The sequence below is a fragment of the Roseateles sp. P4_D2 genome (genome assembly GCF_056401875.1).
The window spans coordinates 1-54,088 of the sequence record NZ_JBFUIM010000022.1 but is presented as its reverse complement, the minus strand read 5'-3'; the positions used below and the strand labels follow the sequence as shown (position 1 = coordinate 54,088).

The following is a 54,088-nucleotide window of genomic DNA, read 5'->3' as shown; positions in this document are numbered from 1 at the left end:
CGTCGGCTCGGTGCGCGAGAACGCCAGCGGCGTCGCGACGGCCAGCACCGAGATCTCGCATGGCAGCAACGACCTGTCGTCGCGCACCGAGCAGCAGGCCAGTGCCATTCAAGAGACGGCGGCGTCAATGGAGGAGCTGTCGGCCACCGTGAAGCTCAATGCCGACAACGCCGGCGAGGCCGACAAGCTCGCGCATGACGCCAGCCAGGTGGCGCGCCAGGGCGGCGAAGTCGTCGGCGAGGCGGTGCAGCGCATGAAAGGCATCGAAGAGAGCTCGCGCAAGATCGGCGACATCATCGGCACCATTGACGCCATCGCCTTCCAGACCAACATCCTGGCGCTGAACGCCGCGGTCGAGGCCGCACGGGCCGGCGAGCAGGGGCGCGGCTTTGCCGTCGTCGCCAGCGAGGTGCGCATGCTGGCCCAGCGCAGTGCCGACGCGGCCAAGGAGATCAAGGGCCTGATCGGCGACAGCGTCGAGCGCGTCGAGCAGGGCGCCGTGCTGGTGAACAAGGCCGGCGAGACGATGGCGCAAGTCGTGACTGCCATCGGCCGCGTCGCGCAGATCGTGCGCGAGATCAGCTCGGCCAGCCGCGAGCAGAGCACCGGCGTCAGCCAGGTCGGCCAGGCCATCACGCAGATGGACCAGGCGACGCAGCAGAACGCCGCTTTGGTCGAGGAAAGCGCGGCAGCGGCGGAGAGCCTGAAGCAGCAGGCGGACGAGCTGGTGAAGCTGGTATCGACTTTCCGCGTCTAGAACGAAGACGGCACATCGGCTCCGCGCGCCTTACCGGCAGACATGCGTGTCGGGCGGCTTTCGGCCACGAGCGGGCGCTGGCGAGCGGCAGGTTTCGAGCAGTCCAAAAGGCCGCCGGAGGCCGGATATGCTCAGCGGCATGTCGACAGTCTTGTGCTGAAAATGCAGCTAGCCACTGACGGCTTCACCGTCGTCCGAAGCCTGTTGAGCGAAGCGGAATGCGATCAGGTCTCGCAGAGTCTTGGAGCCGTGGACACACAGGGCGCGGGCTCAAGACTTCTGCTGCGCGAGGCCTGGTGCGAAGCTCTGGCCAACAAGGTGATGGGTCATCCTGACGTGCGGGCAGTTTTGCCTACACGTGCCCGGGCAGTCCAGTGCACATTCTTCGAGAAGTCCGCAGCTCGGAACTGGCTGGTACCGATCCATCAAGATCTGAGTATTCCCGTCGTGGATCGTGTTGACCACCCCGCACTTTCTGGCTGGAGCGAAAAGGAAGGAACCGTGTTCGTCCATGCCCCTGACAGCGTTCTCGCGCAACTATTGGCTGTCCGTGTCCACGTGGATGACTGTTCGGCCGAAGACGGCCCGCTGCGGGTCGTACCCGGGTCTCACCAGTTTGGACGGGTCGAGCCAGCAAATGCTGCGCTCGCGGGGCGGACTGCAGGAATTGCAATACCGGCGCGGCGCGGCGATGCCCTGCTCATGCGACCACTCGTCTTGCATGCGTCATCGAAGTCATCAGGTTCCAGCCTGCGCAGAGTCCTGCACTTTGTTTTCGGTCCTGAAATGCTGCCGCTTGGACTTGCTTGGTGAGAGCCGCGCAGCAGAGTCTCAGTTCGGCCAGGAGCCGACGCGGGTGATTGACTGCTTTCGGATAGGCTAAGTGACATGCGGTTCGTACCCTTCCTCGCTGGACTTCTACTGATGATGCACAGCGCCATATCGCTGGCGGATGAGCAGTTCAATGGAGTTGAAGCGATTTGCCTGTCCGAATCGAATGTCATCAGAGTTCAACACCGATCCACTGATGCGCAGGAGCCAGCCAACCGAAAGACGTGCAGCCTTGGCGCGTCGAACTTCGTGGTCGATGTGCGGACAGACGAGCGGAGAGCTCAGGGGCGCTGTGCGGCTCAGCCGCCTACTTGGCTCACCATTCGGAGGGATGGTGTCATCGTTGTCGGCCCAGCTTGGTTCGGTGTTTCTTGCGGCCAGGGGCCAACCATCTCGAGCGTCGAATACTTCGGGCCTTTGAATAGGCTCACCGTATGTGTTTCGCCGTCCGGTCTGATGACTGGCGTGGAAATTTGTGCCCACGCAAGCGGCTTGGATTTGCCGGTTGGTGACGCGTGGCTAAAGAAGGTCGTTAAGGACGCGCGAGCAGAACCTTTCTAGGGTCTTCTGTTTCGCAGTGGTTTGGATTTCGAAGGCCGCAGCCTGGCCTTGAATGCCACCTCTCAAGCGCCCGAGGGTGAGGCGAATGCGCAGAGGGGTCGTTCGAGGCCAGCGCGGTCTCAGGCCGCAACCGGTCGTTGACCGATTCCTGGCCCGATGTCGACCTGACTTCCCAGCACGCTTACTGAACGACAGCTTTTCGGCGCTCAATCCGGCGCGGCGAGCGGCAGCTCAGGGTCGACACCCGTCATCGGCTGACCCGCTGCACCCACAGCAAGCTCACTCGACCACCTACCCGCTCACCCCTCTCAGCGCATCGTCCAGCACCTCGACCCAATGCCGCACCGGCTGGGTCGTGCCGCTCTGCAGATGCTGGATGCAGCCGATATTGGCCGACACGATCTGCTCGGCCTGCAAGGGCGCCAGCGCTGCCAGCTTGCGGTCGCGCAGCTGCTTGGACAGCTCGGGCTGCAGCACCGAATAGGTACCAGCCGAGCCGCAGCAGAGATGGCTGTCAGTCGGCGCGCAGGCTATGCGAAAGCCGAGGTCGCGCAGCGCGCCTTCAACGCCGCCCTTGAGCTTCTGGCCATGCTGCAGCGTGCAGGGCGGGTGGTAGGCCAGCGAGCCGGGTTTGGCCTTGAGCCGCGCCTTCAGCGTGGGCACCAGCTCGGGCAGCAGCTCGCTGAGGTCCTTGGTCATCTCGCTGACGCGCCTGGCCTTGTCGGCATAGGCGGGGTCGTGGGCCAGCAGATGGGCGTAGTCCTTGACCATGACGCCACAGCCCGAGGCGTTCATGACCAGGGCCTCGACGCGCTCGCCGAGGCCCGAGACCAGCGGCCACCAGGCGTCGATATTGCGGCGCATGTCGTTGAGCGCTGCCTCGTGATCACCGAGGTGCTCGCGAATGGCACCACAGCAGCCGGCGCCATCGGCCACCACGGTCTGAATGCCGGCCGCGTCCAGCACCCGCGCCGTCGCGCTGTTGATGTTGGGCGCCATGGCCGGCTGCACGCAGCCCAGCAGCAGCGCGACCTTGCGGTTGAGCTGGCGCGTCGGCCAGTCATGCGCCGTGGCCGGCGGCCTGGCCGGCACCTTGTCCTTCAGTGACGCCGGCACCAGCGGCCGGAACATCTGGCCCAGCTTCATCGCCGGCTTGAACAGCGGCGAGGTCAGCCCCTCCTTCAGCAGCCAGCGCACACGCTTCTCGCCGCTGGGACGCTCGACCTTGGCATCCACCACGCGCCGGCCGATGTCGACCAGGCGGCCGTATTCGACGCCCGACGGACAGGTCGTCTCGCAGTTGCGGCAGGTCAGGCAGCGGTCCAGATGCAACTGCGTCTCGCGCGTGGGTTCAGCGCCTTCGAGCACCTGCTTGATCAGGTAGATGCGGCCGCGCGGGCCGTCGAGCTCGTCGCCCAGCAGCTGGTAGGTCGGGCAGGTGGCCGTGCAGAAGCCGCAGTGCACGCAGCGCCGCAGGATGGCCTCGGCCTCAGTGCCATCGTGGGTGCCGGCGAATTCGGGAGCGAGGGTGGTCTGCATGCCGTCAGTTGCTGGCAAGACGCTCGGCGCACCAGGCCTGCGTCACATAGGGGAAGGCGATCACGGGTTCGCGCAACGCGGCGAAGCGCTGCGGGAGCGCCCGCAACTTCGCCTCCACAACCTCGCGCTCGGCCCGGGGCAACGCGGCGATGAAGCTCACCGAGGCGATGCGGTCGATGACGACCTGCTCGAACGAGCCCTCATGACTGTGCGCAAACTCCGTCAGCTGCAGCGGCGCGAACAGCGCCTGGCCCTCGAAGGGGCGCTTCCATTGCCCGGTGTAGTAGCGCGGCGCATCGCCTTCATAGGGCGTGATGATCTCGGTGATGGCGGCGACCCAATCGCGGGTTTCGTCCCGCACATTCCAGACTAGGCCGAGCTGACCGCCGGGCTTCAGCACACGGTGCATCTCGCGCAGGGCCAGCCCGTTGGCAAACCAGTGGAAGGCCTGGGCGCAGACCAGGTCGTCGGCCTCACCATCGGCCAACGGCAGGGCTTCGGCCGTGCCGGCAAGTGCCCGCACGCCGGGCAGGCTCTGCAACAGCTTCTCGCGCATCGCATCGACCGGCTCCACCGCCGTCACGGCCGCACCGGTGCGAGCCAGCAGTTGGGTGAACTTGCCGGTGCCCGCGCCCAGATCGACGACACGCGCGCCCTTGCGTACGCCGAGCGTCGCGTCCAGCCAGGCGGCGAGGGCCTGCGGGTACTCCGGCCGACCACGCTGATAGCTGTCGGGGGCGTTGGTGTAGCCGCGCTGGGCGGCGTCATGGATGGGCTGGATCATCAAAGCCCGGCGTAGAGCCGCCCCGGGTTGAACACGCCATGCGGGTCGAAGGAGGCCTTGAGCCGCTTGTGGATGGCCGCCAACGGCGCGCTCAGCGGCGCGAACACGCCCACGCCCTTGTCCTGGGCGCGGAACAGCGTCGCATGCCCGCCCACAGCTGCTGCGGCATCACGCACGCCGGCCGGCGGCATGGGCGTGACGACCCAGCGTTGCGCGCCGCCCCATTCGATGAGCTGCTCGCCATGCAACTTGAGCTCGGGCGTCGCACTCGGCAGGGACAGCCGCCAAAGCCGCGCGCCGCCCGCCACCGCACGCTCGGCGCCGATGAAGAACTCGTCGCTGTGGTCGCGCAGGCCGGTCCAGAAGGGCTGGGCCATGTCGCCCGGAATGACATCGCCGCCCAACTTGCGTGCCGCGGCCTCAACGGCCGCGTTCGCGCCGGCCAGGCGCACGAGCAAGGCACCGTCCCACCAGGCACTGGCCTCGATGGGCAGGGGCTCACCGCCCCAGCGGTTGATTGCCATCAGGGCGGCGGACTGGTCGAAGTCGAAGCGCAGCGTGGCGGTCGCGGCCGGCAGCGGCAACACCTTCAACGTGACCTCGGTGATCAACCCCAGCACGCCCAGCGACCCCGCCAGCGCGCGGCTGACATCGAAGCCGGCGACGTTCTTCATGACCGTGCCGCCAAAGCTCAGCAGCTCGCCCTTGCCGTTGATCATCACGGCGCCGAGCAGATGGTCACGCACCGAGCCCAGCGCCGCCCGCGTCGGCCCTGACAGGCCGGCAGCCACCATGCCGCCCACGGTGCCTTTGCCACCAAAGCGCGGTGGCTCGAAAGCCAGGCGCTGGTGGCGCTTCGCCAGCAGCGCTTCAACATCGGAGATCGGCGTTCCCGCCAGCGCGCTGACAAACAGCTCGCTGGGCTCGTAGGCCGTCACGCCATTCATCTCCAGCGTCGACAGCAGCTCTCCCTGCGGCGCTTCGCCATAGAAGTCCTTGCTGCCGTGGCCCTGGATGCGCAGCGGTTCGCGGGCATCGCGCAATCGGGCTTGCAGGTCCGCGAAGCTCAAAACCGCTCCAGTTCCGGGAAGGCCAGCAGGCCGCGCTTCACATGCATGCGGCCGTATTCGGCGCAGCGGCTCAGGGACGGGATCTGCTTGCCCGGGTTCAGCGTGCCGGCAGGGTCAAAGGCGCGCTTCAACGCCAGCATCTGCTCACGCTCCTCGGTGCTGAACTGCACGCACATGGAGTTGAGCTTCTCGACGCCGACACCGTGCTCGCCCGTCACCGTGCCGCCCAGGGCCACGCTGCGCTCCAGGATCTCGGCGCCGAACTGCTCGCAGCGGTGCAACTGGTCGGGGTCGTTGGCGTCGAACAGGATCAGCGGGTGCAGATTGCCGTCGCCGGCATGGAAGACGTTGGCGCAGCGCAGGCCGTATTTCTTTTCCATCTGCTGGATGTCGAGCAGGATGGTGGCGAGGTGCTTGCGCGGGATGGTCGAGTCCATGCACATGTAGTCGGGGCTGATGCGGCCCGACGCCGGGAAGGCGTTCTTGCGGCCGCTCCAGAACTTCAGGCGCTGGGCCTCGTCGGCGCTGACCTGGCAGCGCGTCGCGCCGCTGGCCTGCAGCACGGCTTCCATCTTCGCGACCTCCTCGGCCACCTCCTCGGGCGTGCCGTCGCTTTCGCACAGCAGGATGGCCTCGGCATCCAGGTCATAGCCGGCATGCACGAAGTCCTCGACGGCAGCCGTCATGGGCTTGTCCATCATCTCCAGGCCCGCCGGGATGATGCCGGCCGCGATGATGGCGGCCACCGCGTCGCCGGCCTTTCGCACGTCGTCGAAGCTGGCCATGATGCAGCGCGCCAGTTGCGGCTTGGGCACCAGCTTGACGGTGACCTCGGTGATGACGGCCAACATGCCTTCGCTGCCGATGACCAGGGCCAGCAGGTCCAGCCCCGCCGCGTCCAGGGCCTCGCTGCCGAACTCGATGGGCTCGCCCTCGGCGGTGAAGCCGCGCAGGCGCAGCACGTTGTGCAGCGTCAAGCCGTATTTCAGGCAGTGCACGCCGCCACTGTTCTCGGCGATGTTGCCGCCAATCGTGCAGGCGATCTGGCTGCTGGGGTCGGGCGCGTAATACAGGCCGTGAGTCGCCGCGGCTTCGCTGATCGCCAAGTTGCGCACGCCGCATTGCACGCGGGCCGTACGCGACAGCGGGTCCAGCGACACGATCCTGTTGAACTTGGCGAGGGCCAGCGTGACGCCCAGTTCATGCGGCATCGCGCCACCCGACAGGCCCGTGCCCGCGCCGCGCGCGACGACGGGCACCCCGAGGCGATGGCAGGCTTTGAGCACAGCCGCCACCTGGGCTTCAGTCTCGGGCAGGGCCACGGCCAGCGGGCGCTGGCGGTAGGCGGTCAGGCCATCGCATTCATAGGGCGTGGTCTGCTCGGCCTGGTGCAGCAGGGCGTGGGCCGGCAGCAGCGGCGCCAGGGCCGCGATGAGTGCGGCGCGGCGGGCGGCGAGGTCGACGGGGGCGTTCATGTCGGGCCCACTTTAGTTGCCCATTCCGAATTCGCGACACCCGCAATGCATTGAAGTTGCGGGCCGAGCGCCGGGCCGCTCCCTAGCCGGCACGCGCTGGCGATGTGCTTGCCGGTCAATCCGGCAAGCATCGCCGTCCCCCCGGGGGACCGACCAGACTCGCTCGCGTTCAGCGACGCGAGGTTGGGCGAGGGGCAGTTCATCTCAGCCTTCGATGACGAGCCAGTAGGCCGGCTTGTGCAGCGGCGTCTCGGGCGGCAGCAACGGATTCTTCAGCAACAGCTGGCGCCGGCGGGCCAGGTGGTGGCGGCGCAGCAGGTCGCCGAAATACTGCTGGAAGAGGCGCGCGAGGCTGCCGTCGCTGGCCGCGGCCTCCATGCCGCGCTGCAACTCGGCCGCCAGTCGTGGCCGGTCCGGGCGCACGAAGAGGTAGGAGGCCGCCGGATAGCGCAGCAGCACATGGGGCTCGATGACGAGGTCATGGGCCGCCGGCGTGGTCGCCTCATCGTCGATCTCGAAGACAGCGCGCGGGAAGTAGTCGATGCGGCGCATGCGCAGCATGTCGAACAGCGCCTCGTAGCGGCTGATGCCCTGCACCGGCAGGCCGTTGGCACGCAGGATGGTGGTGTCGGGCCAGTCCTGGCCCTGGCCGGCGACGTAGCGGGAGAGTTCGTTGAGGTCGTGCAGGTCGCGCCAGCGATCCACGTCCTCGGGGCGGACGAAGGCAACGCGGCAACCGATGAGGCCGCGGTCCATCGGCACGCGCACCGGCAGCAGCCGGGCCTCGCGCTCGATGCTGGTCATGGTCCAGCACAGATCGATCCGCCCGCTGCGGTCGGCCAGTTCGCGCACGACGCGCGCCTGCGTCATCGGCACGGGCGACTCCATCAACTCATAGTCGGCACCGCTGCGCGTGATGGCGAGCTTGATGACGGCCTGCATGTAGTGCCACTGCGGCACGCGGCCGGGTTCGTGCTGGGGATAGACCAGCGGCGCGGGCCGCGCGGGCGCCTCGGTGGCGCAGGCAGCCGCGAGCATGACCAGCAGCGGCCGGCGCCTCATCACCCTCCCGTCGCGCCGGTTCGCCTTCGCCTCAAGGCTTGCGGCGCGCGCTGCTGCGTGGCTTGGCCGCCTTCGCGGCGGCGGTCTTCGCGGCCGGCTTGGGCGCGGCGCCGGACGCCAGGCCCTTGGCGACGCCACCCACCACCGCCCCGGGCACGCTGGCCGCGCGCTTCAACGTTTCGCTGGCGGCGTCGAAGCTCTGCTTGACGAGGTTGCCGGCGAGGTTCTTGGCCGCATCGGTCGCGGTGTCCTTCATGGCCGAGGTGGCCAACTGCGTGAACTGCTGGCTCAGCGCCGTCCACCACTGCGTCGGGTCGACGACGGCGGCCGGGTTGTCGGCCACGGCCTTGGCCGCATCGCCGGCCGTCTTCACGGTCTTGGCGGCGACCTTGCTGGCGGTATTGGCCGTCTTGGTCACCGTCTGAGCCGCAGCCTGGGCCACCGGCGCCGCGGCGGCCAGGATTTCGGGTGGGATGCCGGGCCAGGAGGTGCCGTCGCCACCGGTGGGCAGCTTGAGGCTGTCGCGCAGGTCGGCCAGCGGCACGTTCATCGACTTCAGCGTCGACAGCGTCATGCGCTGCACCTCCAGCGCCTGGATGGTGGCGGCCAGCATGCGGGCGTTCTGCTCCAGCCAGAACTGCACCGTGCGCAGCTCCTCGATGCGCTTGGAGAGCTCCTCCGGGTTGAGCGTCGGCGCCACCCATTGGCCGATGCCGGGCAAGGCCGAGCCGGCGTTCTTGACGAGGCCCTGCAGGAACTCGAAACCGGGCACGAACTTGGTGAAGCTGTTGTCGCTCATGTCTTGTCTCCTGTAAGGGCACTTCCATCCTACTTGCTGGGCAGCAGGGCTTCGACAATAAAACCCTGCTCGGCCAGCAGCTTGGGCAGTGCCCGCGGGCCGCTCATGTGCAGCGCGCCCACGGCCACCAGCAAGCGCTGGCCGGCGCCATGCAAGGCCGCGATGCGCTCGGCCAGCGGGCCGTTGCGGTCGTCGTTGACTCGCCTGAGCCAAGCGCGTTCGGCCGGGCTGTCGGCGCAGGCGCACCAGCGCGGATAGTTCGCCAACGTCCCCAGGTCACCGCGCGACCAGGCGCTGCTGAGCCGGCGCAGCGGCTCGCGCATCTGGCCGCCGCGCAACTGGCGCAGGGTGCCGTCGACGATGGTGGGCAGCTCGGCCGCCTCGGGCTCCAGCGCCAGCAACTGCTCCTCGACGCTCTCCAGCGACTGCACCGGCCGGCCCTCGCTCCTGGCGCGCGCCAGCAGCATCACGTCCTGGCCAAAACCGGCATCAAAGCCGTCGCGGCGCGCCTCCATCAGCGACAGCATGCTGAGCTGCAACATGACAGGTAGCGCACTCAAGGCGCCCGGCGACAGGCAGGCGGCGCGGGCCTGGGTGTCCAGGCGCTGGGCCAGAGCCGGCGGCAGGGGTGCGGCTTTGGGCATGGCGGCCAGCACGGCACCGACGTCGGCGGGGTCGAGCTCCACGGCCAGCACCTCGGTCTGCGCCCAGGCCGCGCGCAGGGCCGGCCCGGCATAGGCCCAGTCGGCCTTGCCGACATGCAGGCTGCCGAACAGATAGCTGCTGTGGCCGCCACGGCTGACGCGCCACAGCAGGCCGCGGTCCGGCGCCTTGGCGGCCCAGGTGGCGGCCTGCTCGGCACTCGGCAGGGCCGGCGCCGGCGGGCAGGCGGCATGGGCACTGCCGACGAGAAAGGCCAAAAGGAGGGCTCGGATCATGGGCGGGGTTCGATACGGAGTTCACCAGGTTTCTGGCTGAAGTGCAGGCGACCGAGCACGTCCATGCCAAGCAGCGGCGCGCCCAGGTCGGGCAGCACGGTGACCATCAACTTGTCGGCGCGCACGCCGCCTTCCAGCGCAACGTCGGCCCGCGCAAGAAAGCCGCGCGTGGCGCCGGCCGCGGTATGGGCGCGCACGGCGCCCAGCGGCTTGAGGCCGGCTCGCTCCGCCAACACTTGCGGCAGGGCCGTCGTGGTGGCGCCGGTGTCGACGAGGAAATCCACCTCGATGCCGTCGACCCGGCCGGGCCAGTGGAAGTGGCCGTCGCCCCCGCGCGTCAGCACGATGACCTCGCCGGCAAGCTGGAAGCGGCTGGCCTCGCGCTCGTGCTCCCACAGCTTGAAACCCAGGAAAATGCCCAAGCCGATCAACAGCCAGATCGTCATCAGCTTGAGGGTGTGCGGCAGATCCTGGTGGGACACGGGGGGCGACTGAGGCGAGGGTTTGCGCGGGACCACACGATACCCGGCCCCACCAGAATGCCTTCATGACGCCGCCGCCCGCCCTGCTCATCGCACTGCTGCTCGCCGGTGGCAGCGATGAGCTGGTGTTGAACCGCTTCAACGACCCCTTCGAGGCCGTGTCGGCCGATATCGCCGATTGCCCGGAGCCCCGCGGCCCGCGCATCACGGCCGCCGAGGCCCGCGTGCAAGCTCACCATCGCGCCGAGCGCGGCACCACCTGCTGGCTCAAGGGCGAATGCAGCGAACCCAATGCCTTCCGCTATGACGCGACCATTGCCGGGGCCTTGCGGGCCAAGCTGAACGGCACGGCCGCCCTGCATCCGAGCAGCCTGTGGCTGACCGTGCAGGGCCGGGTCGTTTACCTCGAGGGCTGCGTCGGGCACGCCGAGCAGGCGACTGAACTGGAGGCCCGGGCACGCGGGTTGCCGGAGGTGCAGCAAGCCCTGGCCCTGGTGCGGGTCGGCCAGGGCGGCGTCGTGCCCTATCGGCGCATGAATTGACCTGCAAGACCCCAGGCGTGACAACGCCGCCCTGCCTTGTCACGATGGCCCCATGCAACTGCTGAAGCGTTTTGCCACCCTCTTCGCGCTGACGGCCCTGCTGGGCCTGATCGGCTGCTCCAGCCTGACGCTGGCCTATGGGCAGCTGCCACTGCTGGCCGGGCTTTGGGCGGACAACTATCTCGACCTGGACAGCCCGCAGCGCGGCCAGCTCAAGACGCAGCTGCAGGCCTGGCAGGCCTGGCACCGCCGCGAGGAGCTGCCGCAATGGATTGCGCTGGTGGGCCAGGCCCATGCGGCGCTGGACGACGGCGTCACCCAGGACGAACTGCTGGCCCTGGAGCGCGGCGCGCGCGCCAGCGTTGAGCGTTGCCTGCAGCACGCCGCGCCGCTGGCCGCGCCGGTGCTGGCCAGCCTGCGGCCCGAGCAGTGGCAACACCTGGAAAAGAAGATGGCCGAGAAGACGACCGAGTGGCGGGAGAAGCAATCGGGCAAGCGCGGGCCCGACGAGCGCGCCAAGCGCTACACCAGCAACCTCGAACGCTGGCTGGGCGACCTGGACCGCTCGACCCGCAAGCAGGCCGCAGCCGACGCTCGCAACTGGCATTTCGACCTGCCCGTCATGGCCCAGGCCCGTGCCGCACGCCAGGTGCGGCTGGTGCAGGCCCTGCGCGCCTGGGCGCACCAGGACCTGGCCGCGGGCACCGCCCTGCTGATGCAGGACTCACAGACCCAGCCCACCGAGCAGCCCTATCGCGAGCAGATCGTCGCCAGCCTGCTGAAGCTGCTCAACAGCCTGGATGCCGAGCAGCGGGCCGCCGTCCGCAAGCATTGGGCCGACTGGGCAGCGGAGCTGCGCAGCCTGCAGGCGGCCTGAACCCGGGCTTCAACTCCTCAGGGCGGCCACCGGTGCCAGGCGCGCCGCGCGCCGGGCTGGCACCCACACGGCCAGCTGGCCCAGGGCCCACAGCGCCAGTGCGCCAGCGGGCAGATAGCCCCAGGGCAGGCGCGGCAGCTCATAGCTCTGCATCAGCAGCTGGCTCAGCGCCCAGGCACCGGCCATGCCGATGAGGATGCCGGTCGTCGTCAGCAGCAGGTTCTCGAGCTGGAAGTAGCGCAGGATCTGGCCCTGGGTGGCGCCCAGAGCGCGGCGCGTGCCGATCATGCGGGTGCGCTGCTGCACCCAGAAGCTCGCCAGGCCGACGATGCCCATGGCCGTCACCAGCAGCAGCGACACGCAGACACCGCCCATCAGCCAGGCCATGGCGCGGTCCTGGGCGTAGAAGGACGAACGCATCTCGGTCAGGCGCTGGCTCTGCGTGACGACACGGCCCTGGTCGCCTTCTTCGAGCACCGCGGCCGCGGCCTTGATGCGCGAGTCCAGCTGGCCCGGCTCGGCGCGGATCACGTACGAGCCGCCGCCGCGCAGCGGCAAGATCATGGCGGCACCATCACCGTCGCCACGAGCGCGGTGCAGCTGCGTGTGCGTCAGCGTCTGGACGACGCCGATGATGGTCGACGGCGAGCGGCCGAAGATATAGACCTGCTTGCCCAACGCCGGCTGGCCGGGGAAGAGCTTGTCGGCCATCACCTTGTTGATGATGAGCTGCGGGATCTTGGGATCGGAGACGCTGAAGGTCTGGAAGTTGTCGAGCACCTCGTCGGCCGTGAAGTTGCGGCCCTCCAGCAGCTTGAGCCCGAAGGTCGGGATCATCTGTTCATCGGCCGCGTATTGCGCCGCGCTGATGCGCAGGCCCTTGTTGTCGGGCTCAAGCGAGACGCCGCTGTTGTTGCTGTTGTTGCCGTAGACGATCTGGTTGGGCACCGTGGCCGCCTTGATGCCTGGCAGCGCACGCAGCCGCGTGAGGTCCTCGGACACGATGCCGGCGGTGCGCTCGGGCGGCTGGGGCTTGCTGCCGCGCAGGGTCAGCACGCCGATCTCGGTCTCGGCCATGCCGCTGTCGGTGTTCAGCGCCTCGACGCGGGTCTGGATCAGGTGCAGCGCATTGGTGACGATGGCGCAGGTCAGCGCCACCTCCAGCACGATGAGGCCGGCCGCGATGCGGTGGCGGCGCAGCGTCGACAGGATGGGCGCGAGATCGCTCAGGGCCCGGCCGAACGCCCCGAGGGGGTTGCCGGTGGCGCGGGCTGGCGGGACGATGGACAGCGTGGAGGAGTCAGACATCACTGCACCTTCAGTTGGACGGCGGGGGTGACGAGGGCCGCACGCCAGGCCGGCAGCAGGCCGGCGAGCAGGCTGGCCAGCAGGGCCAGGCCCAGCGTCAGGGCCAGCATGCTGGCGTCGAGCTCGGCCAGCTTGGCGTAGTCGTTCGGGCTCTGGCGCACCAGCCACAGCCCGCCCTGGGCGAACAACAGGCCCAGCAGCGCGCCGGCCAGGCCGAGCAGGCCGGCCTCGACGACGAACTGCTTGAAGATGTCGCCGCGCGTCGCACCGAGTGCGCGGCGCACGCCGATCTCGCCGCTGCGGCGCAGCGTCTTGGCCAGCAACAGGCCCACCATGTTGACGACGCAGACGGCCAGGAAACCAAAGGCCAGCCAGGTCTGCAGGCGCACGTCGGCGGGCAGCACCTTCTGCGCGCCCAGCCAGTCCATCACGTTGCGCAGGCGCACATTCGTCGGTCGCTCGTAGCGGCCGGCCTTGCGCTGAGCCTCGGAGTAGGCGACGAGGTAGTCGCGGTAGGCGGCGGCCTCCTCGGGCTTGGCGAACTCGACCCAGTACTGGATCCACGAGCAGCTCGCGTTCAGGTCCAGCGAGGTGCCGCCGTTGGCGCCCTTGGCCCAGCAGTTCATATTGCCCCAGTGGCCCATCTTCAGCAGCATGGCCGTCGAGAACGGCAGGTAGAAGTCCTCGGTCTCGGTGTAGCTGCCCAGGGTCAGGTCCCAGAAATGGGGCTGCACCTTCCAGGGCTTGAGCACGCCGACGATGCGCAGCGGCTGGCCGCGCACGATGACTTCCTTGCCCAGGCTGTTGCCGCCGCCGAACAGCTTCTCGTTGAGCGACGCCGAGATGACGGCGACACGCGCCTCGCCTTCGTCGTCGGCCGCGCTCCAGCCGCCGCCGTATTGCCACGGCGCGTCGAACATCGCGAAGAAGTCGGCCGACGTCATGCGCACGCTCGAGAAGATCGGCTTGGTCTGCGCATCGGGCAGGCCCACGGCGGTGTTGAAGCCGCTGGACATCGCCTGGCGCAGCGCCTTCTTGTCGCGCAGCAGTGCCGTCGCGTCATAGCGGCTCAGGTCGAAGTTGGGCTCTTCACCGGCCTTCCAGCTGACGATGTCCGACGCGTCGAGCTGCACGTTGAATAGGCGAGCGCTCTTGGCGGGAATGGGGTCGCCGGAGAGCACGTGATAGACGGTCAACGTCGTCATGCAGGCGCCGATGCCCAGGGCGAGCGCCATCACCATCAACGCGGAGAGGCCCTTGGCGGCAAGCGTGTTGCGCCAGGCGAGTTCGAGGTAGTGAAGAAACATCAGCGGTTCTCCAGAAGAGCGTTGACGGTGGCCAGTTCGGCGTCACCGAGGGAGCCGGCCGCCTGGTGCAGGGCGAGCAGGGCCAGCACATGGCGGTGGCGGGCCTGGGTCTGCGCGTTCTGCGCGCCGGCCAGGGTCTGGATGGCGAGGAGCAGATCGGTGGTGCTGCGCGTGCCCAGAGTCAGCCCGGTGCGCGTGGCTTCGAGCGCGCGCTCGGCGGCCTCGACGGCGACCTGCGCGGAGCGCAGCTGCACCGCGCCCTGGCCCACGGCCAGGTGCTGCGCCCTCACCTCGCGCAGCACGGCGCGGCGGCCGGCTTCGAGCTGCTCGCGGGCGGCATCCCGCTGAAAGCCGGCGCGGTCGGCCGCAGCGGCCACGGCGCCGCCGGCAAACAGCGGCACGGTCAGGCGCAGGCCGACCAGCGTCGGCGTGCGGCTGGCATCGAAGGCCGACACGCCGCTACCTCCACCGACATTGCGGCGCTGGGTCGTGTCCACGCCCACGCTCAAGGTCGGCAGATGACCGGCGCGCGCGGCCGAGATGCGCTGCTCGCTGGCCTGCACGTCCAGCTGCAGCGCGCGCAACTCGGGGTTGGCCTGCAGCGCACGCGCGGTCCAGGCTTCGGCGTCGTCCGGCAAGGCTTGTGCATCCAGCGCACGGCGCAACGGCTGCAGGGTGGTGACGGGCACGCCGGTCAATTGGGCCAGCGCCTCGCGGGCATCGGCCAGGTTGAGTTCGGCGGCCAGCGTGTTGCTGCGCGCCAGTTCGCGGTAGGCGCGCGACTGGTCGGCCTCGACCTGCGCCGACAGGCCAGCCTTGAAACGCGTGTCGGCCTCGCTGACCTGGCGGGCGAAGGCCTCTTCGTTGGCGCGCGCCGTGGCCAGCTGGGCCTGGGCCGACAGCAGGCCGAAATAGGCGTCGGCGACGCGGGCCCGCGCGGCCTGCTCGGCGGCGGCCAGGCGCGCGGACTGGGCCGAGGCCTGGCTGCGGCTGGCGTCCCATTCGCGCAGCGCGGCCAAGTCGAAGAGGGGCTGGCTGATGCTGCTCGTCGTCGTGCGCGAGCGCTCGCCACTGCCGTTCTCGCGCTGCTCGCTGCTCTGCAGGCTCCACTGCGGCAGCAGCGCCGCGCGGGCTTCGCGTGAGGCCGCTTCCTGCGCGCCATTGAAGGCCGCGGCCTGGCGCAGCAGCGGGTCGGCCGCGCGCGCCTGCGCCCAGACCTGCAGCAGGTCGTCGGCTTGCGCGGTGGCGCAAGCGATCAACAGCAGGAACGCGATGGTTTTCAAGCGGCGAGCTCCGCAGCCAGGTCGACAACCTGGCCGTCGATGACGTGGACATTGCGCTGCGCACGTGCGGCCAGCTGCGGGTCATGGGTGACCATGACGATGGTGGCGCCGTCGCGGTGCAGCTCTTCGAGCAGTTCCATGACGCTGCGCGCCATCGCGCTGTCGAGGTTGCCGGTGGGTTCGTCCGCCAGCAGCAGGCGCGGCTCGCCGGCCAGGGCCCGGGCGATGGCGACGCGCTGTTGCTGGCCGCCCGAGAGCTCGGCCGGGTAGTGGCGGCCGCGGGCCGACAGGCCGACGCGAGCCAGTGCATCGGCAGCGCGCTTCTTGCGCTCGGCGCCGCCGAAGCCGCGGTAGCGCAGTGGCACCTCGATGTTGTCGAGCACGCTCAGGTCGGGGATCAGGTTGAAGGCCTGGAAGATGAAGCCGATCTTCTGGTTGCGGATGCGCGAACGCTCGGCGTCGCCCATGCGGCTGACGTCGATGCCGTCGAGCTTGTAGCTGCCGCCGCTGAAGGCTTCCAGCAGGCCAGCGATGGTCAGGAAGGTCGTCTTGCCTGAGCCCGACGGCCCGGTCACTGCGACGAACTCGCCCTCGTTGACGGTCAGGTTGAAGTCGCGCAAGGCATAGGTCTCGACCATTTCGGTGCGGTAGACCTTCTGCAGTTTTTCCATTTGGAGCATGGGGGTTGTCCTGTTCACTTGGAGTGGGCGTGGTGGTCTAAGTGGCACTTGCTTGGTGGCAAGGTGCCGGGAGTCCCGCCCGGCGGCGGGGTAACTTTCTTCTGCGGCGCCAGAAGAAAGTCACCAAAGAAGAGGCGCTGAACCGCACACGATCGCGACGACGCCATAAGCGTCGCGCGAAAACTCTCTGCATCGTTTCGGGCAGACGCGACCCGCTGCGCTCTCGCTGCTGTCCCTATGACGAGCACCATCCACCGCCCCTTCACGCCGGTTAACGCCGGCTGCACGCCGAGCTCACCAGGGAATACCGCGTCGCTCGGGCGACGCTGCATTTGGTTTTCTCGTGAGCCCGGCGTGCAGCCGCGCGTTAGGCGGGCTGAAACGGCGATGGGTGACGCTGCTGATAAGGACAGCAGCGAGAGCGCAGCGGGTCGCGTCTGCCCAATCACCGAGTGGCTGTTGCACGGCACAGCTCGTGCACGTGGTGCTGGTGTGCGGTTCAGGGCCTCTTCTTTGGTGACTTTCTTCTGGCCCCGCAGAAGAAAGTTACCCGGCTGCCGGGACGGACTCCCGGCAATGCAGCGATCAGCAGCACTCGTCGCAGCACCAACCTGATCAAACATCACGACCAACCCTCAATCCGCAATCAGGACGCGCTCCGCGCCCTTGAAGTTGTCCGACCCGGAGATGACGACGCGGTCCCCGGCCGAGAGGCCCGAGATCACCTCGACCCGTTCCAGCGAACGCGCGCCCAGTTTGACGGCGACCTTCTCGGCCACGCCGCCCCGCACCACGTAGGCAAAGCTGCCGCCGCTCTCGTCGACGAAGCTGCCGCGGGCCACGCCCAGCACCTTGTCGCGCTTGTCCAGCAGCACGCGCACCGACAGGCGCTGGTTCTGGCGCAGCTGCTCGGGCTGTTGCCCGGCAAAGCGCAGCCGTGCGCTGACCTCGCCATTGACGACCTCGGGCGACACCGAGCTGACCTGGCCGGCCCAGCGCTGCCCGTTGCCGGTGATCTCGCCGGGCATGCCGGGCTGCAGCTCGCGGGCAAAGCTCTCGGCGACCTGCATCTGCACTTCCAGCGCCGACAGATCGATGACCGACAGCAGCTTGGTGTCGCGGGCGACATTGGTGCGGTCGGGAATGAAGAGCTGGCCGACCTGGCCATCCACCGGTGACCGCACCTGCAGCTCGCTCACCTGGCGCTCCAGGTCGGCGACGAGCAGTTGCTGGCGCGCCAGCGCACTCTGCTTGGCCTGCACGTCGAGCTTGAGGCTGTCGGTCTTGAGGCCGCGCAGATCGCGGGCCTGATCGTGCGCGAGCTTGGCCTTGGCCAGGGCGTCCTGGGCACGCTCGACCTGCATGCGCGCCGTGGCGCCGGCCTCGAAGGCCTGGGTCTGGCGGGCCAGGTCGTTCTGGGCGGTCTGCTGGTCGATGCGGGCGTTCTCGAAGGCGCTCTGCAGCGCGGCCGTCTGTTGGCGGGCCTCGACCTCGGCGCGGGCCAGGTCGGCGCGCAAGGCATCGACATTGCTGCGCTCCTGCGCCAGACGGTTGGTCAGCTCGGGTGAGTCGACGCGGGCCAGCACCTGGTTGCGCTTGACCGGGTCACCGGCCTGCACGGCGAGCGTGACGGTGCCGGCGCCGGGCGCGAACAGCGTCGGGCTCTGCGCGGCGACGACACGGCCTTCGCCGGCGACGTCGCGCGTCAGCGGTGCCACGTCGACGGTGGCCACGGACAGCCGGGCGATGCTGACGGCCGAGTCGGCGGACAGCATCTGCTTGATTCGGCCGCCGCTCACCAGCACGAGCACGGCCACGACGACCGCGCCGCCGGCCAGCAGCAGCGGCCAGCGCCGGGACTTTTGAGCGAGGGGGCGGTCCTGTTCCGAAGTGTCGCGAAAGCGGGTGTTCATGCCCTTTCTTCCGCAAGGGATGTGCCAGCACGCGCCTCGTGAAAAATCAACGACTTGCAGCCGTGACATGTGTCCGCGGACAGGTGGCGGACAGTCCGTACAAGGTCCGCAACGGGCAGCAGCGTTTGCTTACGAAAGCGCACAACTGGTGGCGAGACGACACGACTGGCCGGCTCCAACAATCGCGCCGCTTCGGAGACTGAAATGACTCTCGCCCGACTTTGCCTGCTGGCCGCGCTGACCAGCCTGAGCTGGCCCGCGCTGGCTAACGATCTGCCGCCGTCGACCATGACGGAGTCGGAGGCGCGCCGCTTCCTCGGCCAGGCCAGCTTCGGGCCGACGGACGCCAGCGTCACCGATGTGATGGCCCGCGGCCGCGCGGCCTGGCTGACGGGTCAGTTCAACCTCGCCAACTCCGACTTCAGCGGCGTGCCCTATGTCGACCCCGACTCGAGCAAGGGCTGCCCCACGGGCGCGCCGGCAACCTGCAAACGCGACAACTACACGCTGTTCCCGGTGCAGGTGCAGTTCTTCGCCAACGCCGTCAACCAGCCCGACCAACTGCGCCAGCGCACGGCCCTGGCGCTGTCGGAGATCCTGGTCGTGTCGGGCAATGTCATCAAGCTGCCCAATGCGATGGCCGACTACCAGCGCATCTTTTTGCGCAACGCCTTCGGCAACTTCCGCGACGTGCTCAAGGAGGTGACGCTGTCCCCGGCCATGGGGCGCTTCCTGAACATGGCCAACAACGACAAGCCCAGCCCGACCAAGGGTATCGAGCCCAACGAGAACTACGCCCGCGAGGTGCTGCAGCTGTTCTCCATCGGCCTGTCCCAGCTCAACCTCGACGGCAGCCTGCAGCTCGATGCCAAGGGCCAGCCCATCCCCAGCTACGACCAGGACACGGTCGAGGGCTTCGCCCACGCCTTCACCGGCTGGACGTATGCGCCGCGGCCGGGCGCGACGAAGAACAAGTTCGGCAACCCGAGCTATTACGACGCGCCCATGGTCGCCTTCGACGACCACCACGACAAGGGCACGAAGAAGCTGCTGAACGGGACCATGCTGCCCGGTGGCCAGACGGCGCAGGCCGACCTCGACGCAGCCGTCGACAACATCTTCAACCACCCCAATGTCGGCCCCTTCATCGGCCGCCAGTTGATCCAGCAGCTCGTCACGGCCAACCCCAGCCCGGCCTATGTGCAGCGCGTGGCCACGGCCTTCAACGGCGGGGCCCTCGTCAACGGCCAGCGCAGCAAGCGCGGCGACATGAAGGCCGTGCTGACGGCCATCCTGACCGACGCCGAGGCCGCCTCCCCACAGGCGCCCGCCAACTTCGGCAAGCTGCGCGAACCCATCCTGCAGCTGACCCACCTGCTGCGCAGCATGGGCGGCGTCAGCGATGGCGTCTGGCTGCGCAGCCAGGCCGCGAGCCTGGGCCAGACGGTCTACAGCCCGGCCAGCGTCTTCAACTTCTTCCCGCCCGACTACGACCTGCCCGACAACCCCAGCCTGGACGGCCCAGCCTTTGGCGTCTTCAACGCCAGCGCCGCCTTCAAGTTGAGCGGCGTGCTGCAGACGGCGCTGAACGGCAAGGGCGTGGCGGCCGACGCTTCCGTCCCCGGCGCCACCGGCACCAAGATCGACCTGACCCGCTGGCAGGCTCTGGCCACCACGCCGACCAGCCTCGTCGCCGAGATCAATCGCGTGCTCTTCGCCGGCCGCGCCAGCACGGCGCTGCAGACCGCTCTGCTGAAGGCCGCGCAAATCGCGCCGGCCACCAAGCCGCTGGACCGCGCCAAGGCGGCGCTCTTCCTCGCCGCGATGTCGCCCGAGTATTTGGTGGAGAACTGAAATGCTGAATCGTCGCCATCTGCTCTCCCACGCTGCGGCCTTCGCCGGCGCTTCCGCCCTGCCCTCGCTGGCTGCGCCGCTGCTGGGCAGCGACTACCGCGCTCTCGTCTGCGTCTTCCTCTACGGCGGCAACGACGGCAACAACATGGTCGTGCCGATGGACACCGCCGGCTACGCGGCCTACGCCCGGGCACGCGGCACGGCCGGCGCCGGTGGGCTGACGCTGCCGCAGTCGGCCCTCGCGCCGCTGAACGGCGGCGGCATCGGCCTGCACCCGGCGCTGACGCCACTGGCCGACATCTGGAACCAGGGCCACCTGGCCGTGCAGGCCAACGTCGGCCCGCTGGTCAGGCCCATGACCAAGGCCGAGTTCAACGGTTCAGGAGCCCAGCGACCGAGCAATCTCTTCTCCCATGACGACCAGCAGGACCAGTGGCAGCGCGGCCAGTCCTTCAGCGGCAATGCGGCCACGTCGGTCACCGGCTGGGGCGGCCGGATCGCCGATTTGCAGGCCGCCAATGGCGTCGTCCCCATGGCCCTGTCGGTCAGCGGCAACAACGTCTTCATGAACGGCGCGACCCAAGCCGGCCTGACGGTCGGCAGCGGCACCAGCTTCGCGATCAAGGGCTTTGGCAACAACCTCGGCGCCAGCCCGCTCTACCAGCTCTATCAAGGCCTGCTGCAGCAGCCCTATGCCAACGCCGAGGAACGCGCCGCGGCCAGCGTGCTCAACCAGGCCCTCAAGGCCAGCAATGTCCTGAACACGGCGCTGTCGGGCACCGGCAGCATTGCCGGCCTCTTCAGCGGCCTGGGCAGCAACATCGCCCAGCAGCTGCTGACGGTGGCCAAGATGATTGAGGGCCGCTCGGGCCTGGGCGTCTCGCGCCAGCTCTTCTTCGTCAGCATGGGCGGCTTCGACACCCACAACGACCAGCTCAACCAGCAGCAGGCCCTGTTCTCGGACCTCGGCCCCGCGCTGAAGGCCTTCTACGACGCGATGCAGCAGCTCGGCGTTGCCAACGCGGTGACCACCTTCACCGCCAGCGATTTCGCGCGCACCTTGCAACCCGCTTCGGGCGGCGGCACCGACCACGCCTGGGGCAACCACCAGTTCGTGCTCGGCGGCGCCGTCAAGGGCGGGCTCTACGGCCGCATGCCCCAACTCGTTCTCGCCGGGCCGGACGACATGTCCGACGAGGGCCGCTGGCTGCCGACCACGTCGGTCGACCAGATGAGCGCGACGCTGGCCAGTTGGTTCGGTGTCGGCGCGGCCGACCTGGGCGCGGTTTTCCCCCACCTGGCCAACTTCAACGTGAAGAACCTGGGCTACTTCGGCTGATGACAAAACTGGCAGGGGCCGCTGGTACAACCGTCCCATGCCCGACACCTACTCCATCCAGTGCCACTGCGGCCAGCTCCGCGGCCTGCTGCAGCCCACACGCCCGTCCAATCGCTGTGTCTGCCATTGCTCCGACTGCCAGGCCTTTGCCCGATACCTGGGCGCGCAAGACGCGCTGGACAGCCAGGGCGGCAGCGACATCGTGCAGGTCCCGGCCTCTCACGTCGTGTTCACGCAGGGCCAGGACCGGCTGACCTGCATCCGCCTGACCGACAAAGGCATGCTGCGCTGGTACGCGAGCTGCTGCCGCACGCCGATCGGCAACACTCTCGCAGACCGGAAGGCCGATTTCGTCGGCCTGATCCATACGGGCCTCGGTCAGGACAAGGCCGCGCTCGCGGCGTCGTTCGGACCGGTCACGATGCGTGTGGGCGTCGACGGCGCCCTGGGCGACAGCAAGCCGAAAGCGGCGGGCATGTTCAGCGGCATCGCCAAGACCCTTGCCATGATCATCATGGGCCGTCTGCGCGGGACCTACCGCGCCAGCCCCTTCTTCGATCCGCAGACCGGCACTCCCGTTGCGAAGCCCCGGGTGCTGTCCACCAAGGAACTTGCGGCGGCCAAGCGCGTCGGCTGAACGCAGCTACTTCGCCTGAAGCTCTTCGCAGGGCTGGATCATCAGGCCGTAGTTGGCCTCCTTGGCATACAGGAAGCGCCCGCTGCTGACTTCGAACAGCAGCTCGGTCGACACGATGCGGCCCCACCAGGCGCGCAGGAAAAGCAGATCTTCGTTCAGCCACTGCACCTCGACGTTCTGGGCCAGCTCGGCGAAGTCCAGCCGCCAGGCACGCTTGGGGCCCTGCAGCGTGTAGATCTCGATGGTGTTGACGCGGGGCACGCCCTCCTTCGTCGAGTCGATGGTCACCAGACGATGGAAGGCCGCCGTATCGTGGGGTGAACGCGGCTTGTACTCGGGGTCGCTGTCGTCCAGCTCGCGCTCCGGCCGGGCGACCAGGCGCTTGACCGACACATGACCCGCCAGCGGCACCAGACGCGGCGCGGAATATTCGACGCTGACGGCGTCGCAACGGGGGGCAGCCTGAGCATTGCAGGCAAGGATCAGCAGGGCGAGAGCGGTGTGGCGCATGGGGCGAGACGCTGGAGCGTGGCGGGATGCTGCCAGCCTCAACGCCCCGCGCCGCGGCGGGATGACTTCGTTCGTGGGGGGCGGGCGGCTTTCAGGCGCCGACCGCGACAAGGAAGCAGTAGGCCAGCACCGCGCCCCACAGGCACAGCCCGAACAACGAGGAAGCGCTTCGCATCATGTCGTTCTCCCATCCGTTAGAACGCGGCTGCCGGCGCCTCAGGCACGCAGCAGCTTGTCCGCATAACGCCAAGTTTGCGGGGCTTGGGGAAACACTGTTGCCAGTGCGGTTTCCGACAGGCCGAGATGGCGCTGCAGCAACGGCGTCAGCACCTGGCGGAAGTCAGTGCGCACGGCCAGGTCACGTCCGTCGGCCAGGGCGCTTGCGTCCAGGCCCGGCCATTCGCCCAGCATCTGCCCGCCGGCGACCGGGCCGCCGAGCAGCCAGATGACATTGCCGCGGCCATGGTCGGTGCCGCCGTTGCCGTTCTGGCGCAACGTGCGGCCGAACTCGCTGACGACGACGATGACGGTGTCCCGGTAGGTGTCGCCCAGGCCCACGCTCAGCGCATCCAGGCCCTCGCCCAGGCTGGCCAGGCGGTTGGCGAGCTGGCCGCGGGCGGCGCCTTGGTTGACATGGGTGTCCCAGCCGCCCACCGCCGTGAAGGCAAGCTGGGTGTGGGCGTCCTTGCGGATCAAGGTACCCAGGCGCCGCGCATCAGCGGCGAAGCTGCGCGCGGACGGCGCACCGGCGTCGGCGCTCGGATCCATGGACTTGCTGCCTTCCCCCACCATGCCCGCCGCCATGCTGCGGCTCATCTCACCGCGGCCCTGGGTCGTATCACGCAGCGTGCCGCTGAGCTGGGCGTCGTTGGCATAGAGCTTGGCGAGGCCTGCCTGCATCTGCGGGTCGTCGATGGCGCGGCGCTGCATCGCATTGGGCCCCAGGCCGAGGCTGGCGACGCTGGCCGTGCCGGCAAAGATGCGCGGCGGCGTGCTGCCCTGGCTGATCGCGCGCGTTGGCGCCGGCTCACCCGGCAGGGCCGTCAGCAGCCGGTTCATCCAGCCATCGGGCGTGGACTTGCGACCCGGCGTACCGGACTCGAGGTAGTCCTGGGCGTCGAAATGCGAGCGCGTCGGGTCGGGCGAGCCGCTGGCATGCACGAAGGCGAGCTGGCCGCCGTCCCAGTGGCGCTTCAGCGGGCTCAAGGATGGATGCAGGCCGAACAGCGAATCGAGCTTGATGAGGCCATCCTCCGCGCCCGGTGCCGCGAGCGCAATCTGCGGGCGGCTGGTGGCGTACTCGCGCTCGCCATAGGGCACGACGACCGACAGGCCGTCCACCGCGCCGCGCAGCATGACGACGACGAGCTTCTTCTGGGTGCCCCCCTGGGCGTGCACCAGAGACACAGGCAGGCCGCCGAGGGTGAAGGCACCGAAGTGCAGCAATTGACGACGCAACATGGCGGTCACCTTTTCATGAAATCGGGGCTGGCGAGCAGCAGGGCAACCTGCTGGCCCACAGGCTCGGTCGCCAACGTGCGGCGCGTGGGTTCACTGACCGACGCACCCAGGGTGCTGGTCAGCTTCTCGGCGCTGATGCCACTGCGCTGGCCCAGCGTCGTCGCCAGTTGCACGCGCTGCGTCAACGCCTCGGGGTTGCGCCAGGCGGCCGCAGTGTTCTTGTAGCCATCGGGCGTTTGTGCGCCGTAAAGAGGCTGGCCCGCCTGCGCCAGCGCGGCGAGCAGATTGCGCGGGTCGGCCGGCTGCAGGTCCAGCGCGCGCAGGCTGGACAGCAGGTATTGGTAGGGCGTCTTGAACTTGGCCTGGTAGGCCTCGCGGCTCCAGAACTCATCGGCGCGGATCAAGGTGCGCGCGAACTCGCGCAGGTCGCCGCCCGTGGCCTTGAAGTTGTCGGCGAGCTTTTGCACCAGGCTGGCCGGCGGGTCGTCGGCCACAAAGGCCTGAGCGAACTTGGTGGCCAGATGGCGGGCCGTGGCGGGATGGGTGGCCAGCACGTCCAGCGCGTGCTCGCCCTCGGCCTGGCCGGCGCCCTTGACGCTATGGCCCAGCCAGGTCTTGCTGCCGTTGTCATGCTTGCGCGGCTCGAAGGCGAACAGGTCGCCCGTGCCGCCGACCAGCGCCTTGCGCGTGTCCAGGCCCCAGCCGGTCAACATGCGCGCCAGCTCGGTCACGTCACGCTGCGCGTAGCCGCCATCCACGCCGAGGGTGTGCAGCTCCATCAGCTCGCGGGCGTAGTTCTCGTTGAGGCCGCTGGGCACCCGGGCCTTCAGCTCCGGCCGCTCGGCCAGGAAGCGGCGCGCGCGCTGCGGCGGCTCATAGCCGGCGACGACGCTCTGGGCGTTGTCGAGGTAGATCAGCATGGCCGGGTGCTTGGCGGTTGCGCCCAGCATGTAGCGGAAGCGCCCGAGCACATGGGGCCGGATGGCGCGCTGCTCGTAATCGGCCACGAGCACGCCGACCGCGTTCTTGCCCGCAAAGACGTTGAAGTGGTTGAACCAGAACTCGGTCAGCACCTCTTCGAGCTGGGCCGGGCTCAGCAGCGCACGCGACAGACGGGCCGTCGCGGCCTGGCCGACGAGGGGGCGGATCTTGTCGCGCACTGCATTGATCGCATCGGCATCGGTCTTCATGCCCTGGGCCTGCTCACGCCGGGCCTCGCGAGCGGCCTTCACCGCCTCGCGGTAGCGACCCAGCAGCTCGGCCTGGCCGAGTTGGAGCACCTCCAGGCTGGCCAGGCGGGCGCTCAGGCCTTCAGGCTGCGGCAGGCGGCGCGGTTCCAGTTGCTCGCTGAGGAAGCGCTCCAGCCATTTGTCGGCGCCTTGCGCGGCGATGGCGGCGGCGTCAGCCGGGCGCGGGCCGTAGCCCAGGCGGTTTAGCGCGTGCAGGGCGCGCTCATCGGCGCTCAGGGCCGGAGCTGCAACCGCAACAGCCGCCTGGCTGCGGCGCGCTGCCAGCATGACGCCGCCGGCCAGGGCGGCGGCACTGCTCAGCACAAAGCGGCGGTTTTTCATGGGGACCTCTCCGGTTTCTTGAACCAGAGAATCGCCCGATTCACGCAAGCTCGTATGGCCGATGCGCAAAGATTTGTAGCGAGGAGCCCCTCTCGCCCGAGGCTGGCCGGCTAGGGGACGATCCGGCGCTCGGCCCGCAAATTCATTGGCCGCGAAGCCAATGCTCAAGGCTGCGCAGCGTGGCGGCTAGGTCAAGAGGCTTGTTCCAGTAGCCGTCAAAGCCATGGCGGCGCGCCAGCTGGGAAGCGACGAACTCGGACTCGGCCGTCACCAGCAGGGCCGGCACACCGTCGGGCAGGCCGGCAGCGCGCAGCTGGGTCAGCAATTCGTCGCCACCAATATCGGGCAGGCGCAGATCGCACAACAGCAAATCGACGCGATCCTGCGCCACCAGGCGTCGGGCATCCGCGCCGCTGCGCGCCACCAGCAGGCTACAGCCGGGGCGCAGCTCCAGGATGCCTTGCATCAGCATCACGTTGACGGGATCGTCCTCGACGTAGAGAACCTGGCTTGTCGTCATTCCCGCCCCTTCAAAAGCAGATGGCAGGCTGCAAGCGCCTGGATCGGGCAACACGGCATCGGCAGGGGACAGGCATAGGAACATGACTCGGGATTTTGCGCTGATTATCAAATCTATTAATACGAATGATCAATGCACCCGCCCCTGAACGGGTGGCGTCGCGCTGGATTTGCCAAATATTGCAAGGCGGCCGCGGCGGAAATCGCCTAGGCGCGACGACGCAGTTCGGCCAGCGCCCGCGACAGCGGCAGCCAGCCGTCGGGCAAGGGCCTGCCTGGCGCCCCGTCCGCCGCCGCCATCTCCAGCGCGCGGGCCTGGGCGGCCAGGGCGGGATGGCCCAGCAGCTCCAGCACGGCCTTCAGGCCATGAGCGACGCGGCGCAGTGCGGGTGCATCGCCGCTGGCGACGGCCGCATTGCCCTGCGCGAGATCATCCGCAAAGCGGTCCAGGCAGCCGGCGCGAAAACTCTCGTACAGGGCCCGATCGCCGCCGAAATGCTGCAGCACCGGGTCAACGCCCGTGGCCAAGGCCGCGACCGGTGCGGTGGCCAGGGCGCGCCCCCGCAGCAGCTCGCTGACCGTGTCCAGCAACTCGGTCAGCGGCACGGGTTTGCGCAACGTGCGCACGACGCCGCGGGCGGCCAGCGCCGCATGATGGTCGGGGTGAACGCCAGCGCTGAAAATCACCCACGGTGGCGCACCGGCAGCCTGGGCCAGGCCCTCTGCGAGCAGGGTTTCGGCGGAGCCGTCGGGCAGCATCAGGTCGCTGACGACGAGCTGCCAGCCGCCGCCAGCCAGCGCGTCGCGGGCATCGGCCAGGCGGCGTACGACGCTCAGCTCGACCGCCGGCGCCGCCGGGTCATGGTCCGGCAGCTCCTCGAGAGCCAATTCGACGAAGCGGGCAATCGAGACGTCATCCTCGATCAGCAGCAAGCGCGCGGGCATAGGTATGCGCGCGCTCAGGCCGGCTGAGCCGCTGCGGCCTCGGCCAGCAGCGGTGGCAGCTCGGTGACCAGGGCCGTCTTGTGCACCAGCGGCACGCCCTCCAGCGCAAAGGCATACGGCGCACGCTGCGCCTCGTCCAGCGCGGTCACAACGATGAGGCGGCTGCGCGCGAACTGTGGGTGAGAGCGCAGGCTGGTGATCAGCGCCGCGCCGTCGATGCCGGGCAGCAGGATGTCGATGAGCAGCACGTCCGGTTCCAGGCGGCCGGCCATGGCCAGGCCGGCGATGCCGTCGGAGGCGACGTGCAGCTCGGCCTCGGGCAGTTCGCGCTTGACGACCAGGCTGATGAGGTTCTGGAAGTGCACCGAATCCTCGATGAGCAGCAAGGTCAAGGGGCGTTCGTTCGCTCGGGCGCCAGTGCCTGGCAGCGCTGTCGTCGCACGGCCGGCGCGGGCGGCGAGCCAGGCCTCCAGCGAACTGCGCAGGATGCGGCGGTGGCCGCCTGGCGTTTTCCAGGCCTGCAATTCGCCACGGTCGACCATCAGCTGCACGGAGCGCACAGCCATGCCCAGCTGTTGGGCGGCTTCGGTGGTCGAGCAGGTGTCGGGCGTGGAGGGGGTGCGGTTCACTTGCGATATTTTGCCGAATTTGCCGGCAATCGCCGAGTTGGAATATTTGATAAAAATGATCGCATCGGAGAATGCGGCACCGATACGGAGCTAGCCATGTTGTTCACCGCCGCCTTCGACCCATCCACACCCCCGCTGGCGCTGCCCCATCCTGCCCTCGACGAGGACCATGACCGCAGCGCCCATCGCGTGCGGCTCGGGCATCTGGCGGAGGCCCTGGCCGTGCATGTGGGCATGGACGCCGACAGCGCCCGCCAACTGCGCCTGGCCGCACCCCTGCACGACATCGGCGAGCTGGACGTCAGCCCCGCCAGCGCCGTACCGCCCTGGCCGCTGACGGCCGAGGAAGAGCGCCACCGCCGGCGCACCCAGCCGCACCGTGGCGCGGCCCTGCTCAGCGGCTCAAGCCTGCCCCTTTTCGCCATGGCGGCCGAAATCGCCCTGTACCACCGCGAGCGCTGGGACGGCAGCGGTTATCCCGAAGGCCTCAGTGGCGAGACCATTCCGCTGTCTGGGCGTATCGTTGCCGTCGTGGACTATTTCGACGCACTGACCCTGCCCCGCAGCTACCGCCCGGCCCGCGCCGACGACCGCGCGCTGGCGATGCTGGCCGAGCAGGCCGGCAGCGCCTTCGACCCGGCCATCGTCGCCGCCTTTCTGGCCCATGCCCCCGAGCTGATCGCGCTGCGCGACCGCGTCAACGCGACGCGCGCCGGAGAGAGGGCATGACGCGGCTGGCTGCCGCGCTGCTCGGCCTTCTCGGCTTTTTGGCCACCGTCGCCGCCGCACCGGTTTCAGCGGCCCCCAACAACACAACCCCTTCGCAGCGCGTGCAGGACAGCGGCGAGTTGCGGGTGTGCATCTGGCCCGACTACTACGGCATCTCGCTGCGCAACCCGCGCACCGGCCAGCTGTCGGGCATCGACATCGACCTGTCGGCCGCCTTCGCCGCCGACCTCAAGGTCAAGCCCGTCTATGTCGACTCCTCTTTCGCGACCCTCATCGACGACCTGCTGCGCGACCGCTGCGACGTTGCGATGTTCGCCGTCGGCATGACGCCACAACGCGCTCAAGCACTGCGCTTCAGCCGGCCCTATCTGGAAAGCGACATCTATGCGGTGACAACGCGCAGCAGCCGCGTCGTGAAGAGCTGGCAAGACCTGGACCGCCCCGGCGTGCGCATCGCCGTGCAGGCCGGCACCTTCATGGAACCGGTCATGGCGGGCGCCCTCAAACAGGCTAACCTCGTCGTCGTGCGGCCACCCGACACCCGCGAGCGCGAACTCGAGGCCGGCCGCGTGGACGCCTTCATGACCGATTACCCCTACAGCCGCCGCCTGCTGGACAACGCCGACTGGGCCCGCCTCGTCGCGCCGCCCACGCCCTTCTTCGTGCTGCCCTATGCCTATGCCGTCAAGCCCGGCGACGCCGCCTGGCTGACGGCTGTGGATGAATTCGTCGGGCGTATCCAGCGCGACGGCCGGCTGCAGGCCGCCGCCAAGCGCCACGGCCTCAGCGCCATCGTGCGCGAGAAATGAGGCCCCCGGTCCAAGGCGTACCTTGGCCCGCCCCCCGAGGGGGCGGCGATGCTTGGCGGATCGACCGCCAAGCACATCGCCTGCGCGGGCCGGCTTGGGAACTGGAGTCGGACACAAGCAGTCCCTGCGGACTGCTTGTGCCTACGGAAGGACATGGACCTCTGGCCCATGGCAGGCCCGGCGCTCGGCCCGCAGGGGAGCTCTGACATGCCCCACCGTAGTCGCTGGCGCCCAAGCATCATCACCGCCAGCGCCGGCGTCCTGCTCGCGGCCACGCTGCTCGCCGGCGCGGGCTACAGCATCTGGCGCGAGAAGCGCGAGCAGACGACCGAGGCCGCCGCCCGCCAGGCGCTGCTCGCGCGCGTGCTCGAGGACCACGCCAGCCGCAGTCTGGACGCCGCCCAGCTGGCCCTGGCCGGCCTGGCCGACGTGGCCGAGCGCGGTGCCCCACCCGAGGTGCTGCAGGCCCTGCTCGGCCAGACCCAGGCCAGCCTGGGTTTCCTGCGCGGCGTCGCCCTGCTCGACGAGGCCGGCCACGTGCTGGCCGCCGCCGACCCCGCCGACCGCGGTGCGCAGATCGCCACGGCCAGGCTTGGCCCGCTGCCGGCCCTGGGCCAGGACTCGCTCGGCGGCTTCGTCGCCGCGCGCAGCCTGGCCAGCCTCGCCGGAGTCGCACCAGGCAGCGCGGCCGCCGTCGTGCCGCCGGGGGTGGGCTTCATCCCGCTGCTGCGCGGCATCAGGACCCCCGGCGGGCGGCCGGCCCTGCTCGCCGCCCTGCTCAACCCCGACGCACTGGCCAACTTCCAGGAACTGACGCTGAACGACGCTCGCGCCGCGGCGGCACTCGTCGACCTGGACGGTCGGCTGCTCGCCGTGACCGCCGGTGCCGACCACCTGGCAGGTGAACGCCTGGCCTCGCTGCAACTCCCCACCGGCCCGCTGGCGCGCGTGCGCACGGGCAGCGAATACGGCCGCTGGGACGGCCCGGGCCTGCGCGATGCCGACCAGCTCGGCGCCTTTCGCGCACTGCGCACCCGCCCCCTCGTCGTCGTCGTTGAACTGCCCCAGGACGAGTTGCGCACCCAGTGGCTGTCCACCGCATGGGACCTCGGCCTGCCCGCCATCGGCATCGCCGCAGCGTTGCTCGTGCTGTCGGCCGTGGGCGCGGCGGCCCTGCACGCGCGCGAGCGCTCCATGCTGGATCTCGACGAGGCCCAGCGGCAGGTCGCCGAGCGTGAGCGCGAGCTCAGCGCCATCTTCGGCAGCGTGCAGGACCTGCTGTTCCGCACCAACGCAGCCGGCCAGGTGACCTTCATCAACGAGGGCTATGCCCGCCTCAGCGGCCATCCCGTCGCCCAGGTGCTGGGCCGGCCGCTGCAGGAGCTGTTCGGCGGCTCGCCGGCCGTGGCCACGCTGTTCGCGGCCGGCGACGTTCACGAAGCCCGGCCGCACGAACTGCGCGCCGACTGGATCGCGGCCGACGGCAAGGCGCGCAGCTTCGAGATCCACCTGGTGCCGCTGCGCCGCCAGGCCGGTGTCCTCGAATGGGTGGGCAGCGCGGCCGACGTCAGCGGCCTGATGCGCGCCCAGGCCGAACTGCGCGCCCAGCTCGGCCTGGCGCGCTCGCTGCTGTCCAGCAGCCCGCTGCCAACGTCGGTGCTGGACAGCGACAACCGCTACCTCGACGTCAACCGCGCCTGGGAGCAGTTCACCGGCCGGCGCCGCAGCGAGGTGCTGGGCCGCAAGGCCGCCAGCTATCTGCGCCCCGAGGAGGCCGCCCTGCACGACAGCCGCGACGCCGAGCTGCTGGCGCGCGGCGGCGAAATGAACTACGAGGCCGTCTGGCAAGGCGGCGATGGCCGCCGGCGCGACCTCTACATCAGCAAGTCCACCTTTCCCGACGCCCACGGCCGACCCATGGGCATCGTCGTCTGCTTCATGGACATCAGCGAATTCCGCGAGGCCGAGCGCGCCACGCGCGCCGCCCGCGACGCCGCCCTGCACGCTTCGCGGGCCAAGTCCGACTTCATCGCCAACGTCAGCCACGAGCTGCGCACACCGCTGCAGTCCATCCTCGGCTTCTCCGAGATCGGCGCGCGGCGCGCGCGTGCCGAGCCCCGCCTGGCCGAGCTCTTCGGCGACGTGCACCACGCCGGCCAGCGCATGCTCAGCCTCGTCAACGACCTGCTCGACCTCAGCAAGATCGAGCGCGGCGCAGAACCGCTGCATCCCGAGCGCCTGGACCTGAGGCCACTGGCCGTCGAGGTCGGCCGCGAACTCGAGCCCCTGCTGGCCGCACGTCAGCTCAGCCTGGCCATGGCCCTGGGCGACGAGGACCTCGTCGTGCTGGCCGACCCGCGACGCCTGCAGCAACTGCTGCGCAACCTGCTCGCCAATGCCATCCGCTTCTCGCCCGTGGGCGGCCACATCGAGGTGACCGCCTGGCAGGACGATGCGGCCGACGAAGTGCGCGTCGACGTCGCCGACCGCGGCCCCGGCATTCCGCCGGACGAGCTGGAGAGCATCTTCGAGGCCTTCGTGCAGTCCAGCGCCACCAAGAACGCCGCCGGCGGCACGGGCCTGGGCCTGGCGATCTGCCGGCGCATCGCCGAGGCTCACGATGGCCGCGTCTGGGCGGCCAACCGCGCCGGTGGGGGCGCCGTCATCAGTCTGGCACTTCCCGCCACGCGCTTTGGCGACACCACGCCGGCGGCGCTTTGACGGCAACATCGAAGGGAACCTCATGGCTGACAGCGACAAGACGAGCGACAAGCTGTTCGCGGGCTCGATCCCGAGGCTCTACGACACCTTGATGGTCCCGCTGATCTTCGACGGCTATGCCGCCGACACGGCGGCGCTGGTCGCGGCCGGCTCGCCGCGCACCGTGCTCGAAACGGCCGCCGGCAGCGGTGCGGTCACCCGCGCGCTGGCGCCAAGACTCGGCGCCGCCGCGCGCTACGTGGTGACCGACCTGAACCAGCCAATGCTCGACTACGCCGCCAGCCAGCAAGGCGCCGACAGCCGCATCGAATGGCGGCAGGCGGATGCACTGGCCCTGCCCTTCGACGACGGCGCCTTCGACGTCGTCTGCTGCCAGTTCGGTGCGATGTTCTTTCCTGATCGCGCCGCCGGCTACGCGGAGGCGCGGCGCGTGCTCAGCCCCGGCGGGCGCTTTGTCTTCACCGTCTGGGACCGCATCGAGGAGAACGCCTTTGCCGACGAGGTCACTCACGCCGTGGCCACGGTGTTCGCGCACGACCCGCCGCGCTTTCTCGCCCGCACACCGCACGGCTATCACGACGTTGCGCTGATCCGCGCGGACCTGAGTCGCGCGGGCTTCACCGAGATCACGATCGACACGCGCGCGAAGCTGAGTCACGCATCCTCGGCTCGCGCCGCCGCCACGGCCTATTGCCAGGGAACACCGCTGCGCAACGAGATCGAGGCACGCGACGCCGGCCTGCTCCAGCTCGCCATCGACCGTGCCACCGAGGCGATCGCCAGCCGCCACGGCGAAGGCGTGGTGGCGGGCAAGATCCAGGCCCATGTGATCGTGGCGGCGGGATAGCGGTTGCCGCACAGTGCCGCAGGTGACAGCCCCTCACCGCGCCGGCCGCGCAGAATCGCCGCACCGCTTGGAGCCGTCATGACCGCACGCGCCACCTTCACCCGCATGGACGAAAGCAGCCGCGAAGACTGGGGTCTCATCGTGCCCGAGGCGATGAAGATGGCCCGCAGCCTGCCTGACCGCGTGCTCGAGCATCTGCGCCTGCTGGACGGCGACTTCGGCGGCTTCCCGGTCGACCGGCTGACGCACTGCCTGCAGACCGCCACGCTGGCCCATCGCGACGGGCGCGACGAGGAGTACGTTTGCTGCGCGCTGCTGCACGACATCGGCGACACGCTGGGCTCGTTCAACCACCCCGACATCGCCGCCGCCATCCTCAAGCCCTTCGTGACGGAAGAGAACCTGTGGATGGTGCAGCAGCACGGCATCTTCCAGGGCCACAACTTCTTCCACCACATCGGCCTGGATCGCGACATGCGCGAGCAGTTCCGCGGCCACCCGCATTTCGGGCGCACGGCCGAGTTCGTCGAGCGCTACGACAACCCGGCTTTCGACCCGCACGCCCAGGCGCTGCCGCTGGCGTTCTTCGAGCCCATGCTCAGAAGGCTGATGGCCCAGCCGCGCCAGTCGGTCTACAAGGCGGCGATGAAGGCTTAGGCCTTTTGGTTGGCTTTCACAGCCGCCTTGATCAAGGCCTTCAGCGCCGCCTTGTCGATCTTGTCGCCTTCCTTGAAGTCGATGGCGCGACGCACATTGCCTTCCAGGCTGGAGTTGAAGAGACCTTTCGGGTCGGCCAACGAAGCGCCCTTGGGAAAGGTCATCTTCACGGCGCTCTTGTAGGCCTCGCCGGTGCAGACGATGCCGTCATGCGACCACACCGGATTGCTCCATTTCCACTCCTCGACGATGTCGGGGTCAGCCTCGTGGATCAGCGCCCGCAGCGCGGCCAGCATCTCGCTGCGCCAGCCGCCCAGGCTCTCGATGCGTTCGTCGATCAATGCCGCGGCCGGCGGCGTGGATTTCGATGTGCTCATGGAGCGCAAGCTTAGCCAGCTTCTCTGAAGGTGATGCCGGCATGCTTCTCGTCGTAGAAGGCCATGCGGCCCTTCAGTGCAACGTGCTCGTCATAGGGCGCTTCATAGGACCAGATCGCGTCCTTGAGGCTGCGCCCGTTCTGGGTGACGCTGTAGTAGGTGGCATCGCCCTTGAAGGGGCAGTGGGTCTGGGTTTCGCTGCGTTCGAGCTTGTCGACCTGGACGCTGTCGCGCGGGAAGTACAGGCGCGGCGGCGCGCCGGTCTCGTCGACACGGATGACGTCGTCGGACTCGGCGACGACCTGACCGTCGATGCTGGCCGTGACCCGGTGGGCGACACGGGTCTCGGCAACGGTGTGTTCGGGATGGTCACGGTGACCGGGGGATTTGCTCATGGGGGTCCTTTCATGCGTCAACGGCGACGGCCCGTCCCGCGGCAATCGCCGTTCCTAGCGCCGCAACATCAGCAAGCCCAGCAGCAGGAAGATGGCGTACAGCGCCCTCTGGAACATCAGGGTCGGCAGGCGCTCGCGCAGGCGCGCGCCGAGCGCCATGCCGGCAAACGCCGCGCCCAACGCCACGCCGCTGGCCCAGGGGTCGGGCGGCGCTGCCGCATCCAGGCCGCCCAGCCGTGCAGCCAGGGCGAGGGAGGCCAGCATGAAACTGATGCCCAGAGCCTGGATCAAGGCGCCCCGTCGCAACTGCAGGGATTGCAGAAAAGGCACCATGGGCAGCACGAAGACGCCGGTGGCCGCGCTGACCGCACCGCCGAGCAAACCGGCCAGCGCGCCCAGCCAGCCGGCATGTCGTCCCGGATCCGGCAGCCGCGGCCGGCACAGGCCAAACACGCCATAGGCCACCAGCACGGCGCCCAGCGCCAGCCGCGCGCCGCCATGGCCCGTGCCGAGGCTGGGCACCGGGGCGAACAACGTGCCCAGCACCAGGCCGGTCCACAGCGGCCAGAGCCGCCGCCACAGCCCGGCCGCGTGCGGGCCCATGCACTGGGCGACATTGGTCAGCAGCGCCGGCAGCAGCATCAGCGCGGCGGCCGGTGCCGCCGGCAGGTGCAGGCTCAACAGCGCCATCGCCAGCGTGGGCAGGCCCATGCCAGACACACCCTTGACGAGGCCCGCCAGCAAAAACGTCAGTGCCACCCAGCCCAGCAGGCTCGCCGACAGCCAGTCGATGTCATCCATGCCGGCATGGTCCGCGCGCCGGCCACCTGCGTCCATCGCGCAATGCCGCGCCTATCCTCAGGCATTGCCGAAGGATGAGCCATGACCGCACGCAACCCCCACTACCGCATCGACCCCTTCGACCTGCGCCTGTTCGCTGCCGTGGCTGAAGGCCGCACCATCACGGCCGGTGCACGGGCCGTGCACCTGTCCCTGGCGGCCGCGAGCACACGGCTGCAGGCGCTGGAGCGGGTCGTGGGCGCCGTGCTGATGCAGCGCGCCAAGACCGGCGTCACGCTGACCGACGCCGGCCGCACGCTGCTGCGCCATGCGGGTCGGCTGCAGCGCGAGATGGAGGCCTTGCACGCCGGCATGGCAGCGCATGCCCACGGCGTGCGCAGCACGGTGCGGCTGCTGTGCAATACCGCGGCGATCAGCGAGCATCTGCCGCCGCTGCTCGGCCCCTTTCTCGCGGCCCACGCGGACATCGACGTGGAGCTGCGCGAACTGGACAGCCAGGAAGTGCTGTTCGCCATGCGCCAGGAGCGCGCGGACCTCGGCATCGTGGCCGACTACGTCAATACCGAAGGATTGGCGACGCGCCCCTTTCGTCGGGACGAGCTTGTCGCCGTGCTGCCCGCCGCAGGGGTGAAGGGCCGGGCGCGGGCCATCGCCTTCACCGAGTTGCTGGCCCAACCTTTCGTCGGGCTGCCGGCAGAGGCGGGCCTGAGCCGCTTCCTGCAGGCCCGCGCGCTGCAGCATGGCCGTGGCCTGCACCACCGCGTGCAGGTGCAGGGCTTCGACGCCATGCTGCGCCTCGTCGCCGATGGCGTCGGTGTGGCTGTCGTGCCGGCGCTGACCGCGGCGCGGCTGGCTGGTCCACGTGTCCGTGTCCGCCGGCTGAGTGATGCCTGGGCCGTGCGCCAGTTACTGCTGTGCTTCGGCGAACTCACGCCCGGCGCCGCCGCGCTGCTCGATGCCCTAGTCGTGCAATGAGGACAGGAACTGCTTGAGCTCCGGCGTCTGCGGCGCCCCGAAGAGCGCGGCCGGCGGGCCGATCTCGTGCACGCGGCCCTGGTGCATGAAGATGACGCGGTCCGCCACCTTGCGGGCGAAGCTCATCTCGTGCGTGACCATCAGCAGCGTCATGCCTTCGTCGGCCAGGGTCTCGACGACGCGCAGCACCTCGCCCACCAGCTCCGGGTCCAGCGCCGAGGTGATCTCGTCGCACAGCAAAACCGCTGGCTCCATCGCCAGCGCGCGGGCGATGGCGACGCGCTGCTGCTGGCCGCCGGAGAGCTGGTCGGGCATGGCGTCGAACTTTTCGGCCAGGCCGACACGGCTGAGCAGCTTCGACGCCTGCTCGGCCGCCTCGTGCGCGCTGCGCTTCTTCACCAGCGTCGGCGCCAGCATCACGTTGCGGCCCACGCTCAGGTGCGGGAACAGGTTGAAGCCCTGGAAGATCATGCCCACCTGCTGGCGCAGCGCGCGCATGGCCATCGCGCTCTCGTAGAGCAGCGGCTTGCCGTTGACGGTCAGCGAGCCGTCCTGGAACTGCTCCAGCCCGTTGATGCAGCGCAGCAGCGTGCTCTTGCCGGAGCCGCTCTTGCCGATGATGGCAATGACCTCGCCGCGCAGCACGTCGAGGTCGATGCCCTTGAGCACCTCGTTGGCGCCATAGGACTTGCGCAGCGCGGTGATGCGCACGATGGGGGCGCCAGGCACGACGGGCGCGGCCTGCAGGTCTTCAAGTTGGGCGGCCATGGGCTTTGCCTTCCAGATGTTGTGCCAAGAGGCTGACGGGGAAGCACAGCGCGAAGTACAGCAGCGCCACGCAACCGAAGACGAGGAAGGGCTTGAAGCTGGCGTTGGCGATCATGCTGCCCGCCTTGGTCAGCTCGATGAAGCCGATGACCGACGCCAGCGCCGTGCCCTTGATGACCTGCACCAGGAAGCCCACCGTCGGCGCGATGGCCAGGCGACCGGCCTGCGGCAGGATGACGTGGCGCAGCTGCTCGCCGAAGCTCAGCGCCAGGCTGCGCGCCGCCTCCCACTGGCCGCGCGGCACGGCGTCCACGCAGCCGCGCCAGATCTCGACGAGGTAGGCGCTGGTGTAGAGCGTCAGCGCCAGTGCCGCGGCCGTCCAGGCCGACACCTCCAGGCCCAGCAGGGCCAGGCCGAAGTAGGCGAGGAAAAGCTGCATCAGCAGCGGCGTGCCCTGGAAAAGCTGCACGTAGAGCGCGATGGCGCGCCGGGTGCGGGCGCCCATGCCGATGCGCAGCGTCAGCAGCAGGCCGCCCACCAGGCCGCCGCCGATGAAGGCGATGACCGACAGGGCCACCGTCCAGCGCAGCGCCAGCAGCAGGTTGCGCACGATGTCCCACAGGGTGAACTCGATCATGCCGACCGCCTTCCGAAGATGAAGCGCGGGCCGGCCCAGCTCAGCAGCTTGCGCGCTGCGATGGCCAGGGCCAGATAGGCCAGCGTCGCGATGATGAAAGCCTCGAAGGCGCGGAAGTTGCGGCTCTGGATGAGGTTGGCTGCATAACTCAGCTCCTCGGTGGAGATCTGCCCGCAGACGGCCGAGCCCAGCATGACGATGATGATCTGGCTCGTCAGCGCCGGCCACACGCGCTGCAGGGCCGGCGGCAGCACGACGCGCGTGAACACCTGCACGGGGCTGAGCGCCAGGCTCTGCGCCGCCTCCCACTGCCCACGCGGCGTGGCCTGGATACCGGCACGCAGGATCTCGGTGCCATAGGCGCCGAGGTTCAATGTCATCGCGATCAGCGACGCAGCCTCGGGCGACAGTTTCACGCCCGCGGCCGGCAGGCCGAAGAAGATGAAGAAGAGCTGCACGATGAAGGGCGTGTTGCGCAGCAGCTCGACGTAGGCACCGAGCAGGCGGCGCAGCCACACCGGGCCGCTGGCGCGCGACCAGGCGCCCAGCGTGGCGATGAGCAGGCCCAGCGGCGTCGCGATGAGGGTGAGCCCCAGCGTCCATGCCAGGCCCTTGAGCAGCAGCGGCCATTCGGCCAGCACCGCGAGGAAATCGAAGCTGATCATGGCTTCGCTCGCTTCGCGTCAGAGCGGCAGGTCGCCGGTGCCACGGCCCAGCCACTTCTTGGACAGCGCCTCCAGCTCACCGGCCGCCTTGGCCGCCGCGATGATGTCGTTGACCTTGGCCAGCAGCGCGTCCTCACCCTTGGCGACGCCGACGAAGCACGGGCTGTCCTTGAGCAGCAGCTTGTATTCGGTGTTCAGCCCCGGGTTGCGCTGCATCAGGTTGCCGGCGACGGCGGCGCTGGTGGCCAGCAGCTGGGTCTGGCCGGCGGCAAAGGCGGCGATGGTGGCGTTGTTGTCCTCGAAGCGCTTGTATTCCAGCGTGGCCGGCGCCACCTTGGCCAGCTCCTGGTCCTCCATCGCGCCACGCGTGACGGCCACGCTCTTGCCGCCCAGGTCGGCCCAGGTCTTGATGGGCAGGCTCTTGGCCGCGAACACGGCCTGGTAGAAGGGCGCGTAGGCGGCGCTGAAGTTGATGACCTTCTCGCGCTCGGGGTTCTTGCCCAGCGTCGAGATGACCAGGTCGGCCTTCTTGGTCTGCAGATAGGCAATGCGGTTGGCGCTGGTCACCGGCACCAGCTCCACCTTGACGCCCAGCTTGGCCGCGATGAGCTGGGCCACCGCCACGTCCAGGCCCTGCGGCGCCATGTCGGGGCCGACGAAGCCGTAGGGCGGGTAGTCCGTCGGGATGGCGATCTTGATCGCCTTGCTCTTCGTGATGGTGTCCAGCGCGGTCTGGGCCTGGGCAGCGGCGGCCAACAGGCTCAGGCCGGCGATCAGCGTCAGGCGGCGGGAAAGCGTCAAGGTCATAGCAGGGCTCCTAGGTAGGCGGGTTCGGCGGTGGAGGAAGTCGTGGAAGGCAGCGGCGCGAGGGCTTCGCGCAGCTGCTGCAACGGGTCGTCGTCGGCGGGCAGGCGCAGCGCGGCCTGCACGCTGGACAGGTGCTCGGCCATCAGCGCCTCGGCGCGGGTGCTGTCGCCAGCGGCCAGGGCTTCGACGATGGCGACGTGGTCCTGGCAGGACAGCGCCGCATCGTGGGAGGACTGGTAGCGCATCGCGATCAGCGTCGTGCGCGCCGTGACGTCGCGCAGCGTGTCGGCCAGCAGGCTGTTGCCCAGGCATTCGGCCAGGCAGACATGGAAGTCACCGAGCAGGAAGCTGCGCGTGCCGACGTCGTCGCCGCGCAGCGCCGCCTGTTCCTGCTGCAGATGCTGGTTGAGCCGCGCGATCGCGTCGGCAGGCAGTTGCGGCTGGCCGCGGATCAGGCCCAGTTCGATGACGCGGCGCGCCTCGAAGGCCTCGCGCACCTCGTCCGGCGTCGGCGCGATCAGATACCAGCCGCGCCGCGCGCTGACGGTGACGATGCCGCGCGCCGCCAGCCGCGTCAGCGCCTCGCGCACGATGGTGCGGCTGCAGTCGAACAGCATCGCCAGCTGTTGCTCACCCAGCCGCGCGCCAGGCGCGAGCTTCTGCGCAAGCACCGCTTCGATGATGCGCTGGCTGATGTCGGTGGCCGAGATGCCCATGGCGGGGGCTTCGCAGCTTCCATGCCAGCGCTCATCTGGCTTGTATGCAAGTCATGCGCACAAAACTGGGCCGGCTGAGCGCCTTGTCGCACCGGCGCGGTGCGGAACAGCCCCAATGCGGATCGGGTCGTTCCGCATCGGCTAGCTTCATTCTTTTTGGAAGGCTTGCCATGGACCTGCAACTGAAGAACCGCCTCGCCCTCGTGTCGGGCAGCACGGCCGGCATCGGCCATGCCATCGCACAGTCCCTGGCCGCCGAGGGCGCGCGCGTCATCGTCAATGGCCGCATGCAGCCCGCGGTCGACGCCGCCGTCACGTCGATCAATGCCACCACCGGCCAGGAGGTGTTCGGCTTTGCGGGCGACCTCAGCCAGCCTGACGTGGCCGAGGCGTTGGTGCGCGCGCACCCCGGCATCGAGATCCTGGTCAACAACCTGGGCATCTTCGAAGCCAAGCCTTTCGAGGACATCCCCGACGCCGATTGGCAGCGCTTCTTCGACGTCAACGTGCTCAGCGGCGTGCGCCTGGCGCGGCTGGTGCTGCCGGCGATGAAGGCGGCCAACTGGGGCCGCATCATCTTCATCTCCAGCGAAAGCGCCGTGCAGATCCCGGCGGAGATGATTCACTACGGCATGACCAAGACGGCCCAGCTCGCCGTCTCGCGTGGCCTGGCCGAGTCCCTTGCCGGCACCGGCATCACCGTCAACAGCGTGCTGCCCGGCCCGACGCGCTCGCGCGGCGTCAATGAATTCGTCGAACAAGTCTCCCACGGCAAATCCTTTGCCGAGTTCGAGACCGAGTTCTTCGAGAAGGTCAGGCCGACCTCGCTGATCAAGCGTTTCGGGACGCCCGAGGAAGTGGCGTCCCTGGTGGCCTATGTCGCCAGCCCCCTGGCCTCGGCCACGACGGGGGCGGCGCTGCGGGTGGATGGGGGGACGACGAAGAGTGCGTTTTAGGGAGGCCAGTCCGGCGCTATAGGCTGCTTCAAGCTGGAAGGGGACATGGGACATGCAGGAAACGGAGGCGCATTGAGCGCGGCGCCGAAACCCAACGCCTGAAACGAGCGTGCATGTAGAGCTGCCATCTCGCACCTACTTCGCCTCACGTGGGGCCGCCTGCAACAGCTCCATCAGCTCCTTCTTCCAAAACTTTGCCTGGAAGACCGTGCCGTGGCCCGCAGTCTGGTCGGACGCGGGTATCAGCAGGGCACGGCCGTTCTTCACGCGCTTGATGTCGCGCTCCATCACGCCCAGTTCGGGTGGATTGCGCTCGTCATCGGCTGAATTGATGGCCAACAACGTGGCCGTGATGCGCTCAAGCCCGGCGGCCGGGTTGTAGTCACGTGACGACTCCCATTGGTAGAGCACGTCGTTGGCGTCGGCACTGTAGGCGGCGGCCAAGCGGCTATTGACGAGCTCATCCGCCTTGGCCCGCACCGGTGCGATCTTGTTGAGTGCCTGGTTGCCGCCACTGGTAGCCAGGCCATAGAAAACCGAGGCGAACTGCGCGCTGCGTGGTTGTTTGGTGTAGCCGCCGTTGAGCCAATCGGGGTCGTTGCGGATGAAGTCGATGATGAGGCGCCTGAGCATCCAGTTGCGGCCGGACATCTCCACCGGCAACGAGGCCATGGGTACTGCGGCGTCCATCATGTCGGGGTACTTCTGGGCCAGGAGCCACGTCTCCATACCGCCCATCGAGAAACCCAGCACCAGCCGCAGGTGGCGTATGCCCAAATGCTCGGTCAGCAACCGATGCTGGGCCTCGACCAGATCGTCGTAGTTGTACTTGGGGAAAGCCATCCGAAGCCCATCGGACGGCTTGCTCGATTTGCCGTGCCCGATGGCGTCGGGCAGCACGATGAAGTAGCGGCTGGCATCCAGCGGCTGACCCGCACCGAACAGCTCACCGGCAAAGGCGGCAGCCAGCATGCTGGTGCCCGACTGCGTGGTGCCATGCAGCACCAGGACCGGCTCGCCCGTCGGCGCGCCGACGGTCGTGTAGTGAATGCGAAGCTCGGAAAGCACCTCGCCCGTATGGAAGCGAAAGTCCCGCACCACCCAGTCGCCCTCCTTGACTGCGGGAGCGTCCGCGGCGTCGGCGGACAGAACGGTGAATGCGGTCAGGGCGAGCGTGGCAACACTGATCACCCACTTCAAGCCGACATCGGGAATCATGTTGGGCTCCTCTTGGCATGCGGCACTTGCACCTTGGATTGGGCCCGACTGCGTCCCGGCCAAGGATGCCCCAGCCCTTACTTTGGCCTGCCAGTGGAGCGTGTCTGAAGCGGCAACACGAGCTGGAAAACCCTCCTTGCCGGGCAACCGTGGCGAGGCGCTATCTCAATCGACTCGCATGAAGTCTTCAGCGGCGACCCGTCGCACGAAGTGCGCGGCTTTCGAGATCGTCACGTCTCGCCCGTCGCCGAACTGCCGCGCCGAAATCCCGGGATTGGCGTGCCGGTCGAATGCCCGCCATAGGCGGCGGATCAAACCAGTCAACGCAACACATTCGCTGAGTCTCTCAGCGGGCGTTTGGAAGCCGAGCGTTTTGCGCGGCCTCTCGTTCAATTGTCTGGCGATCGAGTTGAGCTGTAGTTGGGTTAGCCAGAGATGTCGATGCCCTTTGGCAGGTATTCTTTCCATCAACACCCCTGCTGCGCACAAAGACACTTGAGCCCCATGCTCGACTACCAGCTCGTTTGCGAAGTTCGCTACGAACTTGACCCCCATCGACTGGACGAGTTCGCGGACTACGCCCGCACCTGGGTCCGCCTCATCCGCCGCCATGGCGGCGTCCACCACGGCTTCTTCATGCCACGCGAGGCGCCGGCTGGGTCAGCCATGAGCTTCGCGAGCCTGGGCGCCACCGGCCACGCAAACGAAGCCGTCGCCCTGTTCGCCTTCCCTGACGACGACGCCTACCGCCGCTACCGTGAAAGCGTGGCGGCCGACCCTGAAGGGATAGAGGCCAATACGCGGTTCGCGGACCCGCCCTTCAGGAGCTATCGACGATGCTTCCTTGAGCCGGCGAGCGAGTAGGTCTGCCAATCGAAAATGGCCGGGCAGGTCTCAAACCTTGAATCGAGAGAAGAGTCGGCTTCAAGGACCTGCGTGGACACGGCGCAAGCGCCACAACGCGACGCCGAATACGACCAGACCAACTGCCAGCGCTGGCACCAGGGTTACGACGAGGTTGCCGTCCGGCGTGGCCCACGACACAGCACCCGCGGTGACCAAGGCCGCGACAGTCCCGAGCACGATGGCCGGCCATCTGGCTTTCCGACGCTCGCCCTGATTTGCGCTGTTCATGGCTGAGCGAGCGCCTTGGCCAGAATCGGCAGGCTGACGTCCATCCGATAGTCGACCGCCGTATGGTCGTCGCTGAATTCCTCATACACATGCGGCACGTCCATGGCGACAAGCCGCTTGTGCATTCGCCTGGCGCCGTAGACCAGGTTGTATTGGTCGACGTCGCCGCAGTCGATGTACAGGGCCTTGAGCGCGACCAGTCCGCGCCCATGCTCTTCGACAAGGCTCAACGGGTCCCAGGCCATCCAGTTCGCCCAGCGCTCGGGGATCAGCTCGCAGGTGTCGAGCGTCACCGGCAGGCGAACGCCATACGGCACCGAAGGATCCGGGTCGAAGCTCGCGGCCTGAGCCAGCATCATGAGGATGTGCACGTCGCTGTCCTTGACCTTCCTGGCCTGCCAGAAGGCGTCGACCCACGCGCCGATGTCCGGCTGCTTGGCGAGCGCGCGGAGCACCGGAACGAATTCGTGTCGATAGAGAAGCTCGAAGCCCATGTCGCCGGAATGCACGGCTGCCGCACTCCAGAAGTCCGGATGCAGCAGCGCATGGACCATCGCGCCGTAGCCTCCGCTGGACTTGCCGAAGATGCCGCGGCGGCCCAGCCCGCCGCAGCCAAAGCGGGCTTCGACGAACGGCACTGCCTCCGCTCGCAGGAAATCGTCCCAGCGCCCTACCGCGGCCGAGTTCACGTATTGATTGCCGCCGAGGCGCGTGAAGCAGTCCGGGAAGGCCACGACGACGGGCGGCATGGCGCCGGTCGCAATCAAGCGGTCGAGCCGCTCAGGCAGGTTCTCGCCAAAATTCTTCCAGTTGGTGTGCGCCGGCCCGCCCGCGGTGAACCCCACGATATCGACCAGCAGCGGCAGGCCGCGGCCGTCATGCCCCGCCGGAACGTAGACGTCGATGGCGCGCAGCGTGGGGTCGCCGAGCAGATTGCCAGCGAGCACCTGGCTGTCAATTGCCAGGCGATGAACCGCACCGGCGGCCATGTTCGAGGTTGTGCGCATCTTGATCGTCCTACCCAAAGCCGAATTGTTCGCCCGCTGCTGACGTTAGCTGCTCGCCGCCCGAGGATAGTCGCGCGTCGGCAGTCGGCCCACCCCAAAGCCGACACCGGCCAGTGCCCCGCAGCGCGGAATCAATCCGTGTTCTTCGCCAGGCGAGCTGCGAGCTTCATGAGCGTGGGCACACGCTTCCTGCCGTGCATGGCACGCAGTCGCGCCTTGGCTGCGCCAATGTCGATGCCCGCGCACGTCACAAACAGCGGCTGCGTTTCCTCTTCTCGCATGACCTCGAACTGCGCCGACAGGCCCGGCAAGCGCCGCTTCGAAACACCCACGATAGGCACCTTGCCGCCCAGCGCGTGATACAGGTGCTGGCCAAGGCCCGGTGTTTCGTCAGCATCCAGATGGACAAAGCCGTCAACCAGGATGAGCTCCGGTTCCAGGCTGTGCTCGCGCAGCAGTTGCATCACACAGGGCAGCTCTCGCAGGTCGAGTTCTCCTCGCACGGCCTTCTCGACATGGGTGATGCACGAGATGTAAGTCTGCGTCGCTTCCGCGGCATCCCAGGCGTCGAAAGCCACAGCGGCAGCATTCGCCTGCGCGCCATCGAAATGAACAGCCACTACGAGTTTCATGCAGGAGTATGAGCCGCTCTGCGAGTGCCGCCGGCTGAAGCCTCCTGCGTTCGCCCTACGATGCACGGCGTCAGCGTGGCGACGCTGGTAAACGCACGGCCGCAGCCGTCCCTGTGAGGGGTGCAGGCTTCGACACCTGCCACTGACACCTTGCCTTCTTTTATCCCATGCCGCTTCTTCTCATCATCGACATGCAGGTCGGCATGACCTGGCCCCAGTCCGGCGTGCGCAACAACCCGCAGGCCGAGGTGCAGATCGCCCGCCTGCTGGACGCCTGGCGCCGCGCCGGCGCACCCATCGTGCACGTTCGCCACATCTCCCGCACACTCGGATCGCCGTTCTGGCCGGGCCAGCCCGGCGCGGAGTTCCAGCCTGCCCTGGCGCCGCGCGACGACGAGCACGTCGTCGAGAAGAACGTGCCCGATGCCTTCACCCACAGTGGCCTGGAGCGCTGGCTGCATGCGCGCGGCCACCGCTCGCTGGTCATCGTCGGCGTCAGCACCAACAACTCGGTCGAGGCCACCGCACGCAGCGCCGGCAACCTGGGTTTTCAGACCCATGTGGTGGCCGACGCCTGCTTCGCCTTCGACCTTACCGACCTGCGCGGCGTGCACCATGCGGCCGAGGAGGTGCACCAGATGGCGCTGGCCAATCTGCAAAGCGATTACGCCACCGTCATCGACACCGAGGCGGCCGCCGCGCTGCTGGCCCGCTGAACCATGCGCCTCCTGCTTGTCGAAGACGACCTCATGATCGGCGAGAGCCTGCGCGAGGCTTTGCGCCGCCAGGGCTTCGCAGCTGATTGGGTGCGAGATGGCCAGGCCGCCGATGCGGTCTTGTCCAGCGGCGAACGCTTTGACGCCGTGCTGCTGGACCTGGGCCTGCCCAAGCGAGGCGGCATCGACGTGCTGCGCTCGATGCGGGCGCGCGAGGACGCGACGCCGGTCATCGTGCTGACCGCCCGCGACGCGCTGACCGACAAGGTGGCCGGCCTGGACGCCGGTGCCGACGACTACCTCGTCAAACCCTTCGAGCTGGACGAACTGCTCGCCCGATTGCGCGCCGTCACGCGTCGCCATGGCGGCCGCACCGACACGGGCTTGCAGGTCGCCGATTTGCGCCTGGACCCCGCCACCCGCGAGGTCACGCGCGCCGGCAAACCCATCCTGCTGTCGGCCCGCGAGTTCGCGCTGCTGGAGGCGCTGCTGGAGCGGCCCGGCGCCATCGTGTCGCGCGCCCAGCTCGAGGACCGCCTCTACGGCTGGGGCGAGGAGCTGGAGAGCAACGCCATCAGCGTCTACATGCACCAGCTGCGCAAGAAGCTCGGCGCCGACCTGCTGCATACCGTGCGCGGGCTGGGCTACTACGCCGGCCCTGAAAAAGGTGGCGCGCCATGAAGTGGCTGGGCACGCTGCGCGGCCGCCTCTTCGCGCTGTTGGCGGCACTTGGCGCGGTGACGGCCCTGGCCGTAGCCGGCGCCACCTATGTCAGCGTGCGCGCCGAGGCCGACGAGTTGTTCGATTACCAGTTGCGCCAGACGGCGCTGTCGCTGCGCGACCAGGGCCGCATCGCCGGCGACGAGGCCGCGGCGCTGGCCGACCCCAGCCTGGACTACCTCGTGCAGATCTGGTCCGTGCAGGGGCTGGAGATCTATTCCAGCCGGCCGCAGGGCATGACCGAGGCGCTGCCGGCGCGCGCGGTGCTGGGCTTCTCCAACCTGCACCTCGCCGGGCAGGACTGGCGCGTGTTCAGCGCGGCCACGCCGCAGCGCGTCGTGCAGGTCGCCCAGCCGCTGGCCGTGCGCCAGAAGCTCGCCGCACTGGCGGCCCTGCGCAGTGTCGTACCGCTGGCCGTGGCCCTGCCGCTGGTGGCGGCGGCCGTCTGGTGGCTGCTCGGCGTGTCACTCGCGCCACTGGCGCGCGTCACCCGCGCGGCCCAGGCCGGCGGTGCCAACGCGTTGCACCCGCTGCCCACCGCCGGCCTGCCCGGTGAAGTGGCGCCGCTGGTCGACGCCTTCAACGACCTGCTCGGGCGGCTCTCGTCCGCCTTCGACGCCCAGCGCAGCTTTGTCGCCGATGCGGCTCACGAACTGCGCTCGCCGCTGACCGCGCTGAAGCTGCAACTCGGCCTGCTGCGCGATGCGGCACCGGGCGAAGAGCAGGACGCTTCGATTGCTCGCCTGCGCGGTGGCATCGACCGCGCGGTGCACCTCGTCGAGCAGCTGCTGGCCCTGGCCCGCGCCGAGCCCGGTGCCGCGGCGGCCGAGTTGCCGCTGGACCTCGCCGACCTGGCCCGCCAGGCCGTGGCCGATGTGCAGCCGCTGGCCGACAAGGCCGACGTGACGCTGGCCCTGACCGCCCCCGACCCGCTGCTGCTGACCGGCGACCCCCAGGCCCTGCGCGGCGCCCTGCGCAACCTCATCGACAACGCCGTGAAGTACGGCGCCCGAACGGTGCAGGTGAGCGCGCTGCGCGGCTCGCGTGGCGCACCGCTGCTGCGTGTGGACGACGACGGCCCCGGCATCCCGGCCGACCAGCGCGAGCGCGTCTTCGATCGCTTCCAGCGCGGCGAAGGCGCGACGGTTGAAGGCAGCGGGCTGGGTTTGGCCATCGTGCAGGCGGCGGCGCGGCAGCAGGGCGCCAGCATCAGCCTGGACGCATCACCACTCGGCGGGCTGCGTGCGGAGCTGGCCTGGCCGGCCACGTCATGACAACAGCCTGCCGCTGAGCGCCAGCCACACGGTGCGCACCGTGAGGACCGCGAGCGCCATGCTCAGCAGGCCCAGCAGCACGATGGCGATGACCCAGAGCGGCGCGCTGTCGCGGAACTGCGCGTACTTCAACGCTGCGTTGACCAGCGCGGCCAACGGGAAGCCGATCACCCACCAGCCCAGCGAGAGGCTGGCGCCGCGGCGGAACACCTTGGGCACGATGACAACGAACATGAACAGCGCGAAGTAGAAGAGCAGCGCGGCGAAACGGTCGACGCCGCCCACGAGGTTGACGTACGCCAGAAAGCCCACGGCAAAAGGCGCCATCAGGATCATCAGCGACGGCGTCATGGCGGGCGCCAGCGGGTCGCGGTGCACGAGGCGGCTGAAGATCAGCAGGTAGAGCAGCACCGCCAGCACGGCGCCCACGGCACCGGTCATCAGGTTGACCTCCGGCGCCCAGGCCATGGGCATGTGGCTGCCGGTCAGGGGGATGTCCAGCGTGGCCACGCCCGGCATCAGCGAGGCCGGCAGCGCGTGAGACGCGTCCACGCTGCCCTTGAGCAGGCGGGAGGTCGACACCCCTGCGAGGGCGAGCGTTGCCAGCACTCCGACCGTCCAGATAACGCTGGCGGCAGGCGTGCTGTACGGCTCGACAACCGCCGCCACCAGCAGCACCGCGATGACGACGGTGCCGAAGAAGTTGCCGGCCACGGGGTGATGGAACTCCGCGTGCACGGCTTGGCGGTGCCAGGCCAGCTTGGCCAGATAGCCCAGCGACAACAACACGAACACGCCCACGGCAAAGGCGGCTATGGCCTCACCCACCCACGCCGGCACGCCCAGGCTGATGTGCGCCAGCCGCCATGCAAGTGCCAGCCCCGACAGGCCCATGACCGAACCGAACAGGCTGACGGGCAGGTCGCGCACGGAGCTTGCCGGGCGCGTTTCAAAAGTGGGTGAGGCTGGGCCGATGGGTTGGGTTTGCATGATGAGCCTTCTGGCGCAATTTGCTGGTGTCGACATTTTCTGCCAGACTCGTTTGGGCGTCTTCGCCAACGTGCGACGTTTTCTGCCAGTCATCGGACCTTCTCTGCCATCCCCGCCATGCGCGTCGCCATCCTTGCCTTCCCCCGCTTCCAGCTGCTCGACGTCGCCGGGCCTGCCGACGTCTTCGTCGAAGCCTCGCGCCAGCTCAAGGACCCCAGGGCCTACCAGGTACAGCTGATCTCCAGCGAGGCCGGCCTGCTCACCAGCAGCAGCGGCCTGCGCCTGGCCGTGGATGCGACGGTGGCGACGCATCGCGGGCGCATCGACACCCTGCTCGTGGCTGGCAGCCCCACCATCGAAGACATGGCGAGCGACGGGCCATTGCAGGACTGGCTGCGGCGCCAGTCGCGCACGGTGCGGCGCTACGGCTCAGTCTGCACCGGCGCCTTCGTGCTGGCGGCCACGGGTCTGCTCGACGGCAAGCGCGTCGCGACCCACTGGAACGCCGCGGCACGCCTGGCGGCCGCCTACCCCGAGGCCTGCGTCGAGGCGGACGCCATCTACGTGAAGGACGGCAAGCTGTTCACTTCCGCCGGCGTGACCGCGGGCATGGACCTCGCGCTCGCGATGGTGGAGGAAGACCACGGCCGCCACCTCGCGCTGCGCGTGGCGCGCGAGCTGGTGATGTTCCTCAAGCGGCCCGGCGGCCAGAGCCAGTTCAGCGCCCACCTGGCCGCGCAGACGTCCGAGCGATCCAGCGTGCGCGACGTGCAGGACTATGTGCTGGCCCACCTGAAGGCCGACCTTTCAGTGCCCGCGCTGGCCGCGCGCGCCGGCATGAGCGAGCGCAGCTTTGCACGCACCTTCCGCAGCGAGGCCGGCACCACACCCGCGGCCTTTGTCGACCATGCCCGCATCGACGCCGCCCGCCGCCTGGCCGAGGAGTCGGACCTGCCGGCCAAGCGGCTGGCAGATGCGGTGGGGTATGCGAATGCGGACGGCTTCAGGCGGGCGTTTGCGCGGCGGTTGGGGGTCAGCCTGGCGGAGTACCGCAGGCGGTTTGCGAAGTCCTGACCGACGCCAAGGGCGTGCGGCTCAGGACTAAGGAGCTGGCGCCCGCTTTGCAGCGAGTGCCGTCATCCGCGGCAGGTCGCCGGGTTCACGGTCTTGGACAGGAAGCAGTCGTCGAGTCACCTGTCGACATGGCAGCAACGACTGCTTTCGCAGCGGCGAGGGTGCGCCACACGCACCTCACCCCGACATCTCTGCAGCGGAAGCTGCAAGCAACCGTCCGATCGCTCAAGCGTCATCTGGGCATCCCTGAAAGAGCCTTCCTGCCGAAGGCATCAGGGCAGTTCCCGCAAGGACTCCCAGGACTGTTTCAAGTGGTCAATGAACCACCTGCCCGCGGGCCCGGGCGGTTCGGAAGCCGGGTGATACGCGGACATGGTCAACATGAAGCCCGTCCGCGGCATGTCGTCCACATCGAGGACAACCAGGGTGCCGTCAGCGATGTCCTTCTCGACCATGTGCAGTGGCATGCCGCCCCAGCCGACGCAGTCCTTCAGGAAGGCGTACTTGGTCGACAGATCGGCTAGGCGCCAGGTCGACGGCGACACCACGCCGTAGTCGCGTCCTGCCATCAGGTCTGATCGGTCGGTGAGCACCAGCTGGACGTGCTTCGCCAGCTCGCTCCGGGGAATCCGATCTGCCCATGCCGCGAGCGGATGGTTCGCCGCGGCGACCGATACCAGGGGCAATTCGCCCAAGCGCTCGCTCACCAGCGACGGGAACGTCACAGCCGGCAAGGTCGAGAGAATGCCCAAACTGCACCGCCCATCCAGCACGGGCTGGTAAGCCGCTCCCAGGCCCTCCACGAACAGGCGCAACGGCGTAAGAGGGAATTGGCTCGCAAATGCCTTTGCGGCAGCGCTGACGAGCGCAGTGGGGAAGAACACGTCAACCACCACCGAGAGCTCGGTCTCCTGGCCTGCCGCCATCAGCTTGGCTCGGGCCTTCAGCGTGTCCACACCAGACACGATGTTGCGGGCGTCGGCCAGCAGAAGCACACCCTCCGCGGTGAGCTTCGGAAACCGGCCTGAGCGGTCGAAGAGCACCACGCCGATTTGCTGCTCCAACCCGCTGACCCAGCCGCTCACCGCTGACTGCACGCGGTTGAGCTTGCGTGCGGCGGCGGAAAAGCTGCCCTCGTCCACCGCGGCGATGAACGTCCTGAGCTGGTCCAAGGAAACGCCGTCGAGCAATTGAGACTCCTTCCATCTCTTAAACAGATGGATCGAATCTCAATATACCGGCTTCTCAGAATGGAAGCCGGTCTCCATCATTCGTTCCCATGCAGCCATCGCTGCAAAGGATAGGAGGCAGCAGGGACCCATCTCTGTTTTAGCCCCAGTTTCTGCAAGCCACCCTCAAAGGACCCGTCCCATGCGCAAGACCCTCATCGCGGCCGCACTGGCCGCCGCCACCGCACTCGTCGGCACTGCTCACGCGGAAGTCGCCACCTACAGCATCGACCCCACGCACACCTTCGTGACCTTTGAGGTCACCCACTTCGGCACTTCGACCAACCGCGGTCGGTTCGAGAAGAAGGAAGGCACTGTTCAACTCGACAAGGTGGCCAAGACCGGCAAGGTCGAACTGACGCTCGAGATCGGCTCCATCAGCACCGGCACGGCCGCGTTCGACCAGCACCTGCAGAGCGACAACTTCCTCAACGCCGCCGCGTTCCCGACCGCCAAGTTCGTCGCCAGCACGTTCAGCTTCAACGGCGACAAGGTCAGCGAAGTGGCGGGGCAACTCACGCTGCTGGGCAAGACCCTCCCCGTGGTGCTGAAGGCCTCCAACTTCAACTGCTACACGAATCCCATGCTCAAGCGCGAGGTGTGCGGCGGCGACTTCGAGACCACGATTCAGCGCAGCCAATGGGGCATCGGCTGGGGCATCAACTATGGCATCCCCGACACCGTGAAGCTCGCCGTGCAGGTCGAAGCCGTCAAGCAGTAAGCCCGCTGCGAACCATCTCCCTCACCAACTTCGAGACCCTTCATGAAACTCCTTCATCTTGACTCCAGCGCCCTCGGCGCCGCGTCCGTCAGCCGCCAGCTGACTGCTGAAATCGTCGCCCGCCAAAAGGCGCTTCACCTGGACATCCGGGTGACCTATCGGGACCTTGCAGCCGACCCCGCCTTGCACCTCACCGGCGCTCATATGGCCGCGCGCATGGGTGCTACCAGCGACGACGCCACCATCAACGCCGACCTGGTCAAGGGCAACGCCTACATGGACGAACTGCTCGCCGCAGACGTCCTCGTCATCGGCGCACCCATGTACAACCTGTCGATTCCGACGCCGCTCAAGGCCTGGATCGACCGCGTCGCCGTGGCCGGCAAGACCTTCCAGTACACCGCGACCGGGCCGCAAGGGCTGCTCAAGGGCAAGAAGGCCTTCATCGCATCGGCGCGGGGCGGCGTCTACTCAACCGGCAGCCCGGCTGCTGCGCTCGAGCACCAGGAAAGCTACCTCATCGGCCTGCTGGCCTTCCTCGGTGTGACCGACGTGAAGGTCGTGCGCGCCGAAGGCATCGCGTTCGGGCCGGAAGCCAAGGAGGCTGCCATCGCGAAGGCCCTCCAAGACATCGAGGCGATTGCGGCCTGAAGGGCACGCGCTTCGCACATCTCAAACCCCCGTCGAAAGAATCATCATGACCTCCTACTCCATCATCGGTTCCGGCAACGTCGGCACCGCCCTGGCCCGTCACTTCGCCCGCAGCGGCATTTCCGTTCGGATCGCCAACACGCGCGGCCCCGAGTCCATTGCATCGCTTGCCGCTGAACTTGGCGACAAGGTGGTTCCCGTCGCGTTGCAGGACGCTCTTGCGGCCGACGTCGTCATCCTGGCTGTTCCGTTCCGTGCTCACGCAGCGGTCGGCGGAGCCCTCTCGAACTGGTCTGGCAAGGTCGTTGTAGACGCGATGAACACCTACGGCATCTCGCCGGAAGAGTTGAAGGGGCAGGCTTCCACGGACGTGGTGGCTGCCGCTTTCCCAGGCGCGAAGGTGGTCAAGACGCTGAACCAGCTGCCGGCCAAGCTGCTCGCGCAAGACCCTGCGGTCAACGGTGGTCGGCGTGTCATGTTCGTGTCGAGCAACGACGCCGGCGCTGAGGCGGCGATGGCCAAGCTGGTCGCGGACCTGGGCTTCGCGCCGGTCCCTCTGGGCAAGGCGAACGAGGGCGGGCTGCTGATCGGTATGGGCGGGCCGCTGATCCTGCAGAACCTCATCAAGCTGAGCTGACTGCCGCCCACGGGTGGCTCACCCACTGCTCTCTTCGGATTGTTCATGCCCCGTTCCATCATCAGCGTCGCCCGGCTCGGCACCCCCTGGGAAACCATCGACCCGTTTCTCGTCTGCGCCTATCACCTCGACCACTATCCACCTGGGAACGCCGACTTGGGACCGGTTGAGCCACCACCTGCCGATACAGGTGCCGGAAAGCCCTGGCGCATGTACTTCGGGCAGACGGTGCCAGGCTTCCCTGCCCACCCGCATCGCGGCTTCGAGACCATCACCATCGTCCGCCAGGGCGTGGTCGACCACTCGGACTCACTGGGCGCCACAGCCCGGTATGGCGCGGGCGATGTGCAGTGGCTGACTGCGGGGCGTGGTGTCGTGCATGCGGAGATGTTCCCTTTGCTGGACCCCCTCGAGCCGAACACGCTGGAGCTGTTTCAGATATGGCTGAACCTGCCGGCGCGCGACAAGATGGCTGAGCCCAGCTTCAAGATGTTCTGGGCCGAGGACATCCCGAGGCATGTTGAAGCCGGCGTCGACGTCACATGCATCGTCGGCGCCTTGCACGGAGTGCACATGCAACAGCCGCCGTCACCGCCTTCAAGGTCATGGGCGTCAGACCCTAGTTCGGACTTGGCCGTGTGGACGTTGAAGATGGCGCCGGGTGCGAGGTGGCAGTTGCCGGCTGCCTTGGGTAGCGGCACGCGCAGGCAGCTCCTTTTCTTCAAGGGCTCCACGCTGACCATTGACGGTGAGTGCGTCGACGCGCGTTCTGCTATCGAGGTCGACTGCTCCGCCGTGGTCGAGCTTGTAAATGGGTCCAAGGAAGCCGAGGTACTGCTGCTCCAAGGCCGCTCGATTGAAGAACCCGTCGTGCAGCACGGGCCGTTCGTGATGACCACGCTAGACGAAATCCGACGTGCCTACGAAGACTACCGAGACACCCGGTTTGGAGATTGGGCTTGGGGCGTCTACGACCCGAACCATGGCTCGAAGCGGGGAAGGTTCGCTTCAACCGATTGACTTTCGAGGACCGTGGTCAAGCGACTGCTCCCATGGGCGAAGCTGCCGGTCGGTGCCAGCAGCGCTCAACGACCGGTCCGGACGGCTGCTGTCGCTGCTGCATTGGCATGTGAATGACTCAGCTCAGCCTGATGCCGAAGTTCGGCGGACTACTGCTTCGCAGCGACTGCCGTCTTTCGCGGCCAGTAGCCGGCTTCTCGGTCCAGGCCACGAAGCCGTCATCGGCTCACCTGTCGACTTGCCACCTGTGATGACCGCTGTCGCGGGTGAAGCAGCCACCCAGGCGGCCTGGCCGCCGCTCACCGCGCCAACCCGCGACGAATGTCTGCTGCCTGACGGGTCGAACGGGTGATCCCGACCGAGAGCGGAAGTCGGCCTTGGTGAAGTGAACAGCCAGAAAGCTGCCGTTCAACGTTGAACATGAGCGGCGGCTGGAAGCGTGCGAAGCGCGTTGGAAGACGTCCGCTCGGTGGAAGGGTTAGCCATTTAGTGCATACCGCATTACGGCTCTTTGTACGGGCAAGAGGAGCTC

General features: G+C 68.4%; 55 protein-coding genes and 1 pseudogene (1 of these 56 cut by a window edge). 23 read left to right on the top strand and 33 right to left on the bottom strand.

From position 1 onward, the window contains the following. Positions 1-757, top strand: partial view of a methyl-accepting chemotaxis protein gene (locus tag AC1DW0_RS28475; protein ID WP_477949404.1) — the final stretch only. It extends 785 nt beyond the left edge of the window; the window shows 757 of its 1,542 coding nt (coding positions 786-1,542); its start codon lies off the left edge, out of view; the stop codon is at positions 755-757. 162 nt (positions 758-919) lie between these two features. After that, the gene (locus tag AC1DW0_RS28470) at positions 920-1,570 is read left to right on the top strand and encodes a phytanoyl-CoA dioxygenase family protein (RefSeq protein WP_477949413.1); all 651 of its coding nucleotides are present in this window, start codon (positions 920-922) and stop codon (positions 1,568-1,570) included. An 870-nt stretch (positions 1,571-2,440) separates the two neighbouring features. On the opposite strand, the gene glcF is transcribed toward AC1DW0_RS28470, so the two are convergent. The 8 genes from glcF to AC1DW0_RS28430 all read right to left on the bottom strand — a co-directional run bounded on the left by glcF (position 2,441) and on the right by AC1DW0_RS28430 (position 10,298). Further along, a complete protein-coding gene (gene glcF / locus AC1DW0_RS28465; RefSeq protein ID WP_477949403.1) occupies positions 2,441-3,688 on the bottom strand; it encodes a glycolate oxidase subunit GlcF in 1,248 nt (415 codons plus the stop codon). Positions 3,689-3,692: 4 nt separating this feature from the next. After that, positions 3,693-4,469 carry a class I SAM-dependent methyltransferase gene (locus tag AC1DW0_RS28460; RefSeq protein ID WP_477949411.1) on the bottom strand — a complete coding sequence of 259 codons (777 nt, stop codon included), beginning with the start codon at positions 4,467-4,469 and terminating at the stop codon, positions 3,693-3,695. Between the two features lie 2 nt (positions 4,470-4,471). Beyond that, positions 4,472-5,542: a glycolate oxidase subunit GlcE gene (gene glcE / locus AC1DW0_RS28455; protein ID WP_477949401.1), complete on the bottom strand. Its 1,071-nt coding sequence runs from the start codon at positions 5,540-5,542 to the stop codon at positions 4,472-4,474. Continuing rightward, positions 5,539-7,017, bottom strand: a complete 1,479-nt coding sequence (locus tag AC1DW0_RS28450) for an FAD-linked oxidase C-terminal domain-containing protein (RefSeq protein WP_477949399.1) — start codon at positions 7,015-7,017, stop codon at positions 5,539-5,541. The genes glcE and AC1DW0_RS28450 overlap by 4 nt, the downstream gene beginning before the upstream one ends. Before the next feature lie 204 nt (positions 7,018-7,221). Further along, positions 7,222-8,079, bottom strand: a complete 858-nt coding sequence (locus tag AC1DW0_RS28445; protein ID WP_477949397.1) for a substrate-binding periplasmic protein — start codon at positions 8,077-8,079, stop codon at positions 7,222-7,224. Positions 8,080-8,110: 31 nt separating this feature from the next. Further along, the gene (locus AC1DW0_RS28440) at positions 8,111-8,878 is read right to left on the bottom strand and encodes a PhaM family polyhydroxyalkanoate granule multifunctional regulatory protein (protein WP_056205372.1); all 768 of its coding nucleotides are present in this window, start codon (positions 8,876-8,878) and stop codon (positions 8,111-8,113) included. 29 nt (positions 8,879-8,907) lie between these two features. Further along, complete coding sequence (locus AC1DW0_RS28435) at positions 8,908-9,816, bottom strand: TraB/GumN family protein (RefSeq protein WP_477949395.1); 909 nt, start codon at positions 9,814-9,816, stop codon at positions 8,908-8,910. Beyond that, positions 9,813-10,298 carry a retropepsin-like aspartic protease family protein gene (locus tag AC1DW0_RS28430; RefSeq protein ID WP_157282209.1) on the bottom strand — a complete coding sequence of 162 codons (486 nt, stop codon included), beginning with the start codon at positions 10,296-10,298 and terminating at the stop codon, positions 9,813-9,815. The genes AC1DW0_RS28435 and AC1DW0_RS28430 overlap by 4 nt, the downstream gene beginning before the upstream one ends. Positions 10,299-10,363: 65 nt before the next feature. On the opposite strand from AC1DW0_RS28430, the gene AC1DW0_RS28425 reads away from it, so the two are divergent. Further along, entirely contained in the window at positions 10,364-10,840 is a 477-nt protein-coding gene (locus AC1DW0_RS28425) for a BON domain-containing protein (RefSeq protein WP_477949393.1), read from the top strand. A 52-nt stretch (positions 10,841-10,892) separates the two neighbouring features. Next, on the top strand, positions 10,893-11,717 hold the full coding sequence (locus AC1DW0_RS28420; RefSeq protein ID WP_477949391.1) for a DUF6279 family lipoprotein: 825 nt from the start codon (positions 10,893-10,895) through the stop codon (positions 11,715-11,717). 9 nt (positions 11,718-11,726) lie between these two features. Here the strand turns inward: AC1DW0_RS28420 and AC1DW0_RS28415 are convergent, their stop codons facing one another. The 5 genes from AC1DW0_RS28415 to AC1DW0_RS28395 form a co-directional block, all read right to left on the bottom strand. Then, positions 11,727-13,025, bottom strand: a complete 1,299-nt coding sequence (locus tag AC1DW0_RS28415; RefSeq protein ID WP_082533075.1) for an ABC transporter permease — start codon at positions 13,023-13,025, stop codon at positions 11,727-11,729. Then, the gene (locus tag AC1DW0_RS28410; RefSeq protein ID WP_056205381.1) at positions 13,025-14,332 is read right to left on the bottom strand and encodes an ABC transporter permease; all 1,308 of its coding nucleotides are present in this window, start codon (positions 14,330-14,332) and stop codon (positions 13,025-13,027) included. Before AC1DW0_RS28410 ends, AC1DW0_RS28415 begins: the two co-directional genes overlap by 1 nt. Further along, on the bottom strand, positions 14,332-15,615 hold the full coding sequence (locus tag AC1DW0_RS28405) for a TolC family outer membrane protein (RefSeq protein ID WP_477949388.1): 1,284 nt from the start codon (positions 15,613-15,615) through the stop codon (positions 14,332-14,334). The genes AC1DW0_RS28410 and AC1DW0_RS28405 overlap by 1 nt, the downstream gene beginning before the upstream one ends. Then, on the bottom strand, positions 15,612-16,295 hold the full coding sequence (locus tag AC1DW0_RS28400) for an ABC transporter ATP-binding protein (RefSeq protein WP_056205385.1): 684 nt from the start codon (positions 16,293-16,295) through the stop codon (positions 15,612-15,614). The genes AC1DW0_RS28405 and AC1DW0_RS28400 overlap by 4 nt, the downstream gene beginning before the upstream one ends. Positions 16,296-16,930: 635 nt before the next feature. Beyond that, positions 16,931-18,208, bottom strand: a complete 1,278-nt coding sequence (locus AC1DW0_RS28395) for an efflux RND transporter periplasmic adaptor subunit (RefSeq protein ID WP_457350454.1) — start codon at positions 18,206-18,208, stop codon at positions 16,931-16,933. A gap of 204 nt (positions 18,209-18,412) precedes the next feature. Between AC1DW0_RS28395 and AC1DW0_RS28390 the strand changes: the two genes are divergently transcribed. From AC1DW0_RS28390 to AC1DW0_RS28380, 3 genes are read left to right on the top strand one after another with little or no spacing between them, the layout of a single operon-like run. After that, positions 18,413-20,062 carry a DUF1800 domain-containing protein gene (locus tag AC1DW0_RS28390; protein ID WP_477949386.1) on the top strand — a complete coding sequence of 550 codons (1,650 nt, stop codon included), beginning with the start codon at positions 18,413-18,415 and terminating at the stop codon, positions 20,060-20,062. A 1-nt stretch (position 20,063) separates the two neighbouring features. Continuing rightward, the gene (locus tag AC1DW0_RS28385; protein ID WP_477949384.1) at positions 20,064-21,401 is read left to right on the top strand and encodes a DUF1501 domain-containing protein; all 1,338 of its coding nucleotides are present in this window, start codon (positions 20,064-20,066) and stop codon (positions 21,399-21,401) included. A gap of 37 nt (positions 21,402-21,438) precedes the next feature. Continuing rightward, positions 21,439-22,038, top strand: coding sequence for a DUF6151 family protein (locus AC1DW0_RS28380; RefSeq protein WP_477949382.1), 600 nt, complete (start codon positions 21,439-21,441; stop codon positions 22,036-22,038). A gap of 6 nt (positions 22,039-22,044) precedes the next feature. On the opposite strand, the gene AC1DW0_RS28375 is transcribed toward AC1DW0_RS28380, so the two are convergent. The 6 genes from AC1DW0_RS28375 to AC1DW0_RS28350 all read right to left on the bottom strand — a co-directional run bounded on the left by AC1DW0_RS28375 (position 22,045) and on the right by AC1DW0_RS28350 (position 27,682). Next, complete coding sequence (locus AC1DW0_RS28375; RefSeq protein ID WP_457393420.1) at positions 22,045-22,548, bottom strand: hypothetical protein; 504 nt, start codon at positions 22,546-22,548, stop codon at positions 22,045-22,047. 216 nt (positions 22,549-22,764) lie between these two features. Continuing rightward, the gene (locus AC1DW0_RS28370) at positions 22,765-24,009 is read right to left on the bottom strand and encodes a DUF1501 domain-containing protein (RefSeq protein WP_477949380.1); all 1,245 of its coding nucleotides are present in this window, start codon (positions 24,007-24,009) and stop codon (positions 22,765-22,767) included. 5 nt (positions 24,010-24,014) lie between these two features. Further along, positions 24,015-25,580: a DUF1800 domain-containing protein gene (locus AC1DW0_RS28365; RefSeq protein ID WP_477949378.1), complete on the bottom strand. Its 1,566-nt coding sequence runs from the start codon at positions 25,578-25,580 to the stop codon at positions 24,015-24,017. A 142-nt stretch (positions 25,581-25,722) separates the two neighbouring features. Beyond that, positions 25,723-26,100 (bottom strand): response regulator, encoded by a 378-nt coding sequence (locus AC1DW0_RS28360; protein ID WP_056205400.1) that lies wholly within the window; start codon positions 26,098-26,100, stop codon positions 25,723-25,725. A 206-nt stretch (positions 26,101-26,306) separates the two neighbouring features. After that, positions 26,307-27,044, bottom strand: coding sequence for an Hpt domain-containing protein (locus AC1DW0_RS28355; protein WP_056205403.1), 738 nt, complete (start codon positions 27,042-27,044; stop codon positions 26,307-26,309). A gap of 14 nt (positions 27,045-27,058) precedes the next feature. Beyond that, positions 27,059-27,682, bottom strand: a complete 624-nt coding sequence (locus AC1DW0_RS28350) for a helix-turn-helix domain-containing protein (RefSeq protein ID WP_477855906.1) — start codon at positions 27,680-27,682, stop codon at positions 27,059-27,061. An 87-nt stretch (positions 27,683-27,769) separates the two neighbouring features. Here AC1DW0_RS28350 and AC1DW0_RS28345 point away from each other — a divergent pair, with 87 nt between their 5' ends. The 5 genes from AC1DW0_RS28345 (at position 27,770) to AC1DW0_RS28325 (ending at position 33,436) form a co-directional block, all read left to right on the top strand. Then, a complete protein-coding gene (locus AC1DW0_RS28345; RefSeq protein WP_477949376.1) occupies positions 27,770-28,402 on the top strand; it encodes an HD-GYP domain-containing protein in 633 nt (210 codons plus the stop codon). After that, a complete protein-coding gene (locus AC1DW0_RS28340; RefSeq protein WP_457320363.1) occupies positions 28,399-29,211 on the top strand; it encodes an ABC transporter substrate-binding protein in 813 nt (270 codons plus the stop codon). The genes AC1DW0_RS28345 and AC1DW0_RS28340 overlap by 4 nt, the downstream gene beginning before the upstream one ends. Positions 29,212-29,418: 207 nt before the next feature. Further along, a complete protein-coding gene (locus AC1DW0_RS28335; RefSeq protein ID WP_056205410.1) occupies positions 29,419-31,932 on the top strand; it encodes a cache domain-containing sensor histidine kinase in 2,514 nt (837 codons plus the stop codon). A gap of 22 nt (positions 31,933-31,954) precedes the next feature. Next, entirely contained in the window at positions 31,955-32,779 is an 825-nt protein-coding gene (locus AC1DW0_RS28330) for a class I SAM-dependent methyltransferase (protein WP_477949373.1), read from the top strand. 78 nt (positions 32,780-32,857) lie between these two features. After that, on the top strand, positions 32,858-33,436 hold the full coding sequence (locus AC1DW0_RS28325) for an HD domain-containing protein (protein WP_056205413.1): 579 nt from the start codon (positions 32,858-32,860) through the stop codon (positions 33,434-33,436). Here AC1DW0_RS28325 and AC1DW0_RS28320 read toward each other — a convergent pair. From AC1DW0_RS28320 to AC1DW0_RS28310, 3 genes are read right to left on the bottom strand one after another with little or no spacing between them, the layout of a single operon-like run. Further along, positions 33,433-33,813, bottom strand: coding sequence for a DUF1801 domain-containing protein (locus AC1DW0_RS28320; protein WP_056205414.1), 381 nt, complete (start codon positions 33,811-33,813; stop codon positions 33,433-33,435). The two genes, AC1DW0_RS28325 and AC1DW0_RS28320, sit on opposite strands and share 4 nt — an antisense overlap. Before the next feature lie 11 nt (positions 33,814-33,824). Next, positions 33,825-34,208: a DUF427 domain-containing protein gene (locus AC1DW0_RS28315; protein WP_477949371.1), complete on the bottom strand. Its 384-nt coding sequence runs from the start codon at positions 34,206-34,208 to the stop codon at positions 33,825-33,827. Between the two features lie 54 nt (positions 34,209-34,262). Continuing rightward, the gene (locus tag AC1DW0_RS28310) at positions 34,263-35,009 is read right to left on the bottom strand and encodes a sulfite exporter TauE/SafE family protein (RefSeq protein WP_477949369.1); all 747 of its coding nucleotides are present in this window, start codon (positions 35,007-35,009) and stop codon (positions 34,263-34,265) included. A gap of 81 nt (positions 35,010-35,090) precedes the next feature. Here AC1DW0_RS28310 and AC1DW0_RS28305 point away from each other — a divergent pair, with 81 nt between their 5' ends. Then, positions 35,091-35,984 carry a LysR family transcriptional regulator gene (locus AC1DW0_RS28305; RefSeq protein WP_477949367.1) on the top strand — a complete coding sequence of 298 codons (894 nt, stop codon included), beginning with the start codon at positions 35,091-35,093 and terminating at the stop codon, positions 35,982-35,984. Here the strand turns inward: AC1DW0_RS28305 and AC1DW0_RS28300 are convergent. From AC1DW0_RS28300 to AC1DW0_RS28280, 5 genes are read right to left on the bottom strand one after another with little or no spacing between them, the layout of a single operon-like run. Beyond that, a complete protein-coding gene (locus tag AC1DW0_RS28300; RefSeq protein ID WP_056205419.1) occupies positions 35,970-36,752 on the bottom strand; it encodes an amino acid ABC transporter ATP-binding protein in 783 nt (260 codons plus the stop codon). The genes AC1DW0_RS28305 and AC1DW0_RS28300 overlap by 15 nt on opposite strands. Further along, positions 36,736-37,389 (bottom strand): amino acid ABC transporter permease, encoded by a 654-nt coding sequence (locus AC1DW0_RS28295; RefSeq protein WP_056205420.1) that lies wholly within the window; start codon positions 37,387-37,389, stop codon positions 36,736-36,738. Before AC1DW0_RS28295 ends, AC1DW0_RS28300 begins: the two co-directional genes overlap by 17 nt. Continuing rightward, positions 37,386-38,054: an amino acid ABC transporter permease gene (locus AC1DW0_RS28290; RefSeq protein WP_056205422.1), complete on the bottom strand. Its 669-nt coding sequence runs from the start codon at positions 38,052-38,054 to the stop codon at positions 37,386-37,388. The genes AC1DW0_RS28295 and AC1DW0_RS28290 overlap by 4 nt, the downstream gene beginning before the upstream one ends. 18 nt (positions 38,055-38,072) lie before the next feature. Next, complete coding sequence (locus tag AC1DW0_RS28285; protein WP_056205423.1) at positions 38,073-38,861, bottom strand: transporter substrate-binding domain-containing protein; 789 nt, start codon at positions 38,859-38,861, stop codon at positions 38,073-38,075. Continuing rightward, entirely contained in the window at positions 38,858-39,577 is a 720-nt protein-coding gene (locus AC1DW0_RS28280; protein WP_056205425.1) for a GntR family transcriptional regulator, read from the bottom strand. The genes AC1DW0_RS28285 and AC1DW0_RS28280 overlap by 4 nt, the downstream gene beginning before the upstream one ends. Positions 39,578-39,747: 170 nt before the next feature. On the opposite strand from AC1DW0_RS28280, the gene AC1DW0_RS28275 reads away from it, so the two are divergent. Beyond that, entirely contained in the window at positions 39,748-40,533 is a 786-nt protein-coding gene (locus AC1DW0_RS28275; protein ID WP_457320379.1) for an SDR family NAD(P)-dependent oxidoreductase, read from the top strand. Positions 40,534-40,668: 135 nt separating this feature from the next. Here the strand turns inward: AC1DW0_RS28275 and AC1DW0_RS28270 are convergent, their stop codons facing one another. Further along, a complete protein-coding gene (locus tag AC1DW0_RS28270) occupies positions 40,669-41,751 on the bottom strand; it encodes an alpha/beta fold hydrolase (protein WP_477949364.1) in 1,083 nt (360 codons plus the stop codon). Between the two features lie 315 nt (positions 41,752-42,066). After that, a pseudogene (locus AC1DW0_RS28265) lies at positions 42,067-42,215 on the bottom strand (IS30 family transposase); the annotation flags it as partial. Positions 42,216-42,255: 40 nt separating this feature from the next. On the opposite strand from AC1DW0_RS28265, the gene AC1DW0_RS28260 reads away from it, so the two are divergent. Continuing rightward, positions 42,256-42,615 carry an NIPSNAP family protein gene (locus tag AC1DW0_RS28260; RefSeq protein ID WP_457350489.1) on the top strand — a complete coding sequence of 120 codons (360 nt, stop codon included), beginning with the start codon at positions 42,256-42,258 and terminating at the stop codon, positions 42,613-42,615. A 266-nt stretch (positions 42,616-42,881) separates the two neighbouring features. On the opposite strand, the gene AC1DW0_RS28255 is transcribed toward AC1DW0_RS28260, so the two are convergent. Together AC1DW0_RS28255 and AC1DW0_RS28250 are read right to left on the bottom strand one after the other, a co-directional pair. Beyond that, entirely contained in the window at positions 42,882-43,892 is a 1,011-nt protein-coding gene (locus tag AC1DW0_RS28255; RefSeq protein ID WP_457350491.1) for an alpha/beta hydrolase, read from the bottom strand. A gap of 131 nt (positions 43,893-44,023) precedes the next feature. Then, complete coding sequence (locus tag AC1DW0_RS28250; protein WP_477949361.1) at positions 44,024-44,512, bottom strand: endonuclease V; 489 nt, start codon at positions 44,510-44,512, stop codon at positions 44,024-44,026. Positions 44,513-44,691: 179 nt separating this feature from the next. On the opposite strand from AC1DW0_RS28250, the gene AC1DW0_RS28245 reads away from it, so the two are divergent. The 3 genes from AC1DW0_RS28245 to AC1DW0_RS28235 are packed head-to-tail and all read left to right on the top strand — an operon-like array spanning position 44,692 to position 47,234. Continuing rightward, complete coding sequence (locus AC1DW0_RS28245) at positions 44,692-45,240, top strand: cysteine hydrolase family protein (RefSeq protein ID WP_457350495.1); 549 nt, start codon at positions 44,692-44,694, stop codon at positions 45,238-45,240. 3 nt (positions 45,241-45,243) lie between these two features. Further along, positions 45,244-45,921, top strand: a complete 678-nt coding sequence (locus AC1DW0_RS28240) for a response regulator (protein WP_056205437.1) — start codon at positions 45,244-45,246, stop codon at positions 45,919-45,921. Then, positions 45,918-47,234: an ATP-binding protein gene (locus tag AC1DW0_RS28235; RefSeq protein ID WP_457350497.1), complete on the top strand. Its 1,317-nt coding sequence runs from the start codon at positions 45,918-45,920 to the stop codon at positions 47,232-47,234. Before AC1DW0_RS28240 ends, AC1DW0_RS28235 begins: the two co-directional genes overlap by 4 nt. On the opposite strand, the gene AC1DW0_RS28230 is transcribed toward AC1DW0_RS28235, so the two are convergent. Next, positions 47,229-48,224, bottom strand: a complete 996-nt coding sequence (locus AC1DW0_RS28230; protein ID WP_477949358.1) for an SLAC1 anion channel family protein — start codon at positions 48,222-48,224, stop codon at positions 47,229-47,231. The two genes, AC1DW0_RS28235 and AC1DW0_RS28230, sit on opposite strands and share 6 nt — an antisense overlap. Before the next feature lie 117 nt (positions 48,225-48,341). Between AC1DW0_RS28230 and AC1DW0_RS28225 the strand changes: the two genes are divergently transcribed. After that, entirely contained in the window at positions 48,342-49,298 is a 957-nt protein-coding gene (locus AC1DW0_RS28225) for a GlxA family transcriptional regulator (protein WP_477949356.1), read from the top strand. A gap of 272 nt (positions 49,299-49,570) precedes the next feature. Here the strand turns inward: AC1DW0_RS28225 and AC1DW0_RS28220 are convergent, their stop codons facing one another. Beyond that, positions 49,571-50,488, bottom strand: coding sequence for a LysR family transcriptional regulator (locus tag AC1DW0_RS28220; RefSeq protein ID WP_057295916.1), 918 nt, complete (start codon positions 50,486-50,488; stop codon positions 49,571-49,573). A gap of 181 nt (positions 50,489-50,669) precedes the next feature. Between AC1DW0_RS28220 and AC1DW0_RS28215 the strand changes: the two genes are divergently transcribed. Genes AC1DW0_RS28215 through AC1DW0_RS28200 form a run of 4 tightly spaced genes read left to right on the top strand, consistent with a single transcriptional unit; the run spans position 50,670 to position 53,556 of the window. Next, the gene (locus tag AC1DW0_RS28215) at positions 50,670-51,248 is read left to right on the top strand and encodes a YceI family protein (RefSeq protein WP_477949354.1); all 579 of its coding nucleotides are present in this window, start codon (positions 50,670-50,672) and stop codon (positions 51,246-51,248) included. 42 nt (positions 51,249-51,290) lie between these two features. Continuing rightward, positions 51,291-51,899, top strand: a complete 609-nt coding sequence (locus AC1DW0_RS28210; protein ID WP_477949352.1) for an FMN-dependent NADH-azoreductase — start codon at positions 51,291-51,293, stop codon at positions 51,897-51,899. 46 nt (positions 51,900-51,945) lie between these two features. Further along, the gene (locus AC1DW0_RS28205) at positions 51,946-52,536 is read left to right on the top strand and encodes an NADPH-dependent F420 reductase (protein ID WP_056205448.1); all 591 of its coding nucleotides are present in this window, start codon (positions 51,946-51,948) and stop codon (positions 52,534-52,536) included. A 45-nt stretch (positions 52,537-52,581) separates the two neighbouring features. Beyond that, complete coding sequence (locus AC1DW0_RS28200; RefSeq protein ID WP_477949350.1) at positions 52,582-53,556, top strand: pirin family protein; 975 nt, start codon at positions 52,582-52,584, stop codon at positions 53,554-53,556. The last annotated feature ends 532 nt before the right edge of the window (positions 53,557-54,088 follow it).

What these genes read in the sequence shown, in the direction of transcription:
- AC1DW0_RS28470 (WP_477949413.1), top strand. Translation starts at nt 920, where the DNA reads ATGCAGCTAGCCACTGACGGCTTCACCGTCGTCCGAAGCCTGTTGAGC.
- glcF (WP_477949403.1), bottom strand. Translation starts at nt 3,688, where the DNA reads ATGCAGACCACCCTCGCTCCCGAATTCGCCGGCACCCACGATGGCACT.
- AC1DW0_RS28450 (WP_477949399.1), bottom strand. Translation starts at nt 7,017, where the DNA reads ATGAACGCCCCCGTCGACCTCGCCGCCCGCCGCGCCGCACTCATCGCG.
- AC1DW0_RS28445 (WP_477949397.1), bottom strand. Translation starts at nt 8,079, where the DNA reads ATGAGGCGCCGGCCGCTGCTGGTCATGCTCGCGGCTGCCTGCGCCACC.
- AC1DW0_RS28440 (WP_056205372.1), bottom strand. Translation starts at nt 8,878, where the DNA reads ATGAGCGACAACAGCTTCACCAAGTTCGTGCCCGGTTTCGAGTTCCTG.
- AC1DW0_RS28435 (WP_477949395.1), bottom strand. Translation starts at nt 9,816, where the DNA reads ATGATCCGAGCCCTCCTTTTGGCCTTTCTCGTCGGCAGTGCCCATGCC.
- AC1DW0_RS28425 (WP_477949393.1), top strand. Translation starts at nt 10,364, where the DNA reads ATGACGCCGCCGCCCGCCCTGCTCATCGCACTGCTGCTCGCCGGTGGC.
- AC1DW0_RS28420 (WP_477949391.1), top strand. Translation starts at nt 10,893, where the DNA reads ATGCAACTGCTGAAGCGTTTTGCCACCCTCTTCGCGCTGACGGCCCTG.
- AC1DW0_RS28415 (WP_082533075.1), bottom strand. Translation starts at nt 13,025, where the DNA reads ATGTCTGACTCCTCCACGCTGTCCATCGTCCCGCCAGCCCGCGCCACC.
- AC1DW0_RS28410 (WP_056205381.1), bottom strand. Translation starts at nt 14,332, where the DNA reads ATGTTTCTTCACTACCTCGAACTCGCCTGGCGCAACACGCTTGCCGCC.
- AC1DW0_RS28400 (WP_056205385.1), bottom strand. Translation starts at nt 16,295, where the DNA reads ATGCTCCAAATGGAAAAACTGCAGAAGGTCTACCGCACCGAAATGGTC.
- AC1DW0_RS28395 (WP_457350454.1), bottom strand. Translation starts at nt 18,208, where the DNA reads ATGAACACCCGCTTTCGCGACACTTCGGAACAGGACCGCCCCCTCGCT.
- AC1DW0_RS28390 (WP_477949386.1), top strand. Translation starts at nt 18,413, where the DNA reads ATGACTCTCGCCCGACTTTGCCTGCTGGCCGCGCTGACCAGCCTGAGC.
- AC1DW0_RS28385 (WP_477949384.1), top strand. Translation starts at nt 20,064, where the DNA reads ATGCTGAATCGTCGCCATCTGCTCTCCCACGCTGCGGCCTTCGCCGGC.
- AC1DW0_RS28380 (WP_477949382.1), top strand. Translation starts at nt 21,439, where the DNA reads ATGCCCGACACCTACTCCATCCAGTGCCACTGCGGCCAGCTCCGCGGC.
- AC1DW0_RS28375 (WP_457393420.1), bottom strand. Translation starts at nt 22,548, where the DNA reads ATGCGCCACACCGCTCTCGCCCTGCTGATCCTTGCCTGCAATGCTCAG.
- AC1DW0_RS28370 (WP_477949380.1), bottom strand. Translation starts at nt 24,009, where the DNA reads ATGTTGCGTCGTCAATTGCTGCACTTCGGTGCCTTCACCCTCGGCGGC.
- AC1DW0_RS28365 (WP_477949378.1), bottom strand. Translation starts at nt 25,580, where the DNA reads ATGAAAAACCGCCGCTTTGTGCTGAGCAGTGCCGCCGCCCTGGCCGGC.
- AC1DW0_RS28360 (WP_056205400.1), bottom strand. Translation starts at nt 26,100, where the DNA reads ATGACGACAAGCCAGGTTCTCTACGTCGAGGACGATCCCGTCAACGTG.
- AC1DW0_RS28355 (WP_056205403.1), bottom strand. Translation starts at nt 27,044, where the DNA reads ATGCCCGCGCGCTTGCTGCTGATCGAGGATGACGTCTCGATTGCCCGC.
- AC1DW0_RS28345 (WP_477949376.1), top strand. Translation starts at nt 27,770, where the DNA reads ATGTTGTTCACCGCCGCCTTCGACCCATCCACACCCCCGCTGGCGCTG.
- AC1DW0_RS28340 (WP_457320363.1), top strand. Translation starts at nt 28,399, where the DNA reads ATGACGCGGCTGGCTGCCGCGCTGCTCGGCCTTCTCGGCTTTTTGGCC.
- AC1DW0_RS28335 (WP_056205410.1), top strand. Translation starts at nt 29,419, where the DNA reads ATGCCCCACCGTAGTCGCTGGCGCCCAAGCATCATCACCGCCAGCGCC.
- AC1DW0_RS28330 (WP_477949373.1), top strand. Translation starts at nt 31,955, where the DNA reads ATGGCTGACAGCGACAAGACGAGCGACAAGCTGTTCGCGGGCTCGATC.
- AC1DW0_RS28325 (WP_056205413.1), top strand. Translation starts at nt 32,858, where the DNA reads ATGACCGCACGCGCCACCTTCACCCGCATGGACGAAAGCAGCCGCGAA.
- AC1DW0_RS28320 (WP_056205414.1), bottom strand. Translation starts at nt 33,813, where the DNA reads ATGAGCACATCGAAATCCACGCCGCCGGCCGCGGCATTGATCGACGAA.
- AC1DW0_RS28315 (WP_477949371.1), bottom strand. Translation starts at nt 34,208, where the DNA reads ATGAGCAAATCCCCCGGTCACCGTGACCATCCCGAACACACCGTTGCC.
- AC1DW0_RS28310 (WP_477949369.1), bottom strand. Translation starts at nt 35,009, where the DNA reads ATGGATGACATCGACTGGCTGTCGGCGAGCCTGCTGGGCTGGGTGGCA.
- AC1DW0_RS28305 (WP_477949367.1), top strand. Translation starts at nt 35,091, where the DNA reads ATGACCGCACGCAACCCCCACTACCGCATCGACCCCTTCGACCTGCGC.
- AC1DW0_RS28300 (WP_056205419.1), bottom strand. Translation starts at nt 36,752, where the DNA reads ATGGCCGCCCAACTTGAAGACCTGCAGGCCGCGCCCGTCGTGCCTGGC.
- AC1DW0_RS28295 (WP_056205420.1), bottom strand. Translation starts at nt 37,389, where the DNA reads ATGATCGAGTTCACCCTGTGGGACATCGTGCGCAACCTGCTGCTGGCG.
- AC1DW0_RS28290 (WP_056205422.1), bottom strand. Translation starts at nt 38,054, where the DNA reads ATGATCAGCTTCGATTTCCTCGCGGTGCTGGCCGAATGGCCGCTGCTG.
- AC1DW0_RS28285 (WP_056205423.1), bottom strand. Translation starts at nt 38,861, where the DNA reads ATGACCTTGACGCTTTCCCGCCGCCTGACGCTGATCGCCGGCCTGAGC.
- AC1DW0_RS28280 (WP_056205425.1), bottom strand. Translation starts at nt 39,577, where the DNA reads ATGGGCATCTCGGCCACCGACATCAGCCAGCGCATCATCGAAGCGGTG.
- AC1DW0_RS28275 (WP_457320379.1), top strand. Translation starts at nt 39,748, where the DNA reads ATGGACCTGCAACTGAAGAACCGCCTCGCCCTCGTGTCGGGCAGCACG.
- AC1DW0_RS28270 (WP_477949364.1), bottom strand. Translation starts at nt 41,751, where the DNA reads ATGATTCCCGATGTCGGCTTGAAGTGGGTGATCAGTGTTGCCACGCTC.
- AC1DW0_RS28260 (WP_457350489.1), top strand. Translation starts at nt 42,256, where the DNA reads ATGCTCGACTACCAGCTCGTTTGCGAAGTTCGCTACGAACTTGACCCC.
- AC1DW0_RS28255 (WP_457350491.1), bottom strand. Translation starts at nt 43,892, where the DNA reads ATGCGCACAACCTCGAACATGGCCGCCGGTGCGGTTCATCGCCTGGCA.
- AC1DW0_RS28245 (WP_457350495.1), top strand. Translation starts at nt 44,692, where the DNA reads ATGCCGCTTCTTCTCATCATCGACATGCAGGTCGGCATGACCTGGCCC.
- AC1DW0_RS28240 (WP_056205437.1), top strand. Translation starts at nt 45,244, where the DNA reads ATGCGCCTCCTGCTTGTCGAAGACGACCTCATGATCGGCGAGAGCCTG.
- AC1DW0_RS28235 (WP_457350497.1), top strand. Translation starts at nt 45,918, where the DNA reads ATGAAGTGGCTGGGCACGCTGCGCGGCCGCCTCTTCGCGCTGTTGGCG.
- AC1DW0_RS28230 (WP_477949358.1), bottom strand. Translation starts at nt 48,224, where the DNA reads ATGCAAACCCAACCCATCGGCCCAGCCTCACCCACTTTTGAAACGCGC.
- AC1DW0_RS28225 (WP_477949356.1), top strand. Translation starts at nt 48,342, where the DNA reads ATGCGCGTCGCCATCCTTGCCTTCCCCCGCTTCCAGCTGCTCGACGTC.
- AC1DW0_RS28215 (WP_477949354.1), top strand. Translation starts at nt 50,670, where the DNA reads ATGCGCAAGACCCTCATCGCGGCCGCACTGGCCGCCGCCACCGCACTC.
- AC1DW0_RS28210 (WP_477949352.1), top strand. Translation starts at nt 51,291, where the DNA reads ATGAAACTCCTTCATCTTGACTCCAGCGCCCTCGGCGCCGCGTCCGTC.
- AC1DW0_RS28205 (WP_056205448.1), top strand. Translation starts at nt 51,946, where the DNA reads ATGACCTCCTACTCCATCATCGGTTCCGGCAACGTCGGCACCGCCCTG.
- AC1DW0_RS28200 (WP_477949350.1), top strand. Translation starts at nt 52,582, where the DNA reads ATGCCCCGTTCCATCATCAGCGTCGCCCGGCTCGGCACCCCCTGGGAA.